46 protein-coding genes and 1 pseudogene are annotated in these 51,008 nt (G+C 38.1%); 10 read left to right on the top strand and 37 right to left on the bottom strand.

The window, feature by feature from the left end; genetic code table 11:
- From AAX18_RS08910 to AAX18_RS08525, 16 genes and pseudogenes are all read right to left on the bottom strand, one after another.
- Nucleotides 1–174 (bottom strand): annotated as a pseudogene (locus tag AAX18_RS08910) (cell division protein FtsZ); the annotation flags it as partial.
- Between the two features lie 81 nt (nt 175–255).
- Complete coding sequence (gene ftsA / locus AAX18_RS08595; protein ID WP_005646429.1) at nt 256–1,533, bottom strand: cell division protein FtsA; 1,278 nt, start codon at nt 1,531–1,533, stop codon at nt 256–258.
- Between the two features lie 15 nt (nt 1,534–1,548).
- Nucleotides 1,549–2,313: a cell division protein FtsQ/DivIB gene (locus tag AAX18_RS08590; RefSeq protein ID WP_046953579.1), complete on the bottom strand. Its 765-nt coding sequence runs from the start codon at nt 2,311–2,313 to the stop codon at nt 1,549–1,551.
- Complete coding sequence (locus AAX18_RS08585; RefSeq protein WP_046953578.1) at nt 2,313–3,233, bottom strand: D-alanine--D-alanine ligase; 921 nt, start codon at nt 3,231–3,233, stop codon at nt 2,313–2,315. The genes AAX18_RS08590 and AAX18_RS08585 overlap by 1 nt, the downstream gene beginning before the upstream one ends.
- An 85-nt stretch (nt 3,234–3,318) precedes the next feature.
- On the bottom strand, nt 3,319–4,746 hold the full coding sequence (gene murC, locus AAX18_RS08580; protein ID WP_046953577.1) for a UDP-N-acetylmuramate--L-alanine ligase: 1,428 nt from the start codon (nt 4,744–4,746) through the stop codon (nt 3,319–3,321).
- Nucleotides 4,747–4,843: 97 nt separating this feature from the next.
- Entirely contained in the window at nt 4,844–5,899 is a 1,056-nt protein-coding gene (murG, locus tag AAX18_RS08575) for an undecaprenyldiphospho-muramoylpentapeptide beta-N-acetylglucosaminyltransferase (protein ID WP_046953576.1), read from the bottom strand.
- 11 nt (nt 5,900–5,910) lie between these two features.
- Entirely contained in the window at nt 5,911–7,095 is a 1,185-nt protein-coding gene (gene ftsW / locus AAX18_RS08570) for a putative lipid II flippase FtsW (RefSeq protein WP_046953575.1), read from the bottom strand.
- A gap of 10 nt (nt 7,096–7,105) precedes the next feature.
- Complete coding sequence (murD, locus tag AAX18_RS08565) at nt 7,106–8,431, bottom strand: UDP-N-acetylmuramoyl-L-alanine--D-glutamate ligase (protein WP_046953574.1); 1,326 nt, start codon at nt 8,429–8,431, stop codon at nt 7,106–7,108.
- A gap of 122 nt (nt 8,432–8,553) precedes the next feature.
- A complete protein-coding gene (gene mraY, locus AAX18_RS08560) occupies nt 8,554–9,636 on the bottom strand; it encodes a phospho-N-acetylmuramoyl-pentapeptide-transferase (protein ID WP_005628287.1) in 1,083 nt (360 codons plus the stop codon).
- Nucleotides 9,630–11,003 carry a UDP-N-acetylmuramoyl-tripeptide--D-alanyl-D-alanine ligase gene (gene murF, locus AAX18_RS08555; RefSeq protein WP_046953573.1) on the bottom strand — a complete coding sequence of 458 codons (1,374 nt, stop codon included), beginning with the start codon at nt 11,001–11,003 and terminating at the stop codon, nt 9,630–9,632. The genes mraY and murF overlap by 7 nt, the downstream gene beginning before the upstream one ends.
- A 13-nt stretch (nt 11,004–11,016) precedes the next feature.
- Nucleotides 11,017–12,483: a UDP-N-acetylmuramoyl-L-alanyl-D-glutamate--2,6-diaminopimelate ligase gene (gene murE, locus AAX18_RS08550; protein WP_046953572.1), complete on the bottom strand. Its 1,467-nt coding sequence runs from the start codon at nt 12,481–12,483 to the stop codon at nt 11,017–11,019.
- Nucleotides 12,484–12,492: 9 nt separating this feature from the next.
- Nucleotides 12,493–14,325, bottom strand: a complete 1,833-nt coding sequence (locus tag AAX18_RS08545; protein ID WP_046953571.1) for a penicillin-binding transpeptidase domain-containing protein — start codon at nt 14,323–14,325, stop codon at nt 12,493–12,495.
- A gap of 12 nt (nt 14,326–14,337) precedes the next feature.
- Complete coding sequence (gene ftsL, locus AAX18_RS08540) at nt 14,338–14,661, bottom strand: cell division protein FtsL (RefSeq protein ID WP_046953570.1); 324 nt, start codon at nt 14,659–14,661, stop codon at nt 14,338–14,340.
- A gap of 2 nt (nt 14,662–14,663) precedes the next feature.
- Nucleotides 14,664–15,629 carry a 16S rRNA (cytosine(1402)-N(4))-methyltransferase RsmH gene (gene rsmH, locus AAX18_RS08535; RefSeq protein WP_046953569.1) on the bottom strand — a complete coding sequence of 322 codons (966 nt, stop codon included), beginning with the start codon at nt 15,627–15,629 and terminating at the stop codon, nt 14,664–14,666.
- A gap of 37 nt (nt 15,630–15,666) precedes the next feature.
- Nucleotides 15,667–16,122, bottom strand: a complete 456-nt coding sequence (gene mraZ / locus AAX18_RS08530; protein WP_005628276.1) for a division/cell wall cluster transcriptional repressor MraZ — start codon at nt 16,120–16,122, stop codon at nt 15,667–15,669.
- A gap of 203 nt (nt 16,123–16,325) precedes the next feature.
- On the bottom strand, nt 16,326–17,912 hold the full coding sequence (locus tag AAX18_RS08525; RefSeq protein WP_046953568.1) for a carbon starvation CstA family protein: 1,587 nt from the start codon (nt 17,910–17,912) through the stop codon (nt 16,326–16,328).
- Nucleotides 17,913–18,110: 198 nt separating this feature from the next.
- Here AAX18_RS08525 and AAX18_RS08520 point away from each other — a divergent pair, with 198 nt between their 5' ends.
- A complete protein-coding gene (locus tag AAX18_RS08520; protein WP_046953567.1) occupies nt 18,111–18,344 on the top strand; it encodes a zinc ribbon domain-containing protein in 234 nt (77 codons plus the stop codon).
- Between the two features lie 36 nt (nt 18,345–18,380).
- On the opposite strand, the gene fdhD is transcribed toward AAX18_RS08520, so the two are convergent.
- Nucleotides 18,381–19,193, bottom strand: a complete 813-nt coding sequence (fdhD, locus tag AAX18_RS08515) for a formate dehydrogenase accessory sulfurtransferase FdhD (RefSeq protein ID WP_046953566.1) — start codon at nt 19,191–19,193, stop codon at nt 18,381–18,383.
- A 275-nt stretch (nt 19,194–19,468) separates the two neighbouring features.
- Here fdhD and fdnG point away from each other — a divergent pair, with 275 nt between their 5' ends.
- The 4 genes from fdnG (at nt 19,469) to fdhE (ending at nt 25,177) form a co-directional block, all read left to right on the top strand.
- On the top strand, nt 19,469–22,552 hold the full coding sequence (gene fdnG / locus AAX18_RS08505; protein ID WP_155397216.1) for a formate dehydrogenase-N subunit alpha: 3,084 nt from the start codon (nt 19,469–19,471) through the stop codon (nt 22,550–22,552).
- A gap of 1 nt (nt 22,553) precedes the next feature.
- Nucleotides 22,554–23,486: a formate dehydrogenase subunit beta gene (gene fdxH, locus AAX18_RS08500; RefSeq protein ID WP_046953563.1), complete on the top strand. Its 933-nt coding sequence runs from the start codon at nt 22,554–22,556 to the stop codon at nt 23,484–23,486.
- Complete coding sequence (locus AAX18_RS08495; protein ID WP_005628717.1) at nt 23,479–24,195, top strand: formate dehydrogenase subunit gamma; 717 nt, start codon at nt 23,479–23,481, stop codon at nt 24,193–24,195. The genes fdxH and AAX18_RS08495 overlap by 8 nt, the downstream gene beginning before the upstream one ends.
- 73 nt (nt 24,196–24,268) lie before the next feature.
- Nucleotides 24,269–25,177 (top strand): formate dehydrogenase accessory protein FdhE, encoded by a 909-nt coding sequence (fdhE, locus tag AAX18_RS08490; RefSeq protein ID WP_046953562.1) that lies wholly within the window; start codon nt 24,269–24,271, stop codon nt 25,175–25,177.
- Between the two features lie 43 nt (nt 25,178–25,220).
- Here the strand turns inward: fdhE and rimI are convergent, their stop codons facing one another.
- The 3 genes from rimI to AAX18_RS08475 are packed head-to-tail and all read right to left on the bottom strand — an operon-like array spanning nt 25,221 to nt 26,657.
- Nucleotides 25,221–25,661, bottom strand: coding sequence for a ribosomal protein S18-alanine N-acetyltransferase (gene rimI, locus AAX18_RS08485; protein WP_046953561.1), 441 nt, complete (start codon nt 25,659–25,661; stop codon nt 25,221–25,223).
- Nucleotides 25,662–25,663: 2 nt separating this feature from the next.
- Nucleotides 25,664–26,068: a DNA polymerase III subunit psi gene (gene holD / locus AAX18_RS08480; protein ID WP_046953560.1), complete on the bottom strand. Its 405-nt coding sequence runs from the start codon at nt 26,066–26,068 to the stop codon at nt 25,664–25,666.
- Between the two features lies 1 nt (nt 26,069).
- Nucleotides 26,070–26,657, bottom strand: coding sequence for a lipoprotein (locus AAX18_RS08475; RefSeq protein WP_046953559.1), 588 nt, complete (start codon nt 26,655–26,657; stop codon nt 26,070–26,072).
- Between the two features lie 94 nt (nt 26,658–26,751).
- Between AAX18_RS08475 and rsmC the strand changes: the two genes are divergently transcribed.
- Complete coding sequence (gene rsmC / locus AAX18_RS08470) at nt 26,752–27,744, top strand: 16S rRNA (guanine(1207)-N(2))-methyltransferase RsmC (protein ID WP_046953558.1); 993 nt, start codon at nt 26,752–26,754, stop codon at nt 27,742–27,744.
- Nucleotides 27,745–27,811: 67 nt separating this feature from the next.
- On the opposite strand, the gene era is transcribed toward rsmC, so the two are convergent.
- The 5 genes from era to grcA form a co-directional block, all read right to left on the bottom strand.
- Nucleotides 27,812–28,720: a GTPase Era gene (era, locus tag AAX18_RS08465; protein ID WP_005628727.1), complete on the bottom strand. Its 909-nt coding sequence runs from the start codon at nt 28,718–28,720 to the stop codon at nt 27,812–27,814.
- A complete protein-coding gene (gene rnc, locus AAX18_RS08460) occupies nt 28,717–29,400 on the bottom strand; it encodes a ribonuclease III (RefSeq protein ID WP_005628729.1) in 684 nt (227 codons plus the stop codon). Before rnc ends, era begins: the two co-directional genes overlap by 4 nt.
- A gap of 1 nt (nt 29,401) precedes the next feature.
- Nucleotides 29,402–30,451 carry a signal peptidase I gene (gene lepB, locus AAX18_RS08455; protein ID WP_005628731.1) on the bottom strand — a complete coding sequence of 350 codons (1,050 nt, stop codon included), beginning with the start codon at nt 30,449–30,451 and terminating at the stop codon, nt 29,402–29,404.
- Between the two features lie 8 nt (nt 30,452–30,459).
- Nucleotides 30,460–32,256: a translation elongation factor 4 gene (gene lepA, locus AAX18_RS08450; protein ID WP_046953557.1), complete on the bottom strand. Its 1,797-nt coding sequence runs from the start codon at nt 32,254–32,256 to the stop codon at nt 30,460–30,462.
- A 168-nt stretch (nt 32,257–32,424) separates the two neighbouring features.
- Nucleotides 32,425–32,808: an autonomous glycyl radical cofactor GrcA gene (gene grcA, locus AAX18_RS08445; protein ID WP_005628746.1), complete on the bottom strand. Its 384-nt coding sequence runs from the start codon at nt 32,806–32,808 to the stop codon at nt 32,425–32,427.
- Between the two features lie 268 nt (nt 32,809–33,076).
- On the opposite strand from grcA, the gene ung reads away from it, so the two are divergent.
- Entirely contained in the window at nt 33,077–33,736 is a 660-nt protein-coding gene (ung, locus tag AAX18_RS08440; protein ID WP_005628749.1) for a uracil-DNA glycosylase, read from the top strand.
- 71 nt (nt 33,737–33,807) lie between these two features.
- Here the strand turns inward: ung and miaB are convergent, their stop codons facing one another.
- From miaB to rsfS, 10 genes are all read right to left on the bottom strand, one after another.
- Complete coding sequence (miaB, locus tag AAX18_RS08435) at nt 33,808–35,232, bottom strand: tRNA (N6-isopentenyl adenosine(37)-C2)-methylthiotransferase MiaB (RefSeq protein ID WP_046953556.1); 1,425 nt, start codon at nt 35,230–35,232, stop codon at nt 33,808–33,810.
- Between the two features lie 170 nt (nt 35,233–35,402).
- On the bottom strand, nt 35,403–36,365 hold the full coding sequence (gene lipA, locus AAX18_RS08430) for a lipoyl synthase (protein ID WP_005628755.1): 963 nt from the start codon (nt 36,363–36,365) through the stop codon (nt 35,403–35,405).
- Between the two features lie 51 nt (nt 36,366–36,416).
- On the bottom strand, nt 36,417–37,055 hold the full coding sequence (gene lipB / locus AAX18_RS08425; protein ID WP_046953555.1) for a lipoyl(octanoyl) transferase LipB: 639 nt from the start codon (nt 37,053–37,055) through the stop codon (nt 36,417–36,419).
- A gap of 1 nt (nt 37,056) precedes the next feature.
- Nucleotides 37,057–37,335 carry a DUF493 family protein YbeD gene (ybeD, locus tag AAX18_RS08420; protein WP_006995721.1) on the bottom strand — a complete coding sequence of 93 codons (279 nt, stop codon included), beginning with the start codon at nt 37,333–37,335 and terminating at the stop codon, nt 37,057–37,059.
- A 103-nt stretch (nt 37,336–37,438) separates the two neighbouring features.
- Nucleotides 37,439–38,620 carry a D-alanyl-D-alanine carboxypeptidase family protein gene (locus AAX18_RS08415; RefSeq protein ID WP_005628763.1) on the bottom strand — a complete coding sequence of 394 codons (1,182 nt, stop codon included), beginning with the start codon at nt 38,618–38,620 and terminating at the stop codon, nt 37,439–37,441.
- Nucleotides 38,621–38,635: 15 nt separating this feature from the next.
- Nucleotides 38,636–39,496, bottom strand: a complete 861-nt coding sequence (locus AAX18_RS08410) for a septal ring lytic transglycosylase RlpA family protein (RefSeq protein WP_046953554.1) — start codon at nt 39,494–39,496, stop codon at nt 38,636–38,638.
- Nucleotides 39,497–39,548: 52 nt separating this feature from the next.
- Nucleotides 39,549–40,664, bottom strand: a complete 1,116-nt coding sequence (rodA, locus tag AAX18_RS08405) for a rod shape-determining protein RodA (RefSeq protein WP_005628767.1) — start codon at nt 40,662–40,664, stop codon at nt 39,549–39,551.
- On the bottom strand, nt 40,654–42,609 hold the full coding sequence (mrdA, locus tag AAX18_RS08400; RefSeq protein ID WP_046953553.1) for a penicillin-binding protein 2: 1,956 nt from the start codon (nt 42,607–42,609) through the stop codon (nt 40,654–40,656). The genes rodA and mrdA overlap by 11 nt, the downstream gene beginning before the upstream one ends.
- A 20-nt stretch (nt 42,610–42,629) precedes the next feature.
- The gene (gene rlmH / locus AAX18_RS08395) at nt 42,630–43,097 is read right to left on the bottom strand and encodes a 23S rRNA (pseudouridine(1915)-N(3))-methyltransferase RlmH (protein WP_046953552.1); all 468 of its coding nucleotides are present in this window, start codon (nt 43,095–43,097) and stop codon (nt 42,630–42,632) included.
- 53 nt (nt 43,098–43,150) lie between these two features.
- Entirely contained in the window at nt 43,151–43,459 is a 309-nt protein-coding gene (gene rsfS / locus AAX18_RS08390) for a ribosome silencing factor (protein WP_005635481.1), read from the bottom strand.
- 283 nt (nt 43,460–43,742) lie between these two features.
- On the opposite strand from rsfS, the gene AAX18_RS08385 reads away from it, so the two are divergent.
- Nucleotides 43,743–45,545 (top strand): ATP-binding protein, encoded by a 1,803-nt coding sequence (locus tag AAX18_RS08385; protein ID WP_046953551.1) that lies wholly within the window; start codon nt 43,743–43,745, stop codon nt 45,543–45,545.
- 95 nt (nt 45,546–45,640) lie between these two features.
- Here the strand turns inward: AAX18_RS08385 and prlC are convergent, their stop codons facing one another.
- The gene (prlC, locus tag AAX18_RS08380; protein ID WP_046953580.1) at nt 45,641–47,683 is read right to left on the bottom strand and encodes an oligopeptidase A; all 2,043 of its coding nucleotides are present in this window, start codon (nt 47,681–47,683) and stop codon (nt 45,641–45,643) included.
- Between the two features lie 122 nt (nt 47,684–47,805).
- Here prlC and AAX18_RS08375 point away from each other — a divergent pair, with 122 nt between their 5' ends.
- Together AAX18_RS08375 and AAX18_RS08370 are read left to right on the top strand one after the other, a co-directional pair.
- Nucleotides 47,806–48,168: a YbaN family protein gene (locus AAX18_RS08375; RefSeq protein WP_005627297.1), complete on the top strand. Its 363-nt coding sequence runs from the start codon at nt 47,806–47,808 to the stop codon at nt 48,166–48,168.
- Nucleotides 48,161–49,702: a peptide ABC transporter substrate-binding protein gene (locus tag AAX18_RS08370; protein ID WP_046953550.1), complete on the top strand. Its 1,542-nt coding sequence runs from the start codon at nt 48,161–48,163 to the stop codon at nt 49,700–49,702. The genes AAX18_RS08375 and AAX18_RS08370 overlap by 8 nt, the downstream gene beginning before the upstream one ends.
- A gap of 447 nt (nt 49,703–50,149) precedes the next feature.
- Here AAX18_RS08370 and AAX18_RS08365 read toward each other — a convergent pair whose 3' ends face one another.
- Nucleotides 50,150–50,740, bottom strand: coding sequence for a uracil-DNA glycosylase family protein (locus tag AAX18_RS08365; RefSeq protein WP_046953549.1), 591 nt, complete (start codon nt 50,738–50,740; stop codon nt 50,150–50,152).
- Nucleotides 50,741–51,008 lie beyond the last annotated feature (268 nt).

The following is a 51,008-nucleotide window of genomic DNA, read 5'->3' as shown; positions in this document are numbered from 1 at the left end:
CTCTTCTGAAGTTAATGAGCTTTCACCTAAATAAGTACCACCCATTTCTTGCTTTACCATACTCATAACCATATGGTTTACAGCATTACCGCCACCGCCGCCAACGCCTACGACTTTGATCAGTGCGCCGGATTCATTAAAATTATCGTACTCAGGGTACTCTGGGTATAGCATTGATGTTCTCCGTTAAAGCCAGATAAGCTGGCTCAATATAAAACCTAAATTCTCTCTATTGTAGATGAAAAATCAAAATAATCAAAATTCTGACCGCACTTTATTCACAATTTTTTTAATTCCATTCCAAATTGGTTTTAGTACTCCGTCATCAGATTCATCATTTCCTGAAATCAAATCATCATCACTGTTACTATGGTTATACTGCAACAAACCCACCACCGTTGAATATTGAGGACGATTCACGTAATCTGTCAATCCAGTAATATTCAGCGGGCTACCAATACGTACTTGGCAATTAAATACGTCAGATGCACATTCTTTCAAATCTTCTATTTGGGCCCCACCGCCAGTAATCACTACGCCAGCAATAAGCTCAAACTTCACATGTTTTGTTTCCAACTCAGACTTTAATTTATCTAATTCATCTTTCACAACACCTAGAAGTTCCGTGTAGCGAGCAGATGTAATTAAGGATAAATCACTCTTTGTTAATGAACGAGGTGCTCGCCCACCAATACTTGCAACTTCAATTTTTTTATCACCGTGCAAACGAGCCGGGTAAAATGCACTTGCATAATTAACTTTAATTCGTTCAGCTTCTGCACGCGAAATAGTACAAGCGTGGGCAATATCGTTAGTCACAATATTTCCCGCATAAGGAATAACCTTACTGAAACGTAATGCTCCGTTTGTATAAACCATCACATTCATTGTGCCTGCACCGAAATCTATCAAGCAAACACCAAGATCTTTTTCATCTTCGGTTAATACTGAATGTGTTGCTGCAAAACCAGAAAAAACGACTTTATCCACTTGTAAACCACAGCGCTCAACCGCTTTTTTCAGGTTGTTTTGCCAATCTTGATGACAGGCGATTAAATGTACTTGTGCTTTTAAACGAACACCTTGCAAACCCAATGGATTTTTAATATTCAACTGGCGATCCACCGCATATTCTTGAGGAATCACATGCAATAAGGATAAGCCTTCAGGCAACTTGATGGAGCTCGCTGTATGCAGTGCGGAATCAATTTCATCTTGTGTTACTTCGCCATCTGAAATTGGCACAAAACCACTTTCATTTAAACTTTGAATATGTTCACCAGTAATTGCCAAAGTGACACTCATAATCTGACAATCAGCCATAGATTCAGCGGCTTCAATGGCTCTTTGAATAGAATTTACGACAGCTTCAAGATCGGTGATACTGCCACGATCAATCCCTTTAGATGGGCAACTACCAACACCTAACACATTCACTACACCATCAGGAAATACCTCGCCCACTACGGCAACAACTTTTGACGTACCGACTTCTAATCCTACAATTGTTTTAGCTTCCACACCTTTAACCATTTTCGCACCTAGTTTTTATTTATCAGCCATACCCACAGCAGCACCTGCCGCATATCGTAAATCTACATAATCTATTTTTTTATTTTCTGGAACATCAACTTGCGGATAAATCGTGACAAATCGTTCAAGCTTAGATTTCCATTCTCCACGACCTAACTTTAACACAATGTCATTATCAAGTGTTACTTGCCATGCACCGCGTTCATCAATATTCATGCCTTTTGCAATTAAATTTTTTGATTTAAAATCGGCATAAATCTGATTCCATGCTTCCAATACTTTTAAACTTTGATAATCTGGCCCACCTAAATAAGGCAAAGTATTCTCTTTTAAGCGTTCAATTGGAAGTTGGAATACAACACCATCCTGAGTAACAAATTGGTTCTGATTCCAAAATGCCACTGGTTGATATTCAGTAATCCAAATACTTAAACGATTTGGCCATATTTTTCGCACAATTGAGCTTTTAACCCAAGGTAAAGCTTCTATTTGCGCTTGAATTGGCTCGACATCTTGCCCCCAAAACCCTTTAAGAGAACCCATTTTTAATAAGCTTTCCTTAATATCGGCATCCGTGGTAAAAATCTTTTGTCCAGCCAATGCAAAACCACTAATAGGCTTATCATCCATTTTCTCTAGCAGAGTTTGCCAATTAAAATAGATGCTAAGAGCAAAAAGTATACCAAGCAAAGCCAAGAAAGCCCGAATATGAAAATAATATTTAGGCTTTTGTTCACTAAAACGAATATTCTGTGGAGTTTTCCTTTTCAGAATGTTCATTACACACTTAGCTCCAAGATTTTCACAACAAGCTGTTCAAAAGAAATACCCACGCTTGCGGCAGATTTTGGGAATAAACTATGGCTCGTCATTCCTGGATTCGTATTCACTTCAACTAAACGGAAATTACCTTTCGCATCGCACATAACATCAATACGGCTCCAACCACGACATCCTACTGCATCATAAGCGCGTTTCACTAATATAGCTAACTCTTGCTCGCGCTCAGGCGTTAAACCTGCAGGACAGAAATATTGAGTATTATCAGAAATATATTTCGCATTGTAATCATAGAACTCACCTTCAGGAACAATACGAATAGCTGGAAGTACCTGGCTATCCAATACGGGCACTGTTAATTCATCGCCAGCTAACCATTCTTCAATCAGAATCGTATTATCAAATTTAAGTGCATATTCCACCGCACTTTTTAGCTCATCCACGGCTTTAACTTTAGTTAATCCAACACTAGAGCCTTCCAAAGAAGGTTTCACCATTAATGGTAAGCCTAGTTTTTCCACTACAGCCTGAGCGTCTAATTCAGCAAAGGTTTCTCGGGTTACTACTTCCATATCTGCTACAGGTAATCCAAATGCCTTCCACAACATTTTTGTACGCATTTTATCCATAGTTAATGCTGAAGCCATCACTCCGCAACCAGTGTAAGGTAAACCAATTTGCTCTAATAAACCTTGTATTGTGCCATCTTCACCACCTCGGCCATGCAAAATATTAAACACTCGATGAAAACCATCCTTTTTAAGATTAGCTACATTATATTCTTTAGGATCAATAGGATGAGCATCATAACCTTGGTTTAATAAAGCCTCTAATACCGCTTTACCTGAATTGAGAGAAACTTCACGCTCAGCGGATGTTCCGCCTAATAACACTGCAATTTTTTCTTGTTTTAAATTCATTTTATCCTACTTATATATCTTATTATGATGGTCTTTATTAATAAATAAGACCATCTCAAATTTCTAAAATCTATTTATAAAAGTCTTAATTTTTCCAAGATTGAGCTAAGCCACGAGAGATTTTACTTACGCTACCCGCACCTTGCGCCAAAATCAAATCGCCATCTTGAATAATTTGATCAAGAACGTCGCCTAATTGTGATGTGTCAGAAACCAAGATTGGATCGATTTTTCCTAAATTTCTAATGGAGCGACAAAGAGATTTACTATCAGCTCCAACAATCGGCATTTCTCCCGCTGCGTACACATCAAGCATAATTAATGCGTCCACTTGCGAAAGCACTTGTACAAAATCATCAAATAAATCACGAGTACGAGAATAACGATGCGGTTGGAAAATCATAACAATACGTTTATCTCCCCATCCTTCTCGTGCGGCTTTAATCGTTACGTCCACTTCTGTTGGGTGATGACCATAATCATCAACTAAACGAACCTTACCATTTGGACGAATAAACTCACCTAACTGATCAAAGCGACGACCTGCACCTTGGAAATCAGCAAGGGCTTCTAAAATAGCTTCATTGCCAATACCTTCTTCTTTTGCTACAGCAAGTGCAGCCGTTGCATTTAACGCATTATGTTTTCCTGGCACATTTAACAGTACATTAATACGTTCATTATTTGGGCAAATCACTGTGTAATGACCTTGAAAACCTGTTTGTTCATAATCTTCAATGCGATAATCTGCATGTTCACTAAAACCATATGTAATCACTTGGCGACCAACTTTTGGCACAAGTTCCATTAATACTGGATCATCTGCACACATCACGGCTAAACCATAGAAGGGTAAATTATGTAGAAACTTCACATAGGTCGCTTTCATTTTTTCGAAATCACCTTCGTAGGTATCCATATGATCTGGTTCCATATTAGTCACAACAGATACCATTGGCTGCAAATGCAAAAACGAGGCGTCACTTTCATCCGCTTCTACAATTAAATAACGACTTGCGCCTAGATGTGCATTTTTACCTGCTGATTTCACCAAACCACCATTAACGAACGTTGGATCGAGCTTTGCTTGAGTGTAAATCATGGAAATCATAGCGGTTGTTGTCGTCTTCCCATGGGTTCCTGCAACAGCAATACCATGGCGGAAACGCATGATTTCAGCCAACATTTGTGCTCGTTGAATCACTGGAATACGTTTTTGTTTTGCTGCAACTAATTCAGGGTTATCATCTTTTATCGCACTGGATACGACAACAACACTGGCACCTTCAATATGTTCTTCTGCATGGCCAATGTAAATTTTTGCTCCAGCCTGAGCTAAACGTTGAGTTACTAAGCTATCAGCAATATCTGAACCAGAGATTTGATAGCCTTCATTCAATAAAATCTCAGCAATACCACTCATTCCTGCGCCACCAATTCCAATAAAATGAATTTGTTGCACTCGACGCATTTCAGGGATAATTTTTCTAATTTCTTCGTGGGAATGTTTCATTTATTTTTCCTTTTTGACACATTTGGCAAAATATTGGTGCCTATTCTAAAAGTGCGGTTAAAAATCGCAATATTTTTCTTATTCTTTGGAATATCAGTTAGTTTGAATTTTCTATAATAACCTCAGAAACTCGGTGTGCAGAGAGAGGTGTCGACATTGCTTTCGCTTTCTCAGCCATTTGTAATAAATTTTCACGAGTAAAGTTTTTTAAATAATTCACCAGAATTTCAGGCGTTAAATCTGCCTGTTCTACAATCTTTGCGGCACCCACGTCCGCCAAATATTTCGCATTCAAATATTGTTGACGATCTTTATGTTGGAAAGGTACAAAAATAGCTGCAGTGCCAACTGCCGCAATTTCACATACAGTTAATGCGCCAGAACGGCAAATTATCACATCTGCCCAGGCATAAGCCTCAGCCATATCATCAATAAATTCTGTTATTTTAACTTGTTCTGAATTCTCGCCATAAAGTTTGCTAACGTCTTCTACCGCACCTTTACCTACTTGATGACGAACGTCTAATTTATCTGCAAGCTGGGCGACTACTTTAGGTAAAGTATGGTTAAGCACTCTCGCGCCTTGGCTACCACCGACCACTAAGACACGTAATTTCTCCTCACGCTCCGCAAAACGAACTTCAGGATATGGCATCTTAAATAAATCTTCCCGAACTGGATTACCAACAACTTCAGCATGAGGAAAAGCACTTGGAAATGCTTGCAATACACGAGTTGCAATTTTTGCTAACCATTTATTCGTTAAACCCGCTATCGCATTTTGTTCATGCAAAATTATCGGTACACCACAAAGTTTTGCAGCAAGACCACCAGGACCTGAAACATACCCCCCCATTCCAAGTACAGCATCAGGCTTTTCTTCTTGAATAATTTTTTTTGCCTGCAATATAGCTCGGAAAATAGCAAAAGGAGCGCTTAATAAAGCTTTTATACCTTTACCACGCAAACCCGAAATTTGGATAAATCTAATCGGGATTCCATGTTTTGGTACAAGGTGAGCCTCCATTCGATCTTTCGTACCTAACCAGCAAATATCCCATCCTTGTTTTTGTAAAACTTGAGCAACAGCTATCGCTGGAAAAACATGGCCACCTGTTCCACCAGCCATCACTAATAATTTTTTATTTTTCATCTTCTTTATCTCTAATCATCGCGTAGGCGAGCTTGACCTGCGCGAAGTAAACGGTTTTCGTGATCAATACGTAATAAAATGCCAATAGTCGCTGACATAATAATAATACTCGAACCACCATAACTCACGAGTGGAAAGGTTAAACCTTTAGTCGGCAACATTCCAAGTGCCATACCTAAATTAACAAAGCCTTGGAAGAAAATCCAAAAGCCAATGCCTAAAGCTAAAAATCCTCTAAAACGTTGTTCTAACATTAAAGATTCCTTTCCGATCTTCAACGCACGAAATACAAGCAAGCCGAGCAAAATAACAACAATTAAAATGCCTATAAAGCCAAACTCTTCACCAATAATAGCCATGATAAAGTCAGTATGCGCTTCAGGTAAATAATCTAGTTTTTGAATTGAATTACCTAACCCTTCCCCCGTTATTTCTCCACGACCAAATGCCATAAGAGAGTTCGTTAATTGGAAGCCTGTACCATAAGGGTCTTTAAATGGATCTAAAAAACCGGTGAAACGTTTTAAACGATAAGAAGCAGAGATGATTAACCAAGCGCCAAGAATTACACCTGTTGCACCAAGCAAAATAAATTGGAAAAAGTGCGCGCCGACGATAAATAGCATACCGAAAGTAATAACAAACAGTACAACTGTACTTCCCATATCAGGCTGAACTAAGAGGAACATCCCCATCACGCCCATTACAATAAAGGGTTTTATCGCACTAAATTTTCTACCTCTTACCTCATCATAACGACGAGTAAAATAGCTTGCCAAAAAACAAGTCAGTGCAAGCTTCGCAAATTCAGCTGGCTGAAAATTCAAAATTCCCAATGAAATCCAACGTTTAGCACCATTCACTGATGTACCGATAAATAATACGGCTATCAATAAAGCCACAGCTGCCCAGAAAATATTTACATTCCATTTTTCCAACTTTTCAGTTGGAATATACAACATGGCATAACAAGTCGCTAAAGAAAGAAATACATAAAAAGCATCGCGTTTTGCAAAGTAAAAAGAATCATTAAATAAACGAGAGCTATAAGGAATAGATGCAGATGTTACTGAAACTAAACCAATTAAAAGCAAAATAACAAATAACCAAAATAGCGCACGATCATACAGCAAACCTTGCGGTGTGATGCGTGTCCATTCATCGTAATTTTTTTTGATGTTTTGTAAAAATTCCATCTTATTTTTATTAATGACTAAATTGGGCTGAATATTGCGCTAAACGAGTAAATTCTTCACCGCGCTTTTCAAAAGAAGCAAACTGATCGAGGCTTGCACAAGCTGGCGACAATAATACCATATCTCCGCTTTGCAATGTTGGGCGTAAAAATTCTATCGCTTGCTCCATTGTATCGAACAAATAGCTTTGCGATGAAAGCTTAGCGAGTTGCGCACCATCTCGACCAAAACAATAACAAATAATATGTGGTTGATTAATTAAGTCAGCTAATTCTGAAAAATCAGCCCCTTTTCCATCACCGCCTAACAACAAATGCAATTTTCCTTCAACATAAAGGCCTGCTAATGCGGCAACTGTACTCCCTACATTTGTTGCTTTAGAGTCATTAATCCAACGAATTCCATTAGCTTGATGCGCTAATTGAAAACGATGTTCTAACCCTTTGAAATGACGAAGTGCGGTACGAATTGAATCTAAATTAATACCGACAGCTTGTGCCAATGCCGTTGCCGCCAAAATGTTCATATGATTATGGCGACCGACTAATGTTGCTTCTTCACAAGGCAAAATCACTTCATCTTTTGCCATTAAGTATTGCTTGCCGTTTTCCGTTTTCCGCCAATAATCTGCTGTATTTTCCGCAAAAGAAACGGTTTGTTTCGCTTGATTTTCACCTTCACCAAAAGTCAGCTTATCCTCATTATTCAAAACTCCGACCTCAGTATTGTGATAAATGCGTAATTTTGCTTGGCGATAATCTTCTAAATCCACATAGCGATCCATATGATCTTCTGTCACGTTCAAGACAGTTGCAGCGGCAGCTTTTAAGCTATAAGTCGTTTCAAGTTGAAAACTAGAAAGCTCTAGTACATAAAGTTCACAATCTTCATTCAACAATGACAAAGCTGGAATTCCAATATTGCCGCCCATACCAACTTTCACGCCAGCAGCTTTCGCCATTTCATAAACTAAAGTAGTAACAGTACTTTTTCCATTTGAACCTGTAATCCCCACAATTGGCTTTGTCGCCGCGCAGCAGAATAATTCAATATCACCGATTACTTCTACGCCGGCTTTAAGTGCGGTTTGAATTTCAGGTGTTTTTACTGCAAGCCCTGGACTGATAACAATCATATCGCTTTCAAGTAACCATTCTTGATTTAAACTACCAGTATGAAGAGGGATATTTTTAGGAAGTTTATCAACACCAGTAGGATTTTTTCGGGTATCAATCACACGAATATTAGCCTGTTGGGATAAGAGATAATCCACGCAAGAAAGACCTGTTTTGCCAAGCCCGATGATAGTAATATTTTTGTTTTGATAGGCGTTCATTTTCTTTCTTCTTAATTGCTATAAATTTTAAAATTATATTATTGATGGAATATAAATTTCCTTTACTAACGTAAAAAAGGTCGCCCTTTCAAAAACTGAAAGAGCGAACCTAGCTATATTTATTAACGCAACTTCAAGGTGACCAATCCCATCAATACCAACATTAAGGAAATAATCCAAAACCGAATAATCACTCTTGGCTCTGGCCATCCCTTCAATTCAAAATGGTGGTGAATCGGTGCCATTCTAAAAATGCGTTGTTTACGTAACTTATAAGACCCTACTTGCAAAATAACAGAGAGCGCTTCAACAACAAATACCCCGCCCATTATCACAAGTAAAAATTCCTGACGAACTAGAATCGCCACGACACCAAGTGCTCCACCTAATGCAAGAGAACCTACATCACCCATAAAGACTTGCGCGGGATAAGTATTGAACCACAAGAATCCTAACCCTGCACCAACGATGGCGGTACAAAATACAACCACCTCAGAACTATATTTAATGTATGGGATGTGCAAGTATTCTGCGAAATTCACGTTACCCGTCGCCCATGCAATTAACGCAAACGCGCCTGCGACAAGCGCTGTTGGCATAATCGCTAATCCATCCAAACCATCTGTTAAATTCACCGCATTACCCGTTCCAACAATCACAAAGTAAGACAATACGATATAAAACAAACCTAATTGAGGCATAATGTCTTTAAAGAATGGAATCACTAAACGGGTGGCATCGGTGTTGTGGCCAAGCCAATAAAGCCAAAGGATTGCCACTAATGCCACAACAGACATCCAAAAATATTTCCAACGAGCAATTAAACCATCTGTATTTTTACGAGTAATTTTGCGGAAATCATCCACAAAACCAATTGCACCGTATCCAAATAATACAAATAAGCAAACCCAGATATAAGGATTCGCGAGATTTGCCCATAATAACGTACTTACGCCAATAGAGAATAAAATCATCACACCGCCCATAGTGGGGGTGCCTTTTTTGGCAAAGTGACTTTCAGGACCATCATTTCGCACTTCTTGGCCAAATTTTAAGATCTGTAAACGTTTGATCACTTTTGGGCCAATCCAAAGTGAGATAAAAAGTGCGGTTAATAATGCAAGAATTGCACGGACCGTAATATAAGAAATCGCATTAAACGCGGTTTCATAACGAACAAGATATTCAGCAAGCCAGACTAACATTTAATTTTATCCTTTAATGAATAGATTACATCTTCCATTTTCATTGAGCGCGAGCCTTTTCCTAGCACCACGACTTTGTTATTTTGTTGTAATTGGGTTTCAATCAATGGCACAAGAAAATCAACCATTTCCACCTTATCAGTAAAATGCTTACCCGAAACAGCCTCAGAAATAACCGCACTTTCATTGCCATAAGAACAAACTAAATCTAAATTTGCCGAGTTGGCATGTTGTCCTACTTCACGATGAATAGTGAGAGAGTTTTCGCCCAACTCTTTCATATCACCGACACACAAAATACGGAAAGCATCATAACCTTTTAAAACATCAATCGCAGCACATAGAGAATCTTTATTCGCATTATAAGTATCATCTAACAGCAATAAATTAGGCGTGACTTGAATGGGGAATAAACGCCCTTTCACTTGTGAACGTTGTTCTAATCCAGCTTTTACATCTGTAAGAGTGGCACCGACATTCATTGCAAGTGCGGTAGCAGCCAAGGCATTTTTTACATTATGTTCCCCCAGATAAGGCAAGTTAATCTCAATTTCACCTTGTGGGGAAATAAGTGTAAAAGTGGAACCTTGAGCAGTATGATGAATATTTTTTGCGGAATAATCTTTACCGTTGAAATATTGAATTTCATGTTCACCGATTTCTTTTTGCCAAACATTTAAATGATTATGTTCTGCGTTAATAATCGCTACACCATTCAATGTTAAACCGCGATAAATCTCACCTTTAGCTTGTGCTACGCCCTCTAAAGAACCAAAGCCCTCTAAATGCGCCGGCGCAATATTATTAATCAATGCAGCATCAGGTTGAGCTAATTTTGTGGTGTAATCAATTTCACCTTGATGATTTGCACCAAGTTCGATCACAGCGAAACGATGTTTTTCTGTTAAGCGAAGAAGGGTTAAGGGCACACCAATATCGTTATTAAAATTGCCATTGGTAAAAAGTACCGCTTCTGAATCACAAGCTGTATGTTGCAAAATACTCGCCGTCATTTCTTTTACCGTGGTTTTACCAGAAGACCCTGTCATCGCGACAGTACGCGGATTAATTTTCTCGCGTAACCATTTTGCAAGTTCGCCTAAAGCAATTCGAGTATCCTTAACCACAAGTTGTGGAACAGAAATGGATGAATTTTCTTGCTGAACAACCACGGCTACCGCACCTTGTGCTACCGCTTGTTCAAGATATTGGTGAGCATCAAACTTTTCACCTTTCAACGCAAAAAATAAACTATTTGATACTCTTTTTCGAGTATCTGTATTAATTTCTTCAACTTGCACATTTTTATCGCCAATTAATTTAGCTTGAAGAATCTGTGCTAATTGTTCAGTAGAGAGTTTAATCATAATTTAATTGTTATTATTTTAAAAAATCATGGGCAATTTCTTGGTCGGAAAAATGTACAATTTCAGTGCCAATAATCTGATAATTTTCATGACCTTTGCCAGCAATTAAAATCACATCACTTTCAACCGCACTTTCAATCGCAAATTGAATGGCCTGTTCTCGATCAGGAATAATGCCGACTTTATCCATATTTTTAAAGCCAGCGACAATATCTGATTCAATTTGGCTTTGTGATTCTGTTCTAGGATTATCTTTTGTCACGATAACCTTTTCAGCAAACTGCTCTGCAACTTGTGCCATTAATGGACGTTTACCTCTATCACGGTCTCCACCACAGCCAAAAATACACCATAACTCACCTTGGCAATGTTCACGCGCTGCCATCAAGGCTTTTTCTAGTGCGTCAGGTGTATGCGCATAATCTACAATAACTGTTGGTTTATTTGGATATTGAATCATTTCCATTCTTCCACATACTCCTTTCAAAGATTTCGCCGTAGCGAGTAAATTTTCTAATGGATAACCAAATGATAATAACGTGGTCATCACTAATAACAAATTGCTTACATTGAAAGCACCGATTAATGGACTATGCAATACACCATTACCCCAGCTAGATTCAAAAGTAATATCTGCGCCTTTAGCATGATAGTGGATATCTGTTGCCTTCATCCATTGATGTAAGTTTAATTGGAAATCAGCGCTCGTACTTACCGCAATAGCATTGGGCAATTCACTTAACCATTGGCATCCAATCTCATCATCAGCGTTAATCACTTTAATTTGCGTATCTAATTCTGTGAACAAGCGTTTTTTAGCGGAAGCATAATTTTCCATGGTCTGGTGATAATCTAAATGATCACGCGTTAAGTTCGTAAAAATCCCTGCTTTAAAACGCAGCGCCTCAACACGATGTTGTGCCAAACCATGCGATGAAACTTCAATAGAGGCAAAATCTGCGCCAGCTTGCTTAAAACTGAAAAGTGATGATTGAATTTCCACTGCTGAGCCCGTTGTATTTTTAGCTTCTACAACTTGACCTAAAAGGCCATTACCAATGGTTCCCATGACAGCCGCACGATGGCCTAATAATTCCGCCCATTGTGCTAATAATTGAGAAATAGTGGTTTTGCCATTTGTCCCCGTGACACCAACAAGCGTTAATTTTTTTGAAGGCGAATCATAGAAAATATCCGCCAAAGACGAAAGATGACGTGCAAGTTGATAAAACTTAACTACTGGCACATTCCCGATAAACGCTACAGTTAAATGCTCGCTAGATAATTCTGTCTCAGAAACCACCGCACTCGCACCAGAATGAATAGCCGAATCAATAAATTGATTTCCATCGACTTGATGCCCTTTTATCGCCACAAGAAGATCGCCAGCTTTAACTTTACGGCTATCCAACACCATATCATGGAGTTCTATATCATCCTTTAATTCAGGCAAATTAAAAAGTGCGGTGAGTTTTTTCATAATTTTTCCTTAATTCACTTTTTGATTCTTGTGATCACCAACATATACGATACGTTTTGCGCTTTTAGTTGCTGTTTTTTCAACAGGTTCAGCATCTTGTGGAATAGCATTTGCACGCAAAGCATAACCCATAATGCTAGAGAATACTGGCGCAGAAACTGCACCACCATAATATTCACCAGCTTTTGGATCATTAATCAAAATCACCAATGCATAACGAGGGTCACTAATCGGTGCAATACCCGCAGTAAATGCAACATATTTATTTACATAATGTCCATTTTCAATCTTACGTGCTGTACCTGTTTTCACGCCAACACGGTAGCCTTCCACCATTGCGCGTTTATTTTTAATTGCTACTTTCTCTAAAATCCCTACTATATCTTTAGTTATTTTTTCAGAGAAAACGCGTTTTCCAATGACTGGAGGATCGACTTTAGTGATAGAAAGCGGGCGATAAACACCAAAACTACCAAGGGTTGCATATGCTCGAGCAATTTGTAAAGGTGTCGCAGTAATACCGTAACCATAAGCGACTGTTGCACGTTCAATATCTGCCCAGCGTTTACGATTTGCGTTCAAAATCCCAACTTGTTCACCGATCAAGCCTAAATCTGTCGGTTTACTTAAACCGGCATTTTGATAAGTTTCCATCAATGCACTAGGTGGCATACGCAATGCAAGGCGACTCACACCACGGTTACTGGAATTAATTAAAATCTCGTCTAAAGTTTGTTGTGCTCGAGGTGCAACGTCCACAATTTCTTTGCCACTCACGGTGAATGATCCCGTGTTGATGATTTCATCACGACGCACTACTCCACGTTGAAGTGCGGTTAAAACTACGAAAGGTTTTACAGTAGAACCTGGCTCAAACGTGTCGGTGATTGCACGGTTACGCATTAATTCTGATTTAACACCGACACGGTTGTTTGGATTGTAAGATGGTGCAGTAGCCATAGCCAATACTTCACCAGTTCGAACATCGACTAATACCGCAGTACCAGACTCAGCATTATTGTCAGACACCGCCTTTTTAATCTCACGATATACCATGGATTGTAATTTTTCATCGATACTTAAGGTGACATCTTGCGCATCATATTTTTTCTCATCCGCAATATGTTCAACAATATTTCCGCGTTTATCTTTACGAACAGTACGTGAACCATCTTTACCCACAAGAATGGAATTAAAGCTTTTCTCAATGCCCTCAATACCGTTTCCATCAATATCGGTATAACCTACTACATGCGCAGCTTCTTCTACGCGAGGATAAAAACGACGATGCTCAGTTTCTAAATTAACACCTTTAATCTTAAGTTTACGAATATAATCTGCTTTGTTCGATTCTACTTGGCGGGCCAAATACAAATAACCTGATTTGGAATTCTTCTCGATTTTTTTCACCAAATCATTTTCGCTAATACCCAACTCTTGTGCCAAAGCAGTAACCCGTTCTTTATCTGCAAGTGCATTTTCTTTTAGCATGGTTTTCGGATCTGCAACCACAGCATTCATCGGTACACTTACAGATAAAAGCTGACCATTACGATCTAAAATTGAACCACGCACAGATAACACCTCATCCTTACGCAAAGAACGTTTATCAGCCTCTCCAGATAAGGTGCTCGAATCAACAGACTGCACATAAGCCGCACGAGCGACTAAAGCACATAAACCAGCCAAAATAAAAAAAGCAGAAACCCAATAACGAACACGCATAAAACATTTTTCAAACACAATTTTCGGTTTGTTATGTTTTACGGCTTCAGGTGCGGCCAATTTTCTAATTGTTTTTTTTGCTTTACCTGATTTACGAGAAGAATTGAACTTAACCATCTTTTCTACCTATTATTCTCTAATTTCAACTTCTTGTTCTGGGGATATTGTTTTCATTTTTAAGGTTCCAACAGCAATAGATTCCACTCTAGTACTGTCTCCTTCTGTTGCTTCTTGCACTTGCAAATTTCGATATTCACTTTCAAGCGCTTGGCGCTGTAAAATCAATTGACCATTTTCAGAAATTAATCGACGTGCCTGATGAGTTACCCAAATCACGCTCATTGATGAAATCAAAATTGCAACCAATAACAACACAATTAATTTATTTGAAGAAAATAGATCTTCAACCAAAATCTGCTGTAACGGATAACGAGGTTTATTATTTTCAGACATCACTAAATTCTCTCCGCCACACGCAATACCGCACTTCTTGAACGAGGATTTGCTTGAATTTCTGCATCACTTGGTTGAATTGCTTTACCAATAGTTTTTAATTTTTGATTACGTTGAATTTGGTCTTCTCGCAATGGCAAACCTTTAGGGATATCCTCGCCTTTACTTTGTTTTTTCATAAAATGTTTCACCATTCTATCTTCTAAAGAATGGAAACTAATAATTGATAAACGCCCTTCTGGCGCTAGCATGTCTAAAGCAGAATTGAGTACACTTTCCAATTCATCTAATTCTGCATTGATGAAAATACGAATAGCTTGGAAACTACGAGTAGCTGGATGTTTATGTTTATCTTTGAAAGGTACCGCTTGTGAAATGAGCTCAGCTAATTGACTAGTTCGCGATAAAAATTCTGTGCCATTTTTAGCCGCACTTTTGTTGTAATCAACAATGGCAGTGGCAATACGTTTAGCAAAACGCTCTTCGCCAAAAGTTTTCAAAACCCAAGTTAAATCCTCAACCGATACTTGTTTTAACCATTCTTCTGCTGATAAACCTTGAGTCGTGTCCATACGCATATCAAGCGGGCCATCTTTCATAAAACTAAATCCACGTTCAGCTTCGTCAAGTTGAGGGGAAGACACACCAAGATCAAGCAAAATGCCGTCAATTTTGCCAACCAAATTTAATTTTTCACAAATTTCAGGAATATGGGAAAAGCTGTTGTGTTCAATCTGAAAACGTGAATCTTGAATTTTTTGAGCTTCAGCAATGGCTCTAGGATCGCGGTCAACGCTAATGAGACGACCATTTGGGGATAATTTAGAAAGGATTAAGCGAGAATGACCACCACGGCCAAAAGTACCGTCAATATAAATTCCATTTTCCTTCAATGCCAAGCCATTCACGGCTTCATGAAGTAAAACTGTGATATGTTCAGGTGAAGAAAAGGAATTTTTGGTATCCATAAATACAATATAAAAGTAAAAAACGGTGAATCATTTTCTATAATGAGAAATCTTTCAAAGCCTCAGACGCAAAGTCTGCACTTGAACCAATTTCCATATCTTCTTCAATTTGGGCATGCCATTCTACAGCACTCCAAATTTCAAATTTATTAAGTTGTCCCACCAACATTAAACCTTTTTCTAATTTTGCATGTTGACGTAATGGTCCACTAAGCAAAATACGGCCCTGAGCATCCATCTCACATTCAGTGGCGTGACCAAGCATTACTCGTTGCAAACGGCGTTGGGTAGGATCAAAGTTAGAAAGTGCGAGAAGTTTTTGTTCGATTTTTTCCCATTCATCAAGGGGATAAAGTAAAAGGCAAGGTTGGCGAATATCTACAGTACAAACCATTTGCCCTTGGTTCTTTTCAAGAATTTCAGAGCGATAGCGGGTTGGGATCGCTACACGTCCCTTAGAATCTAAATTAACCGCTGTTGCACCACGAAACATATTACGCCTTCAAATTAAACTTATTTTGAGAAATTTTTCTAAAAATCTCCACAAAACACCACTTTTCTCCACATCTACGTTAGTTTATAATTTGTTTGTTTAAGTTGCAAGCGATTATCCCTGAAATAACCCTATTTTTTATCAAAATAAAAAGCCGTTTGAGACAATATCTCAAACGGCTTTTTTCAACCAAATTATCTTGATTAATTATTCACATACGCTTCTTCATCGCGCTCGCCTAATGGCTTAAGCATAGTGAAGAATAACACGATACAAACAATTGTTGTTGCAAAACCAAGATAAACTGAAAGTTGATAATCTAAACCGAAACCGATTTTGTTGTAGAACAAGTAAGTTGCACATACTGTTGTAATAAACCAAGCCGGAATAGACGCAACCCAGTGGAATTTATGGTAGCGATATAAGTATGCTGCTGCCGTCCATAACATTACCATTGCTGTCATTTGGTTTGCCCAAGTGAAATAACGCCATAACACGCTAAAGTCAATGGTTGAAACGAAATAGCCTAATACGAATAGTGGTACAGCAATTAGCAAACGTTTAGGTAATGAACGTTGGTCGATATGGAAAATTTCCGCTAATTGTAAACGAGCAGCACGGAATGCGGTATCACCAGAAGTAATAGGTAAAACCACCACGCCTAACACCGCAAAAATACCACCGATAAAACCTAAGAAGTGTAATGAACTGTCATATACAACTTTAGATGGTGAACCCGCTGTAATCGCATCTTGTAATGCTTGTGGGTTTTCATAGAATGCAAGACCAACCATACACCAGATTAACGCAATTACACCTTCAGCAATCATCGCACCGTAAAAGATAAAACGACCTTCTTTTTCATTTTCAGCACAACGCGCCATTAAAGGAGTTTGAGTTGCATGGAAACCAGATAATGCACCACAAGAAATAGTTAAGAACAATAATGGCCAAATTGGAACATCACCCTTCACTTGGAAGTTTTGAGCAAATTTTTCTAAAGTTAAACCTTGGCCATCTGCATTGATAGTACGGAAAAACTCAATAGGGTCCACAGCACTGAAGTGTGCAGAAATTAGGCCATACACCATACCTACAGACATAAATAGCAACAATGCGCCAAAGAGCGGATAGATTCGACCAATAATTTTATCGATTGGCAATAAAGTTGCAAGAATATAGTAAGCAAAAATAATAATCGTCCAAATTGCAACAACAGTTGCTTTATCCATTCCCCATACTTTGATACCGCCCGCTTCAACTGCACGATGAACAGCCTCTGCATCACCTAATTGTAACGCGCCTTGAGATGCACCCAATAAGTCCATGGTAATCGTACCCATTAATTGAGCAGGGCTTGATACAAACACAACACCTACTAATAATAGAAGAACAAGTGCTAATGTGTTAATAAATACTTTTACAGGGCGACCTAAGAATTTACCAGCTAAATGAGGCATAGTTGCACCGCCATGACGGATACTCAACATACCACAGAAATAGTCATGTACTGCACCGGCAAAAATACAACCGATTACAATCCAAAGCATTGCCACTGGTCCGTATAACGCACCAAGAATTGGACCAAAAATAGGACCAGTTCCAGCAATGTTTAATAATTGAATTAACCAAATTTTGGTTTTTGACATTGGCATATAATCCACGCCATCATTTACCTGGTAAGCAGGGGTCTGACGTTGTGGATTAATCACAAAGATTTTTTCGATAATTTTTCCATAAACAAAGTAACCAAGAATCAAGATGGCTACACAAAAGAAAAACCATAACATAGAAAGGCTCCTCAAAAGATAAAAGAAAGTATTTAGTAGATGCCCTAAACAAGCCGCGGTATTCTATTTCAAATTGTTTAAAATCAAAAATTGAATTTAAGAAATTTTATGGATTTGTGACTTGCATCACATTTGTAAAACCGAAGAATTCTATTAGAATACTAATAAATAAGTAATTTTATAATTATAGAGAAACAGATGGCCTTAACTCGATGCCCTGAATGCAGAAAAAAGATTAGTGAAAATGCAGAAAACTGCCCTAATTGTGGTTTTTCTTTTAAACAAGCAGATTTAGAGATTTATAAACAACAATTAGAAAGACGCCGACTGCACAATGCTGAAATCAATCGTAAAAGTACAAAACTCCACATAATTTGGTTTTGCATCTTTACTATTTTTATCGCGCTAGCTAGTTGGATTACAAATAAATAGAAAAAATATCTCGTATGTATAGAGTGACTTCAGATATCAACCATTAATTCGTTCATCTCCACTATAGATATTCCCTTTACCTTCTCTTGCAAAGCCAATCAAAGTCAAATGATACGCTTCAGCCATTTTCACAGCAAGATCGGTAGCCCCAGAAATCGTAACTAACATTTCCACCCCACAAGAAATAGTTTTTTGAACCATTTCATAACTTGCACGACTCGAAGCGACAATAATGCCATTAGGCTTGCCTGATTTTGCATGCCAACCAAGTAATTTATCAAGCGCAACATGACGACCCACATCTTCAAAAATAGCAAGCATATTGCCTTCTAAATCAAAAAGACCACAAGCATGCGTCGAACCTGTTTGCTGACCTAGTAATTGATTTTTATGAAGCTCTGACAAACAGCTATCAAGCAAATTCAAATCGAACTTAAAAGTGCGGTCTAATTTTGGAAAATTTTTATACACTTGATTAAGCTGCTCCGTGCCACAAATGCCACACCCAGTACGTCCTGTAAGATTACGACGATGCTCTTTTAATGCCATAAATTTTCGGCTAGACAGTTCGATTTGCACTTCAATACCATTGCAAACTTCCACAACATCAATACCGTAAATATCCGAAGGTTTTTCAATAATGCCTTCCGTGAGGGAAAACCCCAAAGCAAACACCTCTAAATCTTTCGGTGAACACATCATAACCGCATGAGAAATACCGTTATAAACTAATGAAACTGGCATTTCGACCGCTAGAAAATCTTCTTTTGATTGTAAAAGCGCGGTTGAATTTTCTATACTTTTATTTCTTTTAAAAAAGTTAATCGTTTGTTTAATCAGCCAATCCATTCTTTACCTACCCATTACTAAAATGTAAAAAAAATGTTAATATTTTGGTAAATTTATGATCTAGATCATAATATTTCTGCATTATAATGCCATTTGATTATAGATTTATCGTTAAAAAATCGTTATTCTAGGCGCCCATAAATTGGCCTATTTTTGAACCAATTTACTATGTTGAGTAACGTTATTTTAACGAAATCAACCAAATTATCTAGTTACACTAGACGAATTTATTACTATCTAAACATCTCAACAACTTGTTGTTGAAAGGAGTGATTATGCAGATCTCAAGAAGAAAATTCTTTAAGGTCTGTGCAGGTGGTATGGCGGGAACATCAGCTGCGATGTTGGGTTTTGCTCCAGCAAGTGCGTTAGCTGCGCCGCGTGAATACAAATTATTACGCGCATTTGAATCTCGTAACACTTGTACATATTGTTCCGTAAGCTGTGGTATGTTGCTTTATAGCACAGGCAAACCTTACGATACGTTAAGCAGCCACACTGGCACCAATACTCGTTCAAAATTATTCCATCTCGAGGGCGATCCGGATCATCCAGTTAGCCGTGGTGCACTCTGTCCTAAAGGTGCTGGCGCCCTTGATTACGTAAATAGCAAAAGCCGCTGTTTATATCCTGAATATCGAGCACCAGGCTCTGATAAATGGGAACGCATTTCTTGGCATGATGCTATTAAGCGTATTGCCCGTTTAATGAAAGATGACCGTGATGCCAACTTCGTTGAAAAAGATGCAAGTGGCAAAACTGTTAACCGTTGGACAACTACAGGTATTATGACCGCATCCGCTATCAGTAATGAGGCCGCACTTCTTACCCATAAATGGGTTCGAATGATGGGCATAGTGCCGATGTGTAACCAAGCGAATACTTGACACGGACCAACGGTAGCAAGTCTTGCTCCATCATTTGGTCGCGGTGCCATGACAAACAACTGGGTTGACATCAAAAACGCCAATCTTATTATCGTTCAAGGCGGTAACCCTGCTGAAGCTCACCCTGTTGGCTTCCGCTGGGCGATCGAAGCGAAGAAAAACGGTGCAAAAATCATCGTGGTTGACCCTCGCTTTAACCGTACAGCGTCTGTAGCTGACCTTCATGCGCCAATTCGTTCTGGTACTGATATCGCATTCTTAATGGGTGTAATCCGTTACCTATTGGAAACCAATCAAATCCAACACGAATACGTTAAACACTATACCAATGCTTCATTCTTAATTAATGAAGGCTATAAGTTTGAAGACGGTTTATTCTCTGGCTTTAACGAAGAAAAACACAATTACGACAAATCAACTTGGAATTACCAATTTGATGAAAACGGAAATGCAAAACGTGATATGACCTTACAAGATCCACGTTGTGTGATTAATATCTTGAAAGATCACGTCTCTCGCTATACCCCAGAAATGGTTGAGCGTATCACAGGCGTCAAACAAAAAACCTTCTTACAAATCTGTGAAGAGATTGGTAAAACCTCTGCGCCAAACAAAACTATGACGCACTTATATGCGTTAGGTTTAACTGAGCATACAATTGGTACACAAAACATTCGCTCAATGGCAATGATCCAATTACTCTTAGGTAACATGGGTATGCCAGGCGGTGGTATTAATGCGTTGCGTGGACACTCAAACGTACAAGGTACAACAGATATGGGCTTATTGCCGATGTCTTTACCAGGTTATATGCGTCTACCAAATGACAAAGATAGCTCTTACGAACAATACATTAATGCGATTACGCCAAAAGATATCGTACCAAACCAAGTAAACTACTATCGTAATACGTCGAAATTCTTCGTGAGTATGATGAAAACGTTCTATGGTGATAAAGCAACCAAAGAAAATGGTTGGGGCTTCGATTTCTTACCAAAAGCAGATCGTTTATACGATCCTATCACTCATGTTAAGTTAATGAATGATGGCAAATTAAACGGTTGGATTTTACAAGGTTTCAACGTATTAAACTCATTACCGAATAAAAACAAAACTGTTGCAGGTATGAGCAAATTGAAATTCTTAATCGTAATGGATCCACTGCAAACTGAAAGCTCGGAGTTTTGGAAAAACTTTGGTGAATCTAACAACGTTAATTCAGCAGAAATTCAAACGGAGGTATTCCGTTTACCAACAACCTGTTTCGCAGAAGAAGATGGTTCTATTGCCAACTCAGGTCGTTGGGCACAATGGCACTGGAAAGGTTGTGATCAACCTGGAGAAGCGATGCCTGATGTTGAAATTCTTTCCATGATTCGTGAAGAAATGCACGACCTTTATAAAAAAGAAGGTGGTCGTGGTATTGAATCATTTGAAGCGATGACCTGGAATTATGCTCAACCACATTCACCAACCTCAGTTGAACTAGCCAAAGAGCTTAATGGTTATGCACTTGAGGATCTTTATGATGCGAATAACAATCTCATCTATAAGAAAGGTCAATTATTAAATGGATTTGCTCACTTAAGAGATGATGGTACTACCACATCTGGAAACTGGCTCTATGTTGGTCAATGGACAGAAAAAGGTAACCAAATGGCAAATCGTGATAATTCTGACCCTTCAGGATTAGGTTGTACTGTAGGTTGGGGCTTTGCATGGCCTGCAAACCGTCGTGTTCTTTACAATCGCGCATCATTAGATATCAACGGTAATCCATGGGACAAACACCGCCAATTAATTAAATGGAATGGTAAAAACTGGAACTGGTATGACATTGCTGACTACGGCGCGCAACCACCAGGTTCCGATGCAGGTCCATTTATTATGTCTGCAGAAGGTGTTGGTCGTTTATTTGCAGTAGATAAAATTGCAAATGGTCCAGTGCCTGAGCACTATGAACCAATTGAAAGCCCAATTGATACTAACCCACTGCATCCAAGCGTAGTAACGGATCCAACTATCCGTATCTATAAAGAAGACCGTGAGTTTATTGGTTCAAATAAAGAGTATCCATTTGTGGCTACAACTTATCGTTTAACTGAACACTTCCACAGTTGGACAGCTCAATCTGCTCTAAACATCATCGCTCAGCCACAACAATTTGTGGAAATTGGCGAGAAATTAGCTGCAGAAAAAGGCATCCAAAAAGGTGATACGGTAAAAGTAATTTCAAGACGTGGTTACATCAAAGCGATTGCCGTTGTGACTAAACGTTTGAAAGATTTAGAAATCGATGGACGCACAGTTCACCATATTGGTATTCCAATTCACTGGAATATGAAAGCCTTAAATGGTAAAGGTAACCGCGGTTTCTCAGCAAATACCTTAACACCATCTTGGGGTGAATCAAATACGCAAACACCAGAATACAAAACATTCTTGGTAAACATTGAGAAGGCGGAGGCATAATATGCAAGCAATGGATGTACAAACCCAAGACATCATTAAGATCTCCGCAACCTCTGGTTTAACACCAGCACCTCAAGCGCGAGATCATAAAGTTGAAGTGGCAAAATTAATCGATGTCAGTACATGTATCGGTTGTAAAGCTTGCCAAGTTGGCTGCTCAGAGTGGAATGACATCCGCTCTGATGTAAATGCGCAGTGTCATGGTATTTACGATAACCCTGTAGATCTAAATGCTAAAGCATGGACGGTGATGCGTTTTAACGAAGTAGAGGAAAACGATCGTTTAGAATGGCTAATCCGTAAAGATGGATGTATGCACTGTGCTGAACCAGGCTGTTTAAAAGCTTGTCCATCACCAGGTGCTATCATTCAATACAAAAACGGTATTGTGGACTTCCAATCTGATAAATGTATCGGATGTGGTTATTGTATTGCTGGCTGTCCATTCAACATTCCACGTATGAATCCGGATGACAACCGTGTGTACAAATGTACCCTTTGTGTGGACCGTGTTTCTGTAGGTCAAGAGCCTGCATGCGTGAAAACTTGTCCAACTGGAGCGATTCGTTTTGGTTCTAAAGAAGAAATGAAGCTCTACGCAGAAAAACGCATAGCTGATTTAAAATCTCGTGGTTATGAAAATGCAGGACTTTACGATCCTCCAGGCGTAGGCGGAACACACGTAATGTATGTGTTACATCACGCTGATAAACCAGAGCTTTACAATGGTCTTCCAAAAGATCCACAAATTGATTTAAGTGTGACCTTATGGAAAGATGTATTGAAACCAGTAGCGGCAGTTGCAATGGGTGGCTTGGCATTAGCTGAAATCGCTCACTACTTAACTGTGGGTCCTAATATTGAAGAAGATGTGGAAGATCATCACCACGAATTTGAAGAAGAAAAACCATCTAAGGGGGAAAGCAATGAGTAAAATTGAGATCAACAACGATACTCGAATCGTCCGCCATAGAACACCAGCGCGTATCAGTCACTGGATGTTGGTAATTTGTTTCTTTATGACAATGTTCACTGGTGTTGCATTTTTCTTCCCTGATTTCGCATGGTTAACAGAAATTTTAGGTACACCACAAATTGCGCGTGCAATTCACCCATTCACTGGGATTTTAATGTTCTTCGCCTTCATCTACTTGGCATTATTGTACTGGGATCACAATATTCCAGAGAAAAACGATATTCGCTGGGCAAAAGGTGTCGTTGAAGTTCTTAAAGGGAATGAACACGCGGTTGCTGATAATGGCAAATATAACCTTGGTCAAAAAATGCTCTTCTGGACATTAAACTTGGCAATGGTAACGTTATTAGTGACTGGCATCATTATGTGGCGTCAATATTTTTCGCACTACTTCTCAATCCCAGTATTGCGTTTTTCGATTCTGCTCCATTCTTTGAGTGCATTTATGTTATTCACTGGTATCTTAGTGCATATGTATATGGCATTCTGGATTAAAGGTTCGATTCGAGGAATCATTGAAGGTTGGGTAACCGTTCGTTGGGCGAAGAAACACCACCCGAAATGGTATCGCGAAGAAATTTTACCTGAGCTTGAAAAAGATTTACTCAACGAGCAATCAGGTAAAAAAGGAAAAACCAAAGTATTATTTAAAGGATTTGGCAAATAAGCTGAAATCTTGAAAAAGAAAAAAGTGCGGTTAAAATTGACCGCACTTTTTATTATGAAAGTGAGAAAAGAACATGAGTATCAAAATCTTATCAGAATCAGAAATCAAACAAGCAGCGAATTCTTTCCAAACACCTGCTGTATTATTTGCCAATCCTAAAAATCTTTATCAACGCAGAGCAAAACGTTTAAGAGACTTAGCACAAAATCACCCACTATCAGATTATTTATTATTTGCTGCAGACATAGTTGAAAGCCAACTTTCCACGTTAGAAAGAAATCCTTTACCACCACAACAGTTTGAACAGCTAAATGATATCGAGCCACTAAATGCGAAAACCTTTAAAAGAAACAGCATCTGGCGTGAATACTTAACTGAAATTCTTGATGAGATTAAACCAAAGGCTAATGAGCAAGTCGCTGCGACAATTGAATTTCTTGAAAAAGCATCCTCTGCCGAATTAGAAGAAATGGCAAATAAGCTCTTAACACAAGAATTTAATTTAGTCAGCAGTGATAAAGCAGTCTTTATTTGGGCCGCACTTTCACTTTATTGGTTACAAGCAGCTCAACAAATTCCTCATAATAGCCACGTTGAAAACTCTGAAAATTTACATCACTGCCCTGTTTGTGGCTCATTACCTGTTGCAAGTATTGTACAAATTGGTACATCACAAGGTTTACGCTACTTACATTGTAATTTATGTGAAAGTGAATGGAATTTAGTACGCGCACAATGCACCAACTGTAATAGCCACGACAAACTCGAAATGTGGTCGTTAGATGAAGAACTTGCACTTGTTCGTGCTGAAACCTGTGGTAGCTGTGAAAGTTACTTGAAAATTATGTTCCAAGAAAAAGATCCTCATGTAGAGCCAGTAGCCGATGATTTGGCTTCTATTTTCTTAGATATTGAAATGGAAGAAAAAGGTTTCGCACGCAGCGGATTAAATCCATTTGTTTTTCCTGCAGAAGAAGCATAAAAATATAGCCTAGGATAAACATCCTAGGCTATATCATTTGTATCTATAAATAACAGGCCATTACTACGGCATTTTCTCGTCCACCATTGGGTTTCGGATAATAATTTTTTCGAATATCGACTTCATTAAAACCAATTTTTTCATACAAGAAACGAGCTGGGTTAGACTCTCTAACTTCTAGCCATAGGGTCTGTACACCTTTTTCTTTCAATCGAGCGATTAACTCATTCAACAATAATTCCCCCAATCCATTACCTTGATGAGACGGTACAATAGCAATATTAAACAAGGTCGCTTCATCCAATACTGTTTGGCAAATAGCAAAACCAATAATCTGATTATTCTCTATTAATTTTAAATTGAGATAACGAGTCCCTTGGTTATTTTTTAATGTCCCCAACGACCAAGGAACCAGATGGGCTTGCAGCTCGATTTCATACAATCGGTCGAAATCACTGGCTTCAATTTGAGAAATAATAGACATAATTAAGGCTGCTGAATTTGTTGCCACAACTCTCGTTTGGCTTGGTAATTAGATTGAAATTGTTGCCAACTTGGCGAGCGATAAACACGCTCAGCCTGCATGCAAAATGATAAAGTGCGGTCAATTTTGTCACTATTTTCTGATAATAACCAGTAACGAATAGGCTGCTTACATTCGATATGCTGGATTTGATCATAATTCAAACATAAGCAATCTTCTTTTTTAAGATCAAGGCTGAGTAGCACATCAGCCAACAAAGGCGAGCCACTTATATTTTCATCAGAAACAGTGATAAAGCGGATATTCTCAGCAACACTAATTCCTACCGAACCTTGTAGCACCTCTGGGCGATATAACGTCCACTGGGAAATGCCCATTTCTTGTAAAAGAAGATCGCGTCTATTCATATTAACGAGCAATACTATCAAATGGATAATCGACTAATGCCTTAATAATCGCACGTTCTTCAGCCTGAGTAGGTTCCACTTGATATGAGGTATAACTACGATAAGCAATTATATTTTTATCTTTATGTACTAAAGCAACGTAACGTTTAAATTTATCACTGGCACAAGCATAATAATCATGAATATCTGATTTCACAGCCTGTAACTGGCAGGTCTCTTTATTTTTTGCAAAATAACGTTCCGTAATAGCTTTCTCATGAGAAACATCAGTTAAATAGAATGTATCACTTAGCACAGCTTTACGAGCCTCACTATTTTTACTTAATGCCAAACTCACAAAACGAGGATCATCACCTTTTACTGCTTGTGTTTGTTTCACATATTTCTCGCCATTGAATTCAATTTCGATACCTTTAGCTGAAATACGCTGAAACTGTGCATCTAACTTTTGTAATACTTCAGTTTGAGCAGGCGTTAATACCGGCTTTGATACTTTAGATGCCTTTTGAGGCGTACCTTGAACAAGGTCGAGAACTTGACATCCAGATAGTAAAGTTGCCATTAAGAGTGCAGAGAGAATTTTTTTCATAAAGGATTTTCCTAAAATAGTTTTAATCAATTTTTATTAATAATTTTGCTAAAATATCGCGTAATTTTAACTAATAACCCACAGGATTCAAAGCGTGATTTCTCTAGAAAGCCAAGTTTTAGAACGACATCTTTCATTTTTTGATGGAAAATCAGTATTATTTGCTGGCAGTATTTCTGATAATTTTCCTCAAACATTAGCCTCAAAATGCCCATCAATCCAAATTTGGAGCTGCTATTTTGATTATGCAAGAACACAAAGTGCGGTCAATTTTTCCGTTGAATTTCAAGATCAAGCTGATTTAATCGTTTATTATTGGACTAAAAACAAGCAAGAAGTTAATTTCCAACTGCTTCAACTATTCGCTCAGGCGCCTATTGGCCAAGAAATATTAATTATTGGAGAAAACCGTTGTGGCGTGCGTTCAGTAGAAAAAATATTAGAACCCTATGGTGAAATAGCGAAAATTGACTCTGCTCGTCGTTGCGGTTTATATCATTTTTCACTACAAAACAAACCACACTTTGAACTTAAAAAGTTCTGGAAAACCTATCAACATTCTACGCTACAAGACTTAACTATATATAGTTTACCTGGGGTATTTAGTGCGGCGGAATTAGATACGGGCACAGAACTGTTACTTTCAACCATTGATAATAAAATAAAAGGAAAAGTGCTCGATCTTGGCTGTGGGGCGGGAGTAATTGGATCTATGATTAAAAAACGCTCTCCTAACGTACAAATTACCATGACTGATATTCATGCGATGGCGTTAGAATCAGCGCGTAAAACACTTTCTGAAAATCAATTACAAGGCGAAGTTTACGCCAGTGATGTCTTTTCTGATATAGAAGGAAAATTTGATTTGATCATTTCTAATCCTCCATTCCATGATGGTATTGATACTGCCTACCGAGCTGTGACAGAACTCATCACTCAAGCAAAATGGCACCTCAATCAAGGCGGAGAATTACGCATTGTCGCCAATTCATTTTTGCCTTATCCCGAATTACTTAGACAACATTTCTCGGATTACGAAGTGCTTGCTCAAACAGGAAAATTTAAAGTGTATTCAGTGAAAAATTAGAAACAAAAAATCCCCCATCTCAATAATGGGGATTTTTCTATTTATTGCTTATGGATTTCACCGCACTTTATTCATCCATATATCCTAAACTACGCAATGCACGTTCATCATCTGCCCAACCAGATTTCACCTTCACCCAAAGTTCGAGGTGAACTTTGTTATCAAATAAACGTTCCATATCAGCACGCGCTTCCATACCAATAATTTTAATTTTTTGACCACCCGCACCAATTACCATTTTTTTCTGACCTTCCCGTTCAACGAGAATTAAGCCATTTATTTCATAAGTGCCACGTTCATTCACTTTGAATTGTTCAATTTCAACAGTAACAGAATAAGGCAATTCTTCACCGGTAAAACGCATTAATTTCTCACGGATTATTTCCGATGCCATGAAACGTTGCGAACGGTCTGTGACATAATCTTCTGGAAAATGATGCACACCTTCACTTAAAGATTGGCGTACAATTTTCTCTAATTCATGAACATTATTACCACGCTGTGCAGAAATTGGCACAATGTGAGCAAAGTTAAATTTACTGCTAAGATCTGTAATAAACGGCAACAAATCATCTTTATTTTTAATGTTATCTACTTTGTTAATAGCTAACACAACTGGTGCTTTTGCATTGCGTAATTTGTTTAGCACCATCTCATCATCTGCATTCCAGTGTGTACCATCTACGACAAAAATAATTAAATCAACATCGCCGATAGCACTACTTGCTGCGCGGTTCATTAAACGGTTAATCGCACGCTTCTCTTCAATATGAAGTCCCGGAGTATCCACATAGATTTCTTGATACGCCCCTTCAGTTTTAATCCCAACAATACGGTGACGCGTGGTTTGAGCTTTACGTGATGTAATTGAAATTTTTTGTCCTAAAATTTTATTTAAGAGCGTTGATTTACCCACATTTGGGCGACCTACGATAGCAATAAAGCCGCAATAGGTTTTGTCGAATTGTTCGGTCATTTGATGTCCAGTTCTTTTAAAATTTGTTCTGCTGCCGCTTGTTCAGCTTTACGACGGCTAGATCCTTTTGCCACAAAAGTGCGGTCAATTTTATCCGCACTTTTCACTTTGCATTCAACAGTGAAAATCTGGCAATGTGCTTCCCCTTGAATATTTACTACTTCATAAGTTGGCAATGGCAGATGTTTACCTTGTAAATATTCTTGCAAACGAGTTTTCGCATCTTTTTGGTTATCACCCGGTTTGATTTCAGCCAATAATTGTTGATACCAATTTCGAATCACTTGGGTCGTCACAGCCAATCCTTGATCCAAAGACATTGCGCCAATAATCGCTTCTACACAATCGGCAAGAATAGATTCGCGGCGAAAACCACCGCTTTTTAGCTCACCAGAACCAAGAGACATATAATCGCCCAATTCAAATTGACGCGCTAAAATCGCTAAAGTGGGTTCTCTCACCAAAGTGGCACGCATACGGCTCAGTTCACCTTCATTACAACGAGGAAACTGATGATAAAGCGCCTCAGCAATAGTGAAATTAAGAATAGAATCGCCTAGAAATTCTAGGCGTTCATTATGTTGAGTCGCCGCACTTCGATGCGTAAGTGCCTGCTTTAAGAGCGCAATATCATTAAAACGATAGCCGATTTTACGCTCAAGTCGATCTAAATGATTCATCTTATTTTATTGCTGTAAAGAAGCGATCAAAACGGAAACCTGTTGGCCACTCATTCGCTTCTTTTTCTAAGCTCATCCAAATATAAGTGGCTTTACCCACAATATTTTTTTCAGGCACAAAGCCCCAGAAACGACTATCATCGCTGTGATCGCGGTGATCTCCCATCACAAAATACTGCCCTTCTGGCACAAGCCATTCTGCAGTTTGCATACCTTCTTGTGGGAAAAACTCAGGACCTGAATAACGACGATATTCACTAATTAACACGTTATGTGTTACATCGCCTTTTTCAGTCAATTCTAATTCATTCGGAAAAGCAGGATTTGTTGGATTTTGTGAATATTCAAACGCCTTGGTTTCGCAATCAACTTCACAAGGTTTACCTTGTTTGCCATATACCACTTTTAGCGTTTTTTGTTCCGCATCAAAAATGACGCGATCTCCGCCCTTTCCAATAATACGCTTAATATAATCGACACCAGACATATTATCTTTTGAACTTAACGCTAGATTTTCTGCAAAAGCTGCACGAGTTGCCCCAAGACCAGTACGAATTAAAGCTTGTTGTGGTGCTTTAAACACAATCACATCGCCACGTTGTGGTTTTTCACCTGCAATAATGGTGTTTTGGAAAATCGGATCTTTCACGCCATAAGCATATTTGTTCACGACCAAAAAGTCACCAACTCGTAAGGTTGATTCCATTGAACCTGATGGAATTTGAAATGGTTCAAATAAAAAAGATCGCACTAAGAATACGACAGAAAGCACCGGGAAAAGAGATGATAAAAACTCAGAGGCTTCGGAAATCGGTTCAATTTTTGCTTTTTCTTCGTCAGTTAATACTTGGCCTGAACGCTGTTCAGCACGTGCAATTTTACGATTACGTTTTGGCGTTACCACAAAATAATGGTAGCACCATAATACGCCTGAAAGTGCGGTCAAAATTAGCAATACAATACTAAATGTGTTTGGTAATTGAAAATAATCTAAAACTTTCCAAACACCAAAACCAACCGCCAGTAAAATTACAAAAAATAAATTTGACATAATTTCCCTTATTTATCTTTTCCTACATGTAAAATTGCCAAAAACGCTTCTTGTGGTACTTCTACGTTACCTAAGGACTTCATACGTTTTTTACCTTCTTTCTGTTTCTGTAAGAGTTTTTTCTTACGGCTCACGTCACCACCATAACATTTTGCCAATACATTTTTACGTAATTGTTTTACGGTTGAACGCGCAATAATGTGGTTACCAATCGCTGCTTGAATCGCAATATCAAATTGCTGACGAGGAATTAACTCACGCATTTTTTCAACCAATTCACGGCCACGATATTGTGAATTATCTTTATGAACAATTAAAGCCAAAGCATCTACTCGTTCACTGTTAATCATAATATCCACGCGAACCATATCTGCAGCTTGGAAACGTTTGAAACCGTAATCTAACGAAGCATAACCACGCGATGTCGATTTTAAACGGTCAAAGAAGTCTAAAACAACTTCGCCCATTGGAATCTCGTAAGTCAGCGCAATCTGATTACCGTGATATACCATATTGGTTTGCACGCCACGTTTTTCCACGCAAAGTGTAATGACGTTACCTAAATATTCTTGCGGCACTAACATATTGCATTCTGCAATAGGCTCACGGATTTCAGCAATATTATTAAGCGGAGGCAATTTCGATGGACTATCGACGTAAACAACATCACCATTCGTTAATTGCACTTCGTAAATTACCGTTGGCGCAGTAGTGATAAGATCTAAATCATACTCACGCTCTAAACGCTCTTGAATGATTTCCATATGTAGAAGTCCAAGGAAACCACAACGGAAACCAAAACCAAGTGCGGTCGAAGTTTCTGGTTCATAGAAAAGTGAGGCATCGTTTAAACTTAATTTGCCAAGCGCATCGCGAAACGCTTCATAATCATCAGAACTTACAGGGAAAAGACCCGCATACACTTGCGGTTTTACTTTTTTAAAGCCTGGCAACACTTCAGTTGCAGAATTATGTTGATGAGTTAAGGTATCGCCCACTGGCGCACCTAAAATATCTTTAATTGCACAAACTACCCAACCAACTTCGCCACATTCTAAAACAGTAGTATCTTCTTGTTTTGGCGTAAAAATCCCTAAACGATCAACGTTGTAAGCCTGTCCAGTGGACATTACTTTGATTTTATCGCCTTTACGCAAGACACCATTTTTAATACGAACCAATGACACCACGCCTAAATAGTTATCGAACCAAGAATCAATAATCAATGCTTGTAATGGCGCATTCGGATCACCTTCTGGTGCAGGAATTTTTGCCACGATTTCTTCTAATACATCTTCGATACCTACACCCGTTTTAGCAGAGCATCGAACCGCTTCCATCGCATCAATTCCAATAATATCTTCAATTTCTTCAGCTACACGTTCAGGATCCGCGGCTGGTAAGTCAATTTTGTTTAAAATCGGTACTACTTCTAAATCCATTTCAATTGCGGTATAACAGTTTGCCAAGGTTTGAGCTTCTACCCCTTGACCAGCATCAACCACCAACAAAGCCCCTTCACAAGCAGCAAGAGAGCGAGACACCTCATAGGAAAAGTCCACATGTCCTGGTGTATCGATAAAGTTTAATTGATAAGTTTCGCCATCTTTGGCTTTATAATTTAAAGTAACACTTTGTGCTTTGATGGTAATTCCGCGCTCACGCTCAAGATCCATTGAATCTAGCACTTGCGCTTCCATTTCACGATCCGAAAGGCCACCACAAGTTTGAATCAAACGGTCAGAAAGCGTCGATTTACCGTGGTCAATATGGGCAATAATAGAAAAGTTGCGAATATTCTTCATAAAAGATAGTTTTTCTCAAAAAATCAATAAATTTAACTGGCGGATTGTACCTGAAAAGTGCGGAAATCGCTAGGGATGAAAGGGAAAAGTGCGGTCAAATTTTTTAACCTTTTAGATAAAACAAAACCCCGAATTACTTCGGGGTTTCTTTTTTCACTCAAACTGAAATTATAGGCTTTCAGTGAAAGTACGAGTAATAACGTCGCGTTGTTGTTCTGGTGTTAAAGAGTTGAAACGTACTGCGTAACCAGAAACACGGATAGTTAATTGTGGATATTTATCTGGATTGTTTACCGCATCTTCTAAAGTTTCACGACGTAATACGTTTACGTTTAAGTGTTGACCACCTTCAACTTTAACAGTTGGCGCTACGTTTACCGGTAATTCACGGTATTCGATTTGACCTAATTCGCTAACTGCAACAACTTGGTCTTCAGCGAATTCGCCTTTTGCACATAAGCAACGCGCTTCATTTTTTTCGCTGTCTAATAACCAGAATGAATTAAGCAAATTGTCATTTGCCGCTTGAGTAATTTGAATACCTTTAATCATAATAGCCTCCTAATTAGCATTGGAATAATCATAAAAACTGTACAAATTTTATCAAATAATTTGAAGATTTCAAATTATTTTGGATTTTTTTTTGATAAAGAACAGGTTATCTTTTTAAGACAATTTTACAAACTTGATCTAAATTAAACTTTACTTATTTAAATCACGATCCCCCCAAATAATTTAACATTAATTTAACCTTTAAACTTTTTATTGCCTTAATCTTTTTGTTTATAATAAGAGCAAACTTATTAATAGGATCAAAATAATGAAAACCTGGACAGATGTTATCGGAAAAGAAAAAGAACAACCTTACTTTCAACACGCACTACAACAGGTTCATCTTGCAAGAGCAAGCGGGAAAACGATTTATCCACCACAAGAAGATGTATTTAATGCATTCAAATATACCGCTTTTGAAGATGTAAAGGTGGTGATTTTAGGACAGGATCCTTATCATGGACCAAACCAAGCTCATGGATTGGCTTTTTCAGTAAAACCTAAAGTCGCCATTCCCCCTTCCCTAGTAAATATGTATAAAGAGCTTACACAAGATATTTCGGGATTCCAAATGCCATCACATGGTTATTTAGTCAAATGGGCAGAACAAGGGGTATTGCTGCTCAACACTGTGCTTACCGTAGAACGTGGCATAGCACATTCACATGCTAATTTCGGCTGGGAAACGTTTACGGATCGTGTTATTACAGCGCTTAATGAACATCGTGAAAAACTCGTGTTTTTACTTTGGGGCAGTCTCGCACAAAAAAAAGGGCAAATTATTGACCGCACTCGTCATCTTGTTTTAACGGCTCCACATCCTTCCCCACTTTCAGCTCATCGAGGTTTCTTTGGCTGTCATCATTTTTCCAAAACAAATTCATATTTGGAAAGCCACGGAATAAAACCGATAGATTGGCAAATCTAAAACCATATATCCCTAAAAAAATAACCGCACTTTAATTTCTCAAAGTGCGGTTAAATATTTCAAGATTTCAATTAGCCGTGATAACGCCCTACACCTAATTCATCTTCTTTACGTGTGCGATTCATCACTTCTTGTGGAGATTGCGCAATACGTAATCCCATTTCATCTTCTGTACGCACCACTTCACCGCGTAGAGAATTGGTATAAACATCAGTGATTTTCACATCCACAAATTTACCAATCATCTCCGGAGAACCTTGGAAATTGACAATACGATTCGTTTCAGTACGTCCCGTCAATTCCATAATGTCTTTCTTCGACGGCCCTTCAACTAGCACGCGTTGTTCTGTGCCAAGCATGCGACGGCTAAACTGTGCAGCTTGTTGATTAATACGCTCTTGTAACACATAAAGACGTTGTTTCTTTTCATCTTCCGTTACATCATCTGGCATATCTGCAGCAGGCGTACCTGGTCGGGCTGAGTACACAAAACTGAAGCTCATATCAAAGTTCAGTTGTGCAATCAAATTCATAGTTTGCTCAAAATCTTCCGCAGTTTCCCCCGGGAAACCAACAATAAAGTCTGAGCTGATTTGAATATCAGGACGCACAGCACGAAGTTTACGAATAATAGATTTATATTCTAATGCTGTATGACCTCGTTTCATCATCGTTAATACACGGTCAGAACCCGCTTGGACTGGAAGATGCAAGAAACTCACCAATTCAGGCGTATCACGATATACGTCAATAATATCATCCGTAAATTCTATTGGATGACTGGTTGTAAAACGTAAACGGTCAATACCATCGATAGACGCCACGAGACGAAGCAACTCAGCAAAGCTACAAATTTGACCATCATGTGTCGGACCACGATAAGCATTTACATTTTGACCAAGTAGGTTGACCTCACGCACACCTTGATCCGCAAGCTGCGCAATTTCAAATAGCACGTCATCCACAGGACGGCTAACTTCTTCACCACGTGTATAAGGTACAACACAGAAAGTACAGTATTTATTACAGCCTTCCATAATCGAAACAAATGCTGTTGGACCTTCTGCACGAGGTTCAGGTAAGCGGTCAAATTTCTCAATTTCAGGGAAACTTACATCTACAACAGAACTCTTACCACCACGAATTTGGTTAATCATTTCAGGCAGGCGGTGCAAAGTTTGTGGACCAAAAATAATATCTACATAAGGTGCACGATGGCGAATATGTTCCCCTTCTTGAGAGGCCACACAGCCGCCCACACCAATCACTAAATTTGGCTTATTTTTCTTTAACTCTTTCCAACGACCAAGTTGGTGGAACACTTTTTCTTGTGCTTTTTCACGAATAGAACAGGTATTCAATAATAATACGTCTGCTTCTTCAGGAATTTCGGTAAGTTCTAATCCATGAGTACTTAATAAAAGATCTGCCATTTTAGATGAATCGTATTCGTTCATCTGGCAGCCCCAAGTTTTAATATGTAATTTTTGAGTCATTTTCTACAATATCGTCAGGTGTTATAAATAATTAGTCGAATAAAGCGGTCGGCTATTTTACAGGCTTGCAATAATTCTGGCTAGTAAATATTCGGTGAAACAAAACATCAAAAATAAACCGCACTTTTGTGACATGCTAAAAGTGCGGTTTAATTCAGCGCAATTTTTAATTATTTCACTAATCCGCCACTGGCTTGTAAATCAGCGTGATAAGAAGAGCGAACAAATGGTCCACAAGCCGCATGTTCAAAGCCCATTTCATTGGCTTTCTCACGGAATTCATCAAATTCAGCTGGCGGAACATAACGCGCAACTGGCAAATGATGGCGGCTAGGTTGAAGATATTGCCCCAACGTGAGCATTGTCACACCGTTATCACGTAAATCTTGCATGACTTGTAAAATCTCTTCATTAGTTTCACCTAATCCCACCATTAAACCAGATTTAGTTGGGATATTCGGGAACATTTCTTTAAATTCACGCAATAATTTAAGTGACCATTCGTAATCTGCCCCTGGGCGAATCTCTTTGTATAGGCGCGGCACGTTTTCTAAATTATGGTTAAAGACATCTGGCGGATTATCTTTTAATTTTTCCAATGCCTGTGTAATGCGACCACGGAAATCAGGCACTAAAATCTCAATCTTAATGTTAGGATTAAGTTCACGCACAGCTTTTACACATTCTGCAAAATGACCTGCGCCACGATCAGGTAAATCATCACGATCCACCGATGTAATCACCACATATTTAAGTTTCATATCTTGGATAGTTTCAGCTAATTTTTGTGGTTCTTCAGGATCGGGCGGTAATGGTTTCCCATGTGCAACATCACAGAACGGGCAACGGCGCGTGCAAATTGCGCCTAAAATCATAAAAGTTGCTGTTCCATGATTAAAACATTCGTGTAAATTTGGACAAGATGCTTCTTCACAAACGGAATGTAAACCATGACGACGCATTCCATTTTTGATGCTTTCAATTTTAAGTGAATTTGCCGGAAGTTTAATTTTCATCCATTCTGGCTTTTTCAATAGCTCTTGGTTTGGATCAATATTTTTTACTGGAATAATCGACGTTTTTGCCGCATCGCGATATTTTACACCACGTTCCATTTTGAAAGGCGTTGACATAAGCGTTCCTAAATAAAAATGCCCAAATAGGGCATTTTTGATCATTAAATATTACAAATTTGTTACATTATAGCCTAAAAGCTCGGCAAAGTGTTTAATTAATTTTGGTGAAACCTTATCGCAATTAGCTTCATCTTGATTAACAAAATCCGCTACTTGACACATTTCAAGACCAGCATAGCCGCATGGGTTAATATAATGAAATGGATTCAGATCCATATTGATATTCAATGCTAACCCGTGAAAAGAGCACCCACGACGAATACGCAGTCCAAGAGAACAAATCTTTTTTCCATCCACATACACGCCTGGTGCATCAGGTTTTGGATAACTTTCAATACCATATTCAGCTAAGGTTTTTACCACCGTTTGCTCAAGTGCGGTAACTAATTGACGCACATTTAAATTCTCATGACGCTTAACATCAATGAGCACATACATCACTTGCTGACCGGGTGCATGATAGGTTATTTGCCCACCACGATCCGACTGCACCACAGGTATTTCACTACGCTGTAAAAGATGCTCAGGTTTACCTGCTTGCCCTTGGGTAAATACAGGAGGATGTTGCACCAACCAAATTTCGTCTTGCGTTTCCGCGGTGCGACTATCTGTGAAATTCTGCATTTTATGCCAAATTTCTTGATAATCTTGCAACCCTAACTGGCGAACGATAAGGGAATTATTCATACTAGATAACCATTTTTACGCCTTCAACTTTAGCAAGTTCTTTATAAAGTGTTTCTACCTGCTCAAAGTTTTCAGCAATAATGTCGATTGAAACCGAATTGTAGGTACCTTTACTACTCCGTTTTTCCTTAGGAATATAATCACCTTTAATATATTTTTGAACGACTTGAATTAGATCTTGCGCTAACCCCTCGCGATTAATTCCAGCAACTTTAAATGTCATTTTTGCTGGAAATTCCATTAATTCTTTAAGTTTTGCGTAATCGTTTTCTGTTGTCATATTATTTCCCAATAATAAAAATGATGTGTGGATGGTACACCACCCACACATTACGAATGCCTCAGTTAAAAATGAAAAAAGTGCGGTAAGTTGCTGGCATATTTTATGCAAATAAGCCTTTTACAGTGAGCACGAGCCAATCCCAAGCTTTTCCGAAAATACCAGCTTCGCCCACTTCATCCATCACTTGTAAGTTTACCGCTGCAATATCTTTACCTTCTAATTGATAAATGACTTTACCTACGACTTGGCCTTTTGCTAAAGGCGCTTGTAAGTTTTTACTTTCTAACTCATAGCGAGCTTTCAGCTCATTTTGTTTGCCTTTCGGAACTGTGATAAAGCTATCTTGTAATGTGCCTAATTTCACACTATCTTTATTACCGTAATAAACAGGTTGCTCTGAAATTTCTTTGCCAGCCTCTAAAGTTTTAAATGTTTCGAAATTAGCAAAACCCCATTGTAAAAGTTTTTTACTTTCTACTTCACGACCTTTGTAAGTTGGGACACCCATTACTACAGAAATTAAACGCATATTATTTGGTGTAGTCGCTGAAGCAACTAAGTTATATCCAGCTTGGCTAGTATGACCTGTTTTCATTCCATCAACATTAATCGTTTTATCCCATAATAGTCCATTACGGTTAGGTTGTTTGATTTTGTTAAATGTAAAATCTTTTTCTGAGTAAATTTTATATTCTTCAGGTAAATCACGAATAATATGCGCACCAATAAGCGCCATATCACGCGCGGAAGAATATTGATTAGGATCGTCTAAACCATGCGGCGTGGTGAAATTTGTATTTTTCAAACCAAATTGTTGAACATATTTATTCATTGTTTCTACAAAGTTCGGTACATTGCCAGAGATATGTTCAGCCAATGCCACTGTTGCGTCATTACCGGATACAACAATCACACCACGATTCAAATCTGCTACAGATACTTGTGTATTTAAATCTAAAAACATTTTTGATGAGTCTGGGAAATTACGCCCCCATGCACTCTCACCAATGGTTACCATATCGGTATTGTGAATTTTACCCTGTTTTAAAGCACTCCCTACCACATAACTTGTCATCATTTTAGTTAAAGATGCGGGATATTGACGCTCGTCAGGATTAAGTGCGGCCAAAATTGCGCCAGAATTGTAATCCATCAATACATACGTTTGAGCAGTAATTTGTGGCGGAGTTACGCCAAACTGCATATCCTCTGCAGATACCGAAAAAGCACTAAGTGCCACAAAACTTGATAAAAATGCGATTTTTGTTGTTCTTTTCAACATAGTGTATTCCTACAATTAATTTTTATATGTGTAAACAATTAATGGCTTATTGACTGCCATTTTTTGTAATTTGGTTCTCACTTGTGACATTTGTGTTTCGTTATCAAAAGGCCCAATGTGAATTTCGTATTTATTGCCTGAACGATTTACTTCGACTTGAATATTATCTAATGCGAGTTGTGTAATTAACTTATCAGCTTGGCTACGAGAGGTAACTTCAAGCATTTTCAAACGATAAACGTCATTTCCTTTTTTTTCATTTACCATCTTAAACGACTTATTAGAAGATGCAGTAAATTTTACTAAACGATCAGCTGCTTCTTTAGTTTTCGCATGCTTAGCCAACGTTCTTGTCGCAGCGCCCGATAAACTCCCATTTTTGGCAACATGCAACGCCTCAATTCTAACATGCCCCATACCGCGAGAAATTAATCCTATTTCTTTCGCCGCCGCATGAGAAAGATCAATTAAACGTTTATCACTAAAAGGCCCACGATCATTAATACGTACTATAACTTTACGGTTGTTATGTAAATTAGTCACCAAAGCATAAGAATTTATTGGCAATGTTTTATGTGCCGCAGTAAATTGTGTTGAATTATAAACATCACCACTTGCAGTTCTACGCCCATTAAATTTGAGATGATAGTAACTAGCCATCCCTTCTTTCGCATAGGATTTAGCATCATCTTCAGTTTTTGTCGTATAAGTTTGCCCTTTAACGGAATAAGTACTAGGGGCAGGTACTTTGGTTATAATCGAAAGTTTATCCCCTTGGATACCATACATTTTGTGAGTGTCTGCATGTACTGAAAAGCTAGTAATTATAGCAAACAAAGCAAATGCGGTCAGATTTAATAATGTTTTTAATTTCATAAGCGTTGACTATTTTCATTTATTTACCCTTTTAAGAAAAGTAAAAATGAAATTAGTTCCCTTTCATAAATTTTACTTGATGTGTATGAACTGACATCACCAAGCCAAAAGCAGCCATAATAGCAACGTAAGATGTACCGCCATAGCTGAATAAAGGTAATGGCACACCCACTACAGGCAAAATACCACTTACCATGCCTATGTTAACAAACACATAGACAAAGAAAATTAACGTCGTTGCACCAGCAAGAATTCGCCCAAAAGAAGTTTGCGCGTTCACAGCAATAATCAAACCACGTACAATAATGAACATATAAATGGAGATCAAAATAAGAAAACCAATCATTCCATGTTCTTCACTCATTACAGCAAAAATAAAATCTGTATGAGGTTCAGGTAAGAATTCAAGCTGAGATTGCGTACCCTGCATCCAGCCTTTTCCCCAAAGCCCCCCAGAACCAATCGCAATCTTTGATTGTAAAATATGATAGCCGGCACCGAGAGGATCTTTTTCTGGATCCAATAATGTGAGAACGCGAGTGCGTTGATAATCGTGCATTAGATATAGCCACATGATCGGAATAAATCCAGCTAAGCCAATCACTGCTGCTAAAATTAGCCACCAACTCATTCCCGCTAAAAATACTACAAATAAACCTGACGCACTTACCAAAATTGATGTGCCTAAATCTGGTTGTATAGCCACAAGTAAAGTCGGAATCATAATCATTGCAATCGCAATAAATGTTTCACTTAATTTAGGTGGAAGTGGTCGATTACCTAAATACACAGCAACCATTAATGGAACCGCAAGCTTTACAATTTCAGAGGGTTGAAAACGAATAAATCCAAGATCAAGCCAACGCTGTGCCCCTTTACTGGTTGTTCCAATAGCATCGACTAAAATCAACATGATAAAGCCTATCAGATAAAGATAAGGCGCAATGCGTTGATAAAATTTAGGTGGAAATTGTGCCATGACGAGCATAACAGTAAATCCAAGAAAAACCTGAATAATCCGGTTGTTAAACATAGTTTCACTCGCACCAGTGGCACTATAAAGCACAAGCATGCCATAGGCTGTTATTGCAACTAAGCCAATAAAAAGCCAAAAATCAATATGCAAACGTTGCCATGCGCGCAACCAGAAAGGGATTTTATCTTCCATTTATTTGCTCTCTCTCTTGTGGTAAATCTTCTTTTTGCTGAATGGTTGCATTATATTTTTCAACTTGTGGTAAACGCTGATTTAAATAGTAATCCATCACTTTACGCGCTAAGGGTGCGGCATTACTTGATCCACCACCCGCATTCTCTAAAATAACTGTCACAACCAATCTAGGGTTTTCATAAGGCGCATATGCGGTAAACCATGCGTGATCATGTAGTTCTTTTTTCAATCCCGCCGCATTGTATTTTTCATTTTCTTTTAAACTAAACACTTGAGCAGTACCTGATTTTCCTGCTACACGATAGTTTGCTCCAGCAAAAGCCTTTCTCCCCGTCCCTAAAGCTGAATTGACAACATTATACATTCCACGTTTTGCAGCATCCCAATAGCTTTGTTTAGCCTCTGTAATATCAGGATAAAGCAAAGGATCTTCATAAGGTTTTAGAGTAGATACTTCAATTGCTTTCATTAAATGTGGGGTATTCACCTTGCCATTGTTCACCAATACAGCTGTTGCTTTTGCTACTTGTAACGGGGTTGCAGTCCAATACCCTTGACCAATTCCCACAGAAATAGTATCACCTTGTACCCAAGGGCGTTTATAGCGTTTTTGTTTCCATTCGCGCGTTGGCATATTGGCTGCCGTTTCTTCTTGAATTTCAATCCCAGTTGGCATACCAAAGCCAAATCGTTTCATCCAATCAGAAAGACGATCAATTCCCATACTATGAGCGACTTGGTAAAAATAAGTATCGGATGATTCTGTAATTGCTTTATTTAAATCTGTATAACCATGACCGCTCTTTTTCCAATCTCGAAATCGCTTAGTCGTATTTGGCAATACCCAATAGCCAGGGTCAAAAATCGTCGTATTTTGGCTAATCACATTTTCAGTTTGTGCAGCCACTGCAATAAAAGGTTTCACCGTAGAAGCAGGAGGATACACACCTTGAGTCGCTCGACTATAAAGCGGGCGAGCAGGATCATTTAATAGGCGCTTATAATCTTCTGAGGAAATACCATCAACAAACAAATTATTGTCATAACTTGGCGTGGACACCATAGCCAGCACACCACTATCTTTAGGATCCAATACAACAATCGCGCCTTTTTGCCCTGCCAAAAGATCAGTGATATAACGCTGCAACTCTAAATCGATAGTAAGATAAATACTTTTTCCTGCTACTGAAGGTTGCTCACGTAACTTGCGAATAACTTTACCGCGGTTGTTGATTTCTACTTCTTCAAAACCTGTGGTGCCATGTAACTCATCCTCGTAATAGCGTTCAATCCCCAATTTCCCCATATCATTGCTACCAGAATAATTGGCAAATTTTTCATCTTTTTTCAAACGTTCAACGTCTTTATCATTGATTTTGCCCACATAGCCTAAAATATGCGTCATAATCTCGCCATATAAGTAATAGCGTTTGAAATAAGGACGTACATCTAAACTCGGGTATTGATAGCCACTCACTGCAAAACGTGCTATTTGTTCTTCTGTTAAATTCGGTTTCAATAAAATAGGCGTGTAACGCGTTCCGCGGCGACGTTCCTTTTTAAAATTTTCAATATCGTTATCCGTCAATCCCACAATGTAGCGTAATTCATCTAAAGTGCGGTCTAAATTTTCAGTTTTTTCTGGCACAATGTATAAACCAAAAAAAGTGAGATTTTCGGCTAATAATTTACCGTAACGATCATAGATTAAGCCACGTGTTGGCGGTAAAGGTAATAATTTAATTCGGTTACCATTAGAACGAGTTTGGTAAGTATCGAAATTAACAATCTGTAGCTGATAAATATTAGTGAATAACACGCCTGTTAGTAGCAAAATCCCCAAAAAAGCCACTAAAGTTCGGCGTGCAAAAAGGTTACGCTCCGCTTTTTTATCGCGGAACGGTTCATGAGTTGGCGTATTGAAGAATCGTTTTAAATTCATCTGACTAAAATGAGGATTTACTATTCTCGGTGATAAGGATGATTAGTCGTGAGCGACCACGCACGATACAAACTTTCAGCAACCACAACACGAACAAGCGGGTGAGGTAATGTCAATGGTGAAAGCGACCAGCTTTGCTCTGCGGCGGCTTTACATTCAGGCGAAAGCCCCTCAGGTCCCCCGATCAACAAGCATACATCACGGCCATCGTTTTTCCAGGCTTCTAGTTGCTCAGCTAACTGTGGTGTGGTCCAAGGTTTACCTGGAATATCTAACGTCACGACTTTACTTTTTCCACAGGCAGCTAACATCGTTTTACCTTCTTGTTCTAGAATACGTTTAATATCAGCATTTTTTCCACGCTTGCCTGCTGGGATTTCAATCAGTTCAAAAGGCATATCTTTTGGGAAACGGCGTTGATATTCCTCAAACCCCGTTGTAACCCAAGAAGGCATTTTTGTTCCAACAGCAATTAACGTGATTTTCACAAGTCATCCTTATCTAAAAAGTGCGGTTATTTTTTACCGCACTTTACTAAAATTTACGCCCAAAGTTTCTCTAATTGATACATTTCACGCGCGTCACGTTGCATGATATGTACGATTGCTTGACCAAGATCCACAACAATCCAATCTGCAGTATTTTTACCTTCTTCACCAAAAGTTTCAAAACCTGCTTTTTTACATTCTGTAATTAAATTATCTGCCATTGCAGAAACTTGGCGGCTCGATGTACCCGTGCAAATAATCATATTATCCGTAATCGATGATTTTCCACGTACATCAAAATGTACAATATCTGTTCCCTTTAACCCATCTAAGGTTTCCATCAAAAATTCAACTAATGCCATTTTGTTCTCGCTTCGCAATAAAAGTGCGAGATTCTATCATTTAATACCCTCTCGCGCAAAATCCACGCAAAACAAGTATGTTTTAATATTTTAATAAATCCCCCCACCATAAAAACTTAAAACTAATCTATTCATTATTACAATTATGGCTATATTCAAGGTAAACTAAAGAGTCAAGTCCTATAAATTACAAAATTCACTTTCTGAGTGAGGGAAATATAATCCTTCGAAATCAGATTAGCCATGGACTTTCGATAACAGTAATAATGTTTTAGGAGATTCGATGAAAAGTTTCAAATATTTTGCTCAGAGTTATGTGGATTGGGTTATTCGTCTTGGGCGCCTTCGTTTTTCTCTTTTAGGCGTGATGATTCTTGCGGTTTTAGCACTTTGTACTCAGATTTTATTTAGTTTATTTATTGTTCATCAGATTTCTTGGGTAGATATTTTTCGTTCGGTAACTTTTGGCTTACTCACTGCGCCTTTTGTTATTTATTTTTTCACTTTATTGGTCGAAAAGCTTGAACATTCTCGTCTTGATCTTTCTAGCTCGGTGAATCGGTTGGAAAATGAGGTCGCAGAGCGAATTGCCGCTCAGAAAAAATTATCCCAAGCATTGGAAAAGTTAGAAAAAAATAGCCGTGATAAAAGCACCTTACTTGCCACAATAAGCCATGAATTGCGCACGCCATTGAATGGGATTGTGGGGCTTAGCCAGATTTTACTTGATGATGAATTGGATGATCGCCAGCGTAATTATTTAAAAACTATCAACATAAGTGCGGTCAGTTTAGGCTATATTTTTAGCGATATTATTGATTTGGAAAAAATTGATGCCAGTCGAATTGAATTAAATCGCCAGCCAACAGATTTTCCCGCCTTATTAAACGATATTTATAATTTTGCTAGTTTCCTTGCCAAACAAAAAAATCTTATTTTTTCTTTAGAGCTTGAACCTAATTTGCCTAATTGGTTGAATCTTGATCGTGTTCGCTTGAGCCAAATTTTGTGGAACTTAATTAGTAATGCGGTGAAGTTTACAGATCAGGGAAATATTATTCTGAAAATTATCAGAAATCAGGATTGTTACCATTTCATTGTGAAAGATACAGGAATGGGGATTTCGCCTGAAGAACAAAAACATATTTTTGAAATGTATTATCAAGTGAAAGAAAGTCGCCAGCAAAGTGCGGGCAGCGGTATTGGGCTGGCTATTTCTAAAAATCTCGCTCAGTTAATGGAAGGGGATTTAACGGTTGAAAGTGAACGAGGAAAAGGTGCTACTTTCCATCTTACTCTCCACGCTCAGGAAATTTCTGAAAAAGAATCCGTTAAGAAAAATATTCCATCCTTGACCATTCTTTTAGTGGAGGATGTTGACCTCAATATTATGGTTGCGAAAACAATTTTAGAAAAACTTGGGCATCATGTTGATGTTGCGACAAATGGCAAGCAGGCGATCACTTTATTTGAAAAAAATGTTTACGACATTTTATTGCTAGATATTAAATTACCAGATATGAGTGGTTTTGAAATCGCCCAATATTTGCGAGAGAACTATGAAAACGGTATTTATGATTTTTTACCGCCAATGATTGCTTTTACCGCCAATGTTATGCAAAGCGAGCAAGAATATTTAGAAATGGGCATGGATGGCGTATTACGTAAACCCATTTCAATTAAGGATTTACACCATTGTCTGCAGCAATTTTTTGTGGATGAAAGTGAATCTATTATAGAAATAAATGATGATAATGAGCTTTCAGAACAGTTTGATTTAGCGCTGATAGAAACGCTTGGAAAACCCCAAATTTTAGAAAATTTATCTTTATTCAAACAAACTATGCCAAATTATATTGTTCAATTATCAAAAGATAATATGAAAGAAACGGAAGATACCGCCCATAAAATTAAAGGGGCAGCGGCATCGGTAGGGTTAAATCATTTACGTCAATTAGCGGATACTTTAGAAAGTGCGGCTAAAAATTCTGATGTTTTTAATTGTGGAGAATTGATTGATAAAATTGGGAATCAGTGGTTAGAAAATGTAGAAGACTTAGCTAAATTTTGTAAAGTAGAGGAATAATCCTTTTAGGAATTTATTTAGATATCAAAGGTGCGTTATAGTCATCATTTTATGAGATAAAAAGAACCCGGCTTTGGCCGGGTATTCTGTTTTTATTATCTATTTAATATTCCTTTATGTCTTAACAACGCATCTAATTGTGGTTCACGGCCACGGAAGCGTTTGAAGAGTTCCATTGGTTCTTCTGAGCCACCACGCGTGAGAATTTCATCTAAGAATGATTTGCCGGTGATTGGGTTGAAAATACCTTCTTCTTCAAAGCGTGAATAGGCATCAGCTGATAAGACTTCAGCCCATAAATAGCTGTAATAACCTGCGGCGTAGCCCCCTGCAAAAATATGGCTGAAACTGTGCGGAGTTCTTGCCCAATCTACGCCTTTTATGACGGCAACTTGTGATTTCACTGATTTAAGTGTATCCAAAACTTGATTGGTTTTTTCCGCATCAAAGGTGTGATGCAAACGGAAATCAAAAATCCCAAATTCAAGTTGACGCAAGATAAACATTGCGGCTTGGAAATTTTTCGCTTTTAACAATTGCGTGAGCTTTTCTTTTGGCAACGGCTCGCCTGTTTCGTAATGCCCTGAAATAAACGCCAAAGCCTCCTCTTCCCAGCACCAGTTTTCCATAAATTGGCTTGGTAATTCCACGGCATCCCAAGGCACACCGTTAATCCCCGCTACATCGGAGACATCAATTTGCGTGAGCATATGATGAATGCCGTGACCAAATTCGTGGAATAGGGTAGTCACTTCATCATGCGTAAATAACGCTGGCTTATTCCCTATCGGTGCGTTGAAGTTGCAAGTTAAATAAGCCACAGGCGTTTGAATGCTGCCATCCAGTTTACGCTTACGTCCGATACAGTCATCCATCCACGCACCACCACGTTTGTGTTCGCGTGCATATAAATCAAGATAGAAACTGCCACGGAGTTGATCGTTTTCATCAATTAAATCAAAAAAACGCACATCTTTATGCCAAGTATCTACGCCTTTGCGTTCAACTGCACGAATATTGAAAATGCGTTTAATTAATTCAAACAATCCTGAAATCACGCGATTTTCAGGAAAGTAAGGGCGAAGTTCTTCATCATTAATAGCGTATAAATGTTGTTTTTGTTTTTCGCTGTAAAAACCAATATCCCAAGGCGCAAGTTCAGTGACACCAAATTCTTTTTCGCAGTAATCTCTCAATTCTTGCAGTTCTTTTTCGCCTTGTGGTTTGGCACGTTCGGCAAGATGATCTAAGAAATTGAGCACTTGTTGTGGGTTTTCTGCCATTTTGGTGGCAAGTGAAAGTTCGGTGTAAGTATTAAAACCGAGTAATTTTGCTAGCTCTACGCGTAATGTAAGAATTTCTTCCATAACTTTACTGTTGTCCCATTTGCCAGCATTAGGGCCTTGTTCTGAGGCGCGTGTTGCATAAGCATGGTACATTTCTTCACGCAATGCACGATTTTCACAGTAAGTCATCACAGGCAAATAACTTGGAATTTCTAACGTAAAACGATAGCCTTTTAATCCTTTACTTTCGGCAGATTGTTGTGCAGCTTGTAGTGCAGATTCAGGTAACCCAGCAAGTTCTGCTTCGTTTTCAATGAGTTTTTCCCAACCCATGGTGGCATCTAATACGTTATTGCTAAATTGTGAATTTAATTCCGATAAGCGCGTCACAATTTCGCCATAACGTTGTTGTTTGTCTTCTGAAAGCCCGATACCTGAAAGTTCAAAATCACGCAGTGAATTTTCAATGGCTTTCTTTTGCGCAATAGAATAGTCAGTAAATTCAGCACTATTTTTTAACGCCAAATAGGCATTATAAAGCCCTTTATGCTGACCAACCCAAGTGCTGTATTCAGAAAGTAACGGCAAGCACGCTTGATAGGCTTCACGTAATTCAGCACTGTTTTTTACTGAATTGAGATGAGAAACGGGTGACCAAGCTCGGTTTAAGCGATCATTGGTTTCCGTTAAAGGCAAAATGAAATTTTCCCAAGTAAAGTGCGGTTGTTTTAACACTTGTTCTATCGTATTGCGACAATCTTGAATTAATTTTTCAACAGCCGGTTGAATATGTTCTGGTTTTATTTGTGAAAATGGCGGTAGGCCTTGAATGTTAAGTAATGGATTTGACATAGACATAAATGTTCCTTTTTTGAAAATTACTCTTTATGTGACGGCAAATTCTATAATATCAAGGTTGAAAAATCTAAAAAATCAGTAATAATGGTTCGCATTTTCTTTTTATTAGGAACATTATGAAGTTTATTTACATTGTTTTAGGTTTTCTTTCTCTTGCACTTGGCATCATTGGAATTTTCCTTCCTATTTTACCGACCACGCCTTTTTTATTGCTTACCTTATTTTTCTTTACAAAAGGTTCAAAACGCTTAGAACAATGGTTTTTAGGCACAAGTATTTATCAAAAACATCTTAAGTCTTTTAATGAAAATCGATCATTAAAGAAAAATACCAAAATTTATATTTTGAGTTTTTCGACCACAATGTTGCTTATTGGTTTTTATTTCACGCCAAGCGTAATAGGGCGTAGCGTTATTGCAGCGTTGATTTGTATTAAGTATTGGTTCTTCTTGTTTTGGATTAAAACTGAAAATGAATAATTTTCTCGCTTTGTGCCAGCGAAGTACAGTTATTCTTTCTATCATTTTTACGGTGGTGGCTTGTGATAAATTGGATAATCCAAAATCTGCTTCACCACAAGTTGAGACACCTAAAAATACTCAATTGGAATCTAACCGAGTTGAATTAAAACGTGGTGTTTATAGCGATTTTACTTTGCAACCTTGGCAAGCACAAAACGAAGAACAAACGCAATTATTACGGGATCTTTTTGAGGGCTTAACAGCTTATGATGCCCAAGGTAATCTTGTTCCTGCCGTGGCAGAAAGCTGGCAAACTAAAGATAATAAAACGTGGATTTTCATTTTGCGTGAAAATGCCAAATGGTCAAATGGTGAAGCGGTGACTGCCTCTGATTTTGTACAATCTTGGCAAGCACTTTCTCAATCTGAAAGTCCACTTAAAAATTATTTGGCTTTCATGAATCTGAAAAATGCGAAGGCAGTATTGGAAAAAACACTAACTGTGGAATCGCTTGGATTGTTCGCTGAAAATGACCGCACTTTACGCATTGAATTAGATAAAGCATCGCCATATATACCTTCTATGCTGGCGCACGTCAGCCTTTTGCCTCGCTATACAAAATCGCCTGAAATGCTTATCAGCAATGGCGCCTATCAATTACAAAGCCAGGCTGAAAATCAGCATATTTTAACTGCCAATCCTTATTATTGGGCAAAGGAAAAAGTGATATTTCAGCAAGTGAAGTATCAAAAAATTGCAGCAGATAGAGATTTGTCTGATTTTGATGTTGTAATAAATCCGCAAAAAACAGTTCAAAATATCCAAGATTATCCGCAACTTTGTACTTACTTCTATGAGTTTAATCTTGCCGATCCTATGTTGCAAAAAAGTGCGATAAGAAAAGCGATTGCTTCGATGATTTCTACGAAAAATTTGGTTGCAGATATTTCTCATCTTCATCCAAGTAATACTTTTTTACCTAAATCTATGCTAGGTGAGCAAGAATCTGTTTGGGAGCCAGTTGTTGCAGAACAGCTTCTTCCCCATAATCAAATTAGTGAAACTAACCCGTTGAAATTACGCATTCGTTATGATGATTCGTCTCTGAATCAAACCATTGCAACGCGATTAAATCGTCAGTTATCGCAATCAGATTTATTACGAGTTGAACATCAAGGGATGAGTTGGCAAGAATTGCAAACGGCTCGCACAAAAGGCGATTTTCAATTAATTCGATCAGGTTGGTGCGCAGATTTTAATGATCCTGTCGCTTTCTTAAATTTGTTCTATTCCAAAAGCCCTGATAACAAAAATGGCTATAAAAATGCAGAATTTGATCGTTTATTTGAAAGTGCAATGACGACAACATCCGAAAAAGTGCGGTTAGAAAATTACGCGAAATTAAAAGGGATAGTTCAACAAGAATATTTAGTGTTACCCATTTTTCAATATAATACGCCAGTTTATCTTACGCCAAGTATAATGGGCGCACAAGCGAATTCTGTTGGAACCATTTATAGTAAAAATTTGTGGCGAAAGGTTAAAAATTAGTAATTTTAGATTAACTATGATTAAAAATAAAAACCATACTATTTTACCTGGATCATAATTAGAGATCTTTACTTTATAAGTATTAATTCTGCCATATATACTATTGAAACTACTTTCAATATTGGCATGTGGGAAAGAATAGCTTGTAAGAATTAAATTTTATAATCCTTACCAGCTTTTTTATTTGAAAAATCCTGCATAAATAAGATCTTATGCTTTCTCGTTAAACTAACGTGAGTAGCGTAATTTATTCTCAAGCACCTTAAACCGTCCTTTTATCCTATTTGTAGTTTTTTCAATATTTAATTCTATATATTTCTCATAAGTAAAAATATATTCATAATATAGGGAGTTAAGCACATTTTTAGCAACTATTTGATCCTATAGGCCTCCATATTTCATAACTGTAATAATAAATAAGCTATGTATGTATTCATATAAAAATACTTAATCTTTATCATTAATGATATATCTTACTAACATTTGTAATTCAGGAATAACTTGCTCTAGAAACCAAGGATTCTTTCTTACCCAAAGCTGATTACGTGGGGAAGGATGCACGAGAGGCATAAAGTGCGGTAAGCATTGACGATAATTTTTTACAGTCCCAGTTACATTATCTTTGTTTTCAGGTAGATAATATTTCTGTGCATATTGCCCAATAAGAATAGTGAGCTGAATATTAGGCAGGTGCTCTAAAATTATCGGATGCCATTTTTCTGCAAAACCTTGACGAGGTGGTAAGTCACCAGATTTACCTTTTCCAGGATAATAAAAATCCATAGGAAGAACCGCAAACATCCCAGAATTATAAAAATAATCGTAATCCACACCTAGCCAATCACGCAGACGATCACCGCTTTTATCATTCCAATATAAACGAGTCTGCTCAGCTTTTAACCCTGGAGCTTGACCAACGATATTAATTCGAGCTATTTTAGGAGCCGAAAATAAAGGGAAAATTCCACGTTCTGTAAAATTTTTATTTTGAGGATCAGCGATAATACTTGAAGTTATTTCGTCTAAAGTTTTAAACATAATGGCTGTCATTAGAAATGAGTGTATAAAGTCTATTTAAAAAATATGAAAAATCCAAACTCTAAATGATATAAATAGGTATATTTATTAAAACTATATTGTAGGCAATACAAGACTAAAAACTTAGTGCTGAAATAAAATCTCTATTTCCTGCTTTAATTCTTTTCATGAAATAATAAGTAGATTGTAAAAAACAAAAACCCCATATCTTTCGACACGGGGTTCTTATCTTTTATTCTACTCTGCTTTATTCTATTTATGTATTTGG

Origin of the sequence: Haemophilus haemolyticus (genome assembly GCF_001008205.1) — a bacterium.
Taxonomy (GTDB): Bacteria; Pseudomonadota; Gammaproteobacteria; order Enterobacterales; family Pasteurellaceae; genus Haemophilus; species Haemophilus haemolyticus_Q.
Note: the sequence above shows the minus strand (reverse complement) of the source record. Positions and strands in the feature narration are given on the sequence as shown.

Coding starts and splice junctions, on each gene's coding strand:
- murD (WP_046953574.1), bottom strand. CDS start 8,431: ATGAACGCCTATCAAAACAAAAATATTACTATCATCGGGCTTGGCAAA.
- rsmH (WP_046953569.1), bottom strand. CDS start 15,629: ATGGATACCAAAAATTCCTTTTCTTCACCTGAACATATCACAGTTTTA.
- AAX18_RS08365 (WP_046953549.1), bottom strand. CDS start 50,740: ATGTTTAAAACTTTAGACGAAATAACTTCAAGTATTATCGCTGATCCT.
- AAX18_RS08475 (WP_046953559.1), bottom strand. CDS start 26,657: ATGAAAAAAATTCTCTCTGCACTCTTAATGGCAACTTTACTATCTGGA.
- prlC (WP_046953580.1), bottom strand. CDS start 47,683: ATGTCAAATCCATTACTTAACATTCAAGGCCTACCGCCATTTTCACAA.
- murG (WP_046953576.1), bottom strand. CDS start 5,899: ATGAAAAATAAAAAATTATTAGTGATGGCTGGTGGAACAGGTGGCCAT.
- rimI (WP_046953561.1), bottom strand. CDS start 25,661: ATGTCTATTATTTCTCAAATTGAAGCCAGTGATTTCGACCGATTGTAT.
- rodA (WP_005628767.1), bottom strand. CDS start 40,664: ATGGAAGATAAAATCCCTTTCTGGTTGCGCGCATGGCAACGTTTGCAT.
- rsfS (WP_005635481.1), bottom strand. CDS start 43,459: ATGGCATTAGTTGAATTTTTGATGGAAACCTTAGATGGGTTAAAGGGA.
- AAX18_RS08590 (WP_046953579.1), bottom strand. CDS start 2,313: ATGAACATTCTGAAAAGGAAAACTCCACAGAATATTCGTTTTAGTGAA.
- mrdA (WP_046953553.1), bottom strand. CDS start 42,609: ATGAATTTAAAACGATTCTTCAATACGCCAACTCATGAACCGTTCCGC.
- grcA (WP_005628746.1), bottom strand. CDS start 32,808: ATGATTAAAGGTATTCAAATTACTCAAGCGGCAAATGACAATTTGCTT.
- fdhE (WP_046953562.1), top strand. CDS start 24,269: ATGAGTATCAAAATCTTATCAGAATCAGAAATCAAACAAGCAGCGAAT.
- miaB (WP_046953556.1), bottom strand. CDS start 35,232: ATGACTCAAAAATTACATATTAAAACTTGGGGCTGCCAGATGAACGAA.
- ftsA (WP_005646429.1), bottom strand. CDS start 1,533: ATGGTTAAAGGTGTGGAAGCTAAAACAATTGTAGGATTAGAAGTCGGT.
- murE (WP_046953572.1), bottom strand. CDS start 12,483: ATGAAAAAACTCACCGCACTTTTTAATTTGCCTGAATTAAAGGATGAT.
- AAX18_RS08375 (WP_005627297.1), top strand. CDS start 47,806: ATGAAGTTTATTTACATTGTTTTAGGTTTTCTTTCTCTTGCACTTGGC.
- fdxH (WP_046953563.1), top strand. CDS start 22,554: ATGCAAGCAATGGATGTACAAACCCAAGACATCATTAAGATCTCCGCA.
- lipA (WP_005628755.1), bottom strand. CDS start 36,365: ATGTCAACGCCTTTCAAAATGGAACGTGGTGTAAAATATCGCGATGCG.
- ybeD (WP_006995721.1), bottom strand. CDS start 37,335: ATGACAACAGAAAACGATTACGCAAAACTTAAAGAATTAATGGAATTT.
- ftsW (WP_046953575.1), bottom strand. CDS start 7,095: ATGGAATTTTTACAAAACATCAAAAAAAATTACGATGAATGGACACGC.
- AAX18_RS08415 (WP_005628763.1), bottom strand. CDS start 38,620: ATGTTGAAAAGAACAACAAAAATCGCATTTTTATCAAGTTTTGTGGCA.
- lipB (WP_046953555.1), bottom strand. CDS start 37,055: ATGAATAATTCCCTTATCGTTCGCCAGTTAGGGTTGCAAGATTATCAA.
- lepB (WP_005628731.1), bottom strand. CDS start 30,451: ATGTCAAATTTATTTTTTGTAATTTTACTGGCGGTTGGTTTTGGTGTT.
- AAX18_RS08585 (WP_046953578.1), bottom strand. CDS start 3,233: ATGAATTTAAAACAAGAAAAAATTGCAGTGTTATTAGGCGGAACATCC.
- AAX18_RS08520 (WP_046953567.1), top strand. CDS start 18,111: ATGGCCTTAACTCGATGCCCTGAATGCAGAAAAAAGATTAGTGAAAAT.
- holD (WP_046953560.1), bottom strand. CDS start 26,068: ATGAATAGACGCGATCTTCTTTTACAAGAAATGGGCATTTCCCAGTGG.
- AAX18_RS08525 (WP_046953568.1), bottom strand. CDS start 17,912: ATGTTATGGTTTTTCTTTTGTGTAGCCATCTTGATTCTTGGTTACTTT.
- ftsL (WP_046953570.1), bottom strand. CDS start 14,661: ATGTCTGAAAATAATAAACCTCGTTATCCGTTACAGCAGATTTTGGTT.
- murC (WP_046953577.1), bottom strand. CDS start 4,746: ATGAAACATTCCCACGAAGAAATTAGAAAAATTATCCCTGAAATGCGT.
- lepA (WP_046953557.1), bottom strand. CDS start 32,256: ATGAAGAATATTCGCAACTTTTCTATTATTGCCCATATTGACCACGGT.
- rnc (WP_005628729.1), bottom strand. CDS start 29,400: ATGAATCATTTAGATCGACTTGAGCGTAAAATCGGCTATCGTTTTAAT.
- AAX18_RS08370 (WP_046953550.1), top strand. CDS start 48,161: ATGAATAATTTTCTCGCTTTGTGCCAGCGAAGTACAGTTATTCTTTCT.
- AAX18_RS08545 (WP_046953571.1), bottom strand. CDS start 14,325: ATGGTTAAGTTCAATTCTTCTCGTAAATCAGGTAAAGCAAAAAAAACA.
- murF (WP_046953573.1), bottom strand. CDS start 11,003: ATGATTAAACTCTCTACTGAACAATTAGCACAGATTCTTCAAGCTAAA.
- fdhD (WP_046953566.1), bottom strand. CDS start 19,193: ATGGATTGGCTGATTAAACAAACGATTAACTTTTTTAAAAGAAATAAA.
- AAX18_RS08410 (WP_046953554.1), bottom strand. CDS start 39,496: ATGAAATTAAAAACATTATTAAATCTGACCGCATTTGCTTTGTTTGCT.
- era (WP_005628727.1), bottom strand. CDS start 28,720: ATGACCGAACAATTCGACAAAACCTATTGCGGCTTTATTGCTATCGTA.
- mraZ (WP_005628276.1), bottom strand. CDS start 16,122: ATGTTTCGTGGTGCAACAGCGGTTAATTTAGATTCTAAGGGACGTGTA.
- mraY (WP_005628287.1), bottom strand. CDS start 9,636: ATGTTAGTCTGGCTTGCTGAATATCTTGTTCGTTATGAAACCGCGTTT.
- ung (WP_005628749.1), top strand. CDS start 33,077: ATGAAAACCTGGACAGATGTTATCGGAAAAGAAAAAGAACAACCTTAC.
- AAX18_RS08385 (WP_046953551.1), top strand. CDS start 43,743: ATGAAAAGTTTCAAATATTTTGCTCAGAGTTATGTGGATTGGGTTATT.
- AAX18_RS08495 (WP_005628717.1), top strand. CDS start 23,479: ATGAGTAAAATTGAGATCAACAACGATACTCGAATCGTCCGCCATAGA.